The following is a 57,671-nucleotide window of genomic DNA, read 5'->3' as shown; positions in this document are numbered from 1 at the left end:
GGTTCTTCAGACGGCGGTTCAGTCACCCGGGCCTGGGTTATCCCTTTTGATCAACTGGGTTTGCCAGCGGTCCCCCAGAGCCAGGGCGACAACATTGGCCTGCTATTGCACGCCCTGCTGTTGCACGATGGACTGGACGCCTCTCATCTGCAGTTGGTAACAGGGGTCGCGGAACATGAGGCAGGGTTTGTGCTGGCACGTCTGGCCCGCGCGGATCTGATTGAGCAGCAGTCATCTGGTGGTCGCTGGCAAGTCACCGCTCAGGGATACCCCTCGATTCGTCGGCATTTGCAGAGCTGGGGATTTCCGGTCGACACTTTCTAGGAGATGAGTGATGGGTGATCTTGGCATTCGGGAGGCGTTTTCAGCGATCACGTCGGAAGCGTTGCTGGAATCGTTGATGGTTGTGCTGCTGGCGACGGGCCTGATCATCGTAATACAGAAGCTGTTTCCGAGAATCGCAGTGAAACTCGGGGGCAAGCCCCGGTTTTATATCCTGGCGTCGGTGCCCTTGCTGCGATTGATCATTATCGTGGTGACCATCATCGTTGTGGTTCCGATCCTGGTGGAACCTTCGTTCGAGAACATGGTTGCCATTTTCGGAGCCCTGGGACTGGCTCTCGGGTTTGCCTTCAAGGATTACGCGAACAGCCTGATTGCCGGAATCGTAACCCTCTACGAAATGCCGTATCGGCCCGGCGACTGGATCGAGGTGGACGGGCAGTACGGAGAGGTCCGTTCGATTGGCACCAGAGCCGCGGAACTTGTTACGCCGGATGATACCGTGGTGGTGATACCCCACGGCAAACTCTGGGCGTCCCTCATTGCCAACGCCAACAACGGAACGGATAACCTGATGTGCGTGGCGGAGTTCAACCTTGAACCCCACCATGACGTCAGCCGGGTTATGGCGCTCTTGCGGGATGTGGCCTACACCTGTCCTCTTACCCGCACGTTCCGGCCTGTCGTGGTGGTGGTCTCCAACAAACCCTGGGGCATGTGTTATCGGCTGAAGGCATACCCGATCGAGTTGAAGGATCAGTTCCGGTTTATTTCCGAGCTCACTGCAAAGGGCGCAAGTGCGTTGGCTTCAGAGGGCGTCAGGTTTGTCTCAGTCCCCGTCACCGGAAACCTCTGAGCTTTGCTTGCGGGTTTCCGTTTGCTCAATCAATTGATTCAACCTGCCGAGAATACGCTGCCCGCTTTCACCGGTGCGCTCGAGGTAAATGTCACGCACCGGCATGCTGGCTTCCCGAAACGCCTCGCGTTCTGAATCGGTCAGGCGGACCACTTTCATGTGGCCCCCTTCCAGCATCTGCTCGAGCCGGGTCTGATTTAGCTCCTCCTGAGTCTCCCAGGCGATCTGCGCGACGTCCTTGAGTCCGTTGTCGAGCCATTGTTGCTGGTTTTCGGGCAAGGCGTCGTACCACTCAAGATTCGAGACCACTGAAGCGACGAACTGGGCCGGTCGCGCCAGGGTCATGGTGGTCTGCACTTCGTAGAAATCCATTTCCTCGATGGCGAAAACCGGATTGCTCTGGCCATCGATCTTGCGCAGCTGCAGGTCACTGTATACCTGGGAATAGGGGATCTGGCTGGGCTCGGCACCATAGGCCCGGAAGGTTTCTTCCGCCATGTCGGAGGTCATGGTTCGGATTCGCTGTCCGGTGAAGTCTTCCGGCGACCGCAGCGCCTTGTTAGCTGTCCAGGCCATCCAGCCTTCAGGCACGAAACCCAGCAGTTTCATGTTCTGGTTGGCATAGGGCGATTCAAACAATTCGAGCAATTCTGCGCTGGCCAGAATCTCTCGTGTAACGTCGGCGTCGTCCGGAAGAACATAGTGCAGCGTGAAGAGACCGACTTCAGGGATGGTGTTGGCAAGATGCCCGGGGGAGGCGAACGCCAGGCTTATGGAACCATTGCGAACCAGTTCAGTAAGCTGTGCCGAGGTTCCCAGAGAACCGTAGGGAAAAATATCGATTTCAATCCTGCCGTCGGAACGCTCCTCAATCCGTTCCTTCAACGCTTCGGCATAAGCATGCTGAACGCTACCCTCGATCTCCTCAAGGGCAAAACGCCAGGTAACCGGGTAATCGGGGGTTTCCGGGACATCGGCGGTCTCGTCCTCACCGCTGGTCTGGCTGTCTGAACAACCGGTCAGTGCAATGGCCAATGCCAGGCTCAATGGCCAGAACCTGAAACGGACGGTGGGCATAACGGGAACTCCAGTTTTCTCGATCCTTGGTTGATATTGCCATACAAGGTAACACAAGAATGCGCACTGCCGTGGGTTACGGGGTTGGATTGAATTACACTGTCGACCCAGACGATCAAGTGCATATAGGAGACAGTTCATGGAGTTTCAGTGTTGGGCAGGAGGCCGGGAATGACAAACCAGAAGCAGGCGATGCTCTATGGCCTTGGCACGGTGCTGTTGTGGTCTACCGTGGCAACCGCGTTCAAGCTCTCGCTCAGAGAGCTCGCGCCCGTTCAGATGCTGCTGATTGCGTGCAGTGCGTCGGTGGTTGTGATGGCCGTCATCCTGATGCTTCAGGGGCGCTGGCACCTGGTGTTCTCGCTCAGTCGCAAACAGTATGCCCAGTCTTTTGGCATGGGGCTGATCAATCCCTGTCTGTACTATTTCCTGTTGTTCGGTGCCTTTGACCGACTGCCCGCCCAGGAAGCGCAACCGCTGAACTACACCTGGGCTCTGGTGCTGGCCTATATGTCGGTACCCTTTCTGGGGCACCGGCTACGCAAACTGGATATTGTCGCGGGCCTGATCTGTTATGCCGGGGTCGTGGTGATTGCCACCCGCGGGGCTGTCACTTCGCTGAGCTTCGAGGATCCACTTGGCGTTTCTCTCGCCCTCGGAAGCACAGTGGTCTGGGCGTCCTACTGGATTATCGCCACACGGGATACCCGGGATCCGGTGGTTGGCCTGTTCCTGAATTTCCTATGTGGATTGCCGGTGATTCTGCTCATTTGCTGGTGGACAGAGGGGCTCAGTTTTGCCCCGGGCACGTCGCTGGTTGCAGCGCTCTATGTAGGCGTGTTCGAGATGGGTATCGCTTTCGTGCTCTGGTCCTATGCCATGAAAAAAGCGGAGAATACTTCGAAAGTCAGCAACCTGATTTTTATCTCTCCGTTCCTTTCGCTGGTGTTCATCTACTTTATTCTGGGCGAGCATATCCTGCCCTCCACATACATTGGCCTGGTTCTGATCATGATGGGGCTATGGATTCAGCAGAAAAAAGTGAAGGATCGGGAAGAGGCCCTGAACCTTGGCTGACTGGTTTGTCTACATGGTTCGAACCGCCAGAGGTTCGCTCTATACCGGCATAACCACTGACGTTGAGCGGCGGTTCAATGAACATCAGGGAGGCGCTCCCCGGGGCGCGCGTAGTCTGAGGGGGAAGGGGCCACTGGAACTGGTGTTCAGCGCGCCAGCCGGAGACAGAAGCCGGGCTTCACGGTTGGAGTGGCGCATCAAACAATGGCCCCGGCCCAGGAAAGAGGCCCTGGCCCGGGGCGAGCTCAGTCTGCCAGATGACGTTTGATGTGTTCGCCTGCGGTTTCCAGCGCGGCAGTGGCTCGATCCAGCTGACCACTGTGTACCTGGAAAACGTGCCAAAGACTGTTATAGACCTCAAGGCGGGTTTCCACATCGTTCCGGCTTGCGGCCTCGGCGAGCCGTTCGGCGTCGTTCAGCAGGATTTCCTGGCTGCCTACCTGGATCAACAGGGGTGGCAGGCCGCTTAAATCCCCGAAGATCGGCGAGATCAACGGGTTGGTAAGGGGTTCCTTTCCGGCGTAAAGCCTGGCGGCCTTGCTGGTCCAGCTGGCCTGAAGTACCGGCTCAATTTCCGGCGCATAAAGCTGCTCCTGGGTGAGGTCTATCCAGGGTGAAAACGCCGTCAGCGATGCCGGAAGCTGCAGGCCCTTATCGCGCAGTCGCATCGCCAGGGCAACAGAGAGCCCCCCGCCAGCGGAATCGCCGGCGACGGCAATCTGGTCCGGTTTCAGGCCAGCCTCCAGAAGCCCGTTCCAGCAGGCTTCGGCATCATCCAGCGCAGCGGGAAACGGAAACTCGGGCGCCAGCCGGTAATCCGGCGTAACGATGGCGCAGCCGGTTGTTTTCGCCAGATGCCCGGTTATGCCACGGTGGGTACTCGAGGACCCGATGATGTAGCCTCCGCCGTGGAGATAGAGAACGGCGCCCCGGGGATCATTGCCGAAGGTTGTCCGGGTTGCTGGCACTCCCCCAATGGTTATGTTCTCGAATTTCGCGCCTCTCGGTGGTGTCGAACTCCGATAAGCCTGGCGAACAATGCGTCGCTGAAGTGGCACCGGTACCGCCGGGTTGAGAACCGGTCTGACCAGCCGGTTCATGGTCTGGCGCAACGCACTCTCTAAAACGTGTTGCAACATCTGTGTCTTTCCCCTGCTATGGGTTAGGCCCGCTATAGGTTAGGATTGAAACCCCGAAATAGATAACTCATTCATGACAGGCGTTTAACTCTACGTGTACTGGAAAACGGATACCATAGAAATACCGGATTGGGACAGGCACTCGCTCCTGGACAGACTCGAACCCTTCGACCCGACCCGCTCGCGTGATCTTAGTGATGAAATGGTGGCCTATTGTCGTTTTTATGGGCTGGATCTCTGGGTGGAACATCCGGACGTTGCTTATCATCAGGGTTACGTCAAAGCCTGCGGTCATGAAGTCATGGTGCATTATTTCCGATTGCCGGACCAGTCAACAGAGCGTGGCACGGTGTTCATTCTGCACGGCTATTTCGACCACGTCGGGTTGTACAGTCAGTTGATCGATCGGTGCCTGGGAGCCGGGTTTGATGTGCTGGCCTACGATCAGCCCGGCCATGGCCTTTCCAGCGGCACGCCCGCAGCCATTGGCAGTTTTCTTGAGTATCAGGGCGTTCTGTCAGACGTGATGGCTCAGGTCAGGGACAAGTTGCGTCAGCCCTGGTTCGCGGTTGGGCAGAGCACCGGTGGAGCGATCCTGATTGATTATCTGTTGTCCAACCATCACAGCCAGCAAACCTCCGACTTCCGGAAAGTGGTGCTTCTGGCGCCCCTGGTGAGGCCGGCCGGCTGGTTGGGCGCAAAAATACTGCATAGCATGGTGAAGCCGTTTATTTCCCGCTGGCGCAGGGTATTTGCAGAGAACAGTGGCAACGGTCGTTTCCTCAGGTTCTTGCGGGAGTACGACCCGCTTCAGGCGAGGGCAGTGCATGTCGACTGGGTGAGTGCACTCCGAAAATGGGTCCCCCATATTGAATCTGCGCGGCCGGTCGACTTTCCGGTGACCGTCGTGCAAGGTGAGAAGGATCTGACAGTCGACTGGCAACACAATTTGCGTATTATCCGGAATAAATTTTCCTCGGTTGAGGAACGGAAAATCCCTGACGGACGTCATCATCTTGTGAACGAAGCTCAGGATTTGCAGGCAACCGTATTCAATACCATTATTGATACATTCACGAACTCGGCGGAAAAGACCCGTTAAACCGGGTTGGCTGAAGAAACCAGGCACAGGAGAAAGCTGTGAAGAAGATGATTCTTGTATTTATGGTGGCAACTTTCGGTCTCGGCGGTTGTATGACCTATGACCCCTACACCGGTGAAGAGAAAACTTCGAATGCGACCAAGGGAAGCATCATCGGCGCTATTGGCGGTGCGGCTATCGGTGCGGCAACCTCCAGCAAGAGTGACCGCGGAAAAGGTGCCCTGATTGGTGCGGCCAGCGGCGCGGCCATTGGCGGTGGCGTTGGTTACTACATGGACAAACAGGAAGCCGAGCTGCGTCGCAAGCTGGAGGGCACTGGTGTTCGCGTGGTGCGCAACGGCGATGAGATTGAACTGGTGATGCCAGGCAATATCACCTTTGATCTGAATGAATCGAGCATCAAGCCGTCATTCAGCGGAACACTGGAATCCGTGGCTCTGGTACTGAAGGAGTATGACAAGACCATCATCCAGATTGAGGGGCATACCGACAGCTCCGGCTCTGACAGCTACAACCAGCTGCTCAGTGAGCGTCGCGCCTCATCCGTGCGTGACTTCCTCCTGAACCAGGGTATTGAGCCGAAGCGTACCCGTGCTGTTGGCTACGGCGAACGCTACCCGGTTGCCTCAAATGATACCGCGGCCGGCCGTGAGCAGAACCGTCGTGTTGAGCTGACGCTGGTGCCCATGCAGTAAGCAGGGCGTTCGCAGCCATAAAAAAACCGGAGCACAGGCTCCGGTTTTTTTATATCTGGCCGTTAATCAGAACAGTACGCGGCAGCGAATGGTCCCTTTCACTTTGAGCAGCTTTTCCTGCGCCAGTTCGCCGTACTCTTTGTTCACGTCGACGACAACATAGCCGATGTCTTCCTTGGTCTGCAGATACTGGCCGCAAACGTTGATGCCATTCTCTGAAAACACCTGGTTGATCTCTGACATCACGCCGGGAACGTTCTCGTGGATATGCAGCAGACGGTGCTGATTGGGGTGTGACGGCAGAGCGACTTCCGGGAAGTTCACGGAAGAAACCGACGTGCCGTTGTCGCTGTACATGGCCAGTTTTTCTGCCACTTCCCGACCGATGTTTGCCTGGGCTTCGATGGTGGAGCCGCCAACATGCGGGGTCAGGATGACGTTGTCGAACTCCCGCAGCGGAGAGACAAATTCCTCGTCGTTGGATTTGGGCTCAACCGGGAATACGTCAATGGCAGCACCCAGCAGTTTACCGCTGCCCAGAGCATCGGCCAGGGCGTCGATGTCCACCACGGTGCCGCGGGAGGCATTCATGAGAATGCTGCCGGGTTTCATCTGGGCGAACTGCTCGGCCTTGAACATGTACTTGGTGGCCGGGGTTTCCGGTACGTGCAGGCTGACCACATCGGCAATGTTGAGCAGCTCCTGGAGCGTACCTACCTGGGTGGCGTTGCCGATCGACAGTTTTGAGACGACATCGTAGAAGTACACATCCATGCCCAGGCCCTCGGCCAGGACGCTGAACTGGGTGCCGATGTTGCCGTAGCCGATAATGCCCAGTTTTTTGCCACGGATTTCATAGCTGTCCTTGGCGGATTTCAGCCACTCGCCGCGATGGGCCTTGGCGTTTTTCTCCGGGACACCGCGCAGGAGCAGAATGGCCTGGGCGAGAACGAGTTCCGCGACGCTCCGGGTGTTGGAGAAAGGCGCATTGAAAACGGCAATACCGCGCCGGGTGGCCGCCTGCAGATCCACCTGGTTGGTGCCAATACAGAAGCAACCCACAGCCACCAGCTTCTTGGCGGCCTCAAATACTTTCTCGGTCAGCTGGGTGCGGGAACGGATGCCGACGAAGTGCGCATCGGCAATCTTCTCGATCAGCTCTTCCTCGGCCAGCGAGTGAGACAGGTACTCAATGTTGGTATAGCCCGCAGCATTCAGCGTATCAATGGCAGATTGATGCACGCCTTCCAGCAGCAGGATACGGATTTTGCTCTTCTCAAGAGACGTATTTGACATGGGCTTGCTTCCGAACCTTTCGTCACGTGAAATGACCCGTGGCCAGTGATCGTCAGGGCTGGCTCACAGAACAGGGGCGGTATGATACCATAAACAAAGATTTTCACAGCGCGCCGGTTTGCCTGAATCAACTGTCTGTGATTCCTGTTGCAGGATGCTCCGGCCCAAACCTGACGAGACCGAAAAATTCATGAATTCTGAACAGATCATTGCTTCTCTCAAAGACCTCATGGCCACCGGCGACGCGCCCGGCAAGGTGCTGACCGACCCGGCAGATCTGGATACCTACGGCAAGGACTGGACCAAGATCTACCCGTCCAAGCCCCTGGCGATCGCGTTGCCCAAGACCACCGAGCAGGTGCAGGCGCTGGTGAAGTTCGCCAACGAGAATCAGGTGGCACTGGTGCCCTCTGGCGGCCGGACAGGTCTGAGTGGCGGTGCTGTGGCCGCCAATGGTGAGGTGGTTGTGGCGTTCGACAACATGAACCAGATTCTGGACTTCAATGCCAGCGACAGGACGGTTCGGTGTCAGGCCGGTGTTGTGACCGAGCAGTTGCAGAATTGTGCTGAAGACAACGGTCTTTACTATCCGGTTGATTTTGCCTCCGCCGGTTCCAGCCAGCTCGGTGGCAACCTCTCCACCAACGCCGGCGGTATCAAGGTAATTCGCTATGGTATGAGCCGGGACTGGGTTGCCGGCCTCAAGGTCGTGACCGGCAAGGGCGATATTCTGGATCTGAACAAGGATCTGGAGAAGAACAACACGGGTTACGATCTGCGTCATCTGTTTATCGGCGCTGAGGGCACACTGGGCTTTATTACCGAAGCCACCATGAAATTGTCCCGGAAGCCGGATAACCTGACGGTGCTGGTGCTGGGTCTGAATGACCTGACCAACACCATGGATGTGCTGCAGACTTTTCAGAAAAAGATTGATCTCACCGCCTACGAGTTTTTCTCCCATCAAGCCATGGGACACGTGCTGGCCCACGGTCAGGTTCAGGCGCCGTTTGAAACCGAGGCGCCGTATTATGCGCTGCTGGAGTTCGAATCTGTCTCCGATCAGGTGATGGACGATGCTATGGCTCTGTTTGAACAATGCGTGGAGAACGGGTGGGTGCTGGATGGCGTGATCAGCCAGAGCGAAACCCAGGCCCAGAACCTCTGGCAGCTGCGCGAGCGCATTTCCGAGTCCATCGCGCCCCGCACGCCCTACAAGAATGATATTTCCGTGGTCGTATCCAAGGTGCCGGGCTTCCTGCAGGAAATTGATGCCGTGGTCACCGAGCACTATCCGGATTTCGAGATTATCTGGTTCGGGCACATCGGCGATGGCAACCTGCACCTGAATATTCTCAAGCCAGAGGACATGGCCAACGAGGATTTCTTCGAGAAGTGCCAACAGGTCAACAAATGGGTGTTCGAGATTGTCGAGCGCTATCAGGGCAGCGTGTCAGCCGAGCACGGCGTGGGTATGACCAAGAAGCCTTATCTGCAGTACACCCGTAGCGAGGCAGAAATCGCTTACCTGAGGGGAATCAAGCAGGTATTCGATCCCAACGGAATCATGAACCCGGGCAAGATTTTCGACTGATGCAGGATCATATCGTAGTGCTGACAGGCGCGGGCATAAGCGCCGAAAGCGGTCTCTCCACCTTCCGGGACAACGGTGGGTTGTGGGAGCAGCACAGCGTCTACGATGTGGCTACGCCCGAGGCGTTTGCGCGCAATCAGGAGCTGGTGCTGCGGTTCTACAATGACCGACGCCGCCAGCTCGCCTCTGCCCAGCCGAACCGGGCCCATCAGCTGCTGGCGGAGCTTGAGCAGCGCTACCGGGTCACCGTGGTCACCCAGAACGTGGACGATCTTCACGAACGGGGTGGCGCGAGCAACGTCATTCACCTTCACGGTGAGCTTACCAAGGCGCGCAGTTCAAAATATCCGGAGCTGGTTTATGACATCGGTTATCGTGATATTAACCCTGGCGACACCTGCGACCGTGGCGCCCAGCTTCGTCCTCATATTGTCTGGTTTGGCGAGGAAGTGCCCATGCTGGACAAGGCTGCAGAAGTTGTCCGCACGGCCGATCACCTGCTGATCGTGGGAACGTCTCTGCAGGTATACCCGGCTGCAGGACTGGTTTACGAAGTGGACAGAGATGTCCCCATCACCGTGATTGACCCGGGCGAGCCGGCGTCAGTGTCACGGGCCCGGTTTATTCGCAAGGGTGCCGTCGAGGGTGTTGCCGAATGGGTTGCCCATTACCTGTAGGGTTCAGGCTTTCAGGTACCTTTCCAGTTCTTCCCTGAACGCAGCCTGAACACCCAGCCGCTTCAGCATCCAGTAATGACCGGCAATCATCCGGTCGATAAAGATGCTTTCCACCGGCGGCTTGAAGTAGTCGAGGTATTTGAACACGGTGCTGGTTTTCTCGGCCACGCGCTTGTGGATGTCGGCTTCTGCGAAGTTATAGGGCACCTCCCGATCCTCGAAGGGCACCACCAGAATGTCCCGCCACATAGCGTAGTAGGCTTCATCCACGGCTGGCTGGCTTCCGACACGCGCGCCCAGGTCAATCAGATGACGGTCAAGCGCTTCGTAGTCTTCCTCGAGGGCAGAAACCAGGGCGTTGCGGTAGGCGGCGATGATTTCCGGTTTCAGCTTCTTTACGCAGCCGAAGTCGTACATGACGATGGAGCCATCAGGCCGGTAGGCGAAGTTGCCGGCGTGGGGATCGCCATGGATGCACTGGAAACGGAAAAGCTGGTCCGCCATGAGCATGAAGATCCGGTGACCTATCAGGTTGATGGTGTCCTGGTCGTACCGGTCTCTCGTAACCTTGCTGACGTGATCTCCCTCAACCAGTTCCATCGTCAGGACACGTCGGGTTGAGTGGCTCTTCGCCACGGAAGGGATGAGCACCCAGGGCTGATCCTTGTGAAACTCCCGAAAGAGTTCGATATTTCGTGCTTCGTTCTCGTAATCCAGTTCTTCTTTCAGTCGCTCCCGGATTTCGGCGAACAGCCGGTCGACCGACTCCTTGGGCATTTTCAGCAGGCCGCCCAATCTCAGTGCCATGCGCAGTTGCTTGAGATCTGAATCGCAGGATTCGTCCACGCCGGGGTACTGGATTTTCACAATAACATCGGTGCCATCGTGGAGTCTGGCGCGATGCACCTGGCCGATGGAAGCCGCAGCGTAGGGTGTCTCCTGCAGGTACTCGAAAAGCTCGGAGACCGGTTTGCCCAGTTCCGATTCGATCTGCCCCACGATGACCTCAAAAGGCATGGGCGGGGCTTCTTTCTGAAGCTTCTCGAGCGCGTCCGAGAATTCCTTGGGCAGAAAGTCCTGGGTCTGGGAAGCGATTTGCCCGACTTTCATGACCGCCCCTTTCAGCTCGCCCAGGGTATCGGCGATCTGGTCGGCCATGCGTGTGTAGCTTTCGCTCTGCGCGCCCTCGTCATTTTCTGAGCGGAACAGGCGGCGCGCACGCTGGCCGGCATATTGCCCTGCCACAGAGGCAGTCATGCCAGCGAGTTTGAAGAAGCGACCACGTCGGGAGGTTACCGGTTTCTTTGCCATAAACAGATGTACGCCTTTGACCGGATTTGGGTTTAGCCGGCCCTGCACGTTAAACCACTTTGGTCTCCACGAACAGCAGGTCTTCCAGTTCAAGCGACAGGGTCTGGCCAGAAACCAGCGGGCCCACGCCTTTTGGTGTTCCTGTCAGCACCACATCGCCGGGCAGCAGAGTGAACTGGCTGCTGATGTGAGCGATCAGGGGAATGATGGGGTTGAGCATATCGCCGGTATCGCCGGTTTGCTGGCGGTTGCCATCAATGTCCATTGTGAAGTGAATGGGGGCATCGGGAAACTTATCGGCCGCGACAAACGGCGAAAGCGGACAGGCACCATCGAACCCCTTCGCTCTTTCCCATGGCTGGCCTTTTTCTTTGAGTTTGCCCTGTAGATCCCGCAGAGTCAGGTCCAGTGCCAGACCGTAGCCCAGTATCGCGGATTTGGCTTCGCTGGCTGAAGCTCGGGTCAAGGGGCGACCGATCAGAACCGCCAGTTCGGTCTCGAAGTGAACCGCCCCCTGGTCTCTTGGAAAATCCAGGGGACGGGTGATATGCACCGCCGAGGTTGCGGGTTTGATGAACAGCAGCGGTTCATCCGGCACCGGGTTATTGAGCTCCCGGGCATGCTCGGCGTAGTTGCGACCAATGCAGACGATCTTTCCCAGTGGCAGATGGACGGGTGTGCCATCCTTCCAGTGGTGTTGGTAATCCGGCATGGTCGCCTCCTGATTGCTGTTGATTATTCCCCTTCAAACGAGCAAACAGTATAAACCTGAAGGCCTTCGTCCTGCAGCTTGCGGGAGCCGCCGAGATCGGGCAGATCAATCATGGCTGCCACTTCCACAATTTCCGCGCCAATCCTGCGGATCAGACGGGTCGCGGCGAGCATCGTGCCGCCAGTGGCAATCAGATCATCCACCAGAACCACGTTGTCGCCCGGCTTGAACGCGTCCTTGTGTAGCTCCACGGAGGCGGTACCGTATTCAAGCTCGTAGTCCTCCACCAGCGTATCGAACGGCAGCTTGCCTTTTTTGCGGACAAGTACCAGGGACGCGTTGAGCTCATAGGCCAGTGCCGAGCCAATGATAAAGCCGCGCGCATCCACCGCTGCCACGGCATCAATCTTGTGGCCGTGGTAGCGGTGTACGAAGGCATCAATCAGTTTACGGAAGGCAGTCTTGTCCTGCAGTACCGTGGTTATATCGCGAAAGGCCACGCCCGGCTTTGGCCAGTCCGGGACCGTGCGAATGGCCTTTTTGATGCTTTCAGAAAAATAATCCATAAACGTTCCGGTTAATGCCCTGGAAGCGGATCAGGCCGCATCCAGGAAAATGAATTTCAGAACAAACACAACCGCAATGATAACAACACTGGCGTTCAGATCTGCCCAGCGGCCACTGAGTGCCTTCAGAATGGCGTAGGTGATGAATCCCAGGGCGATGCCGTTGGCAATGGAGAAGGTCAAAGGCATCATCAGGGCGGTGACAACAGCCGGGGCCGCATCAGTGACATCCTCCCAATCAATCAGTTTGAGGCCGCTGGCCATCAGAACCGCCACGTAAAGCAGTGCCGGTGCGGTGGCGTAGGCAGGGATGATGCTGGCGATCGGTGACAGCAGCAAACAAGCAAGAAACAGCGCGGCAACCACGACAGCGGTCAGGCCGGTTCGGCCGCCGGCGGAGATGCCCGCGGTGGATTCGATGTAGCTGGTGGTGGTTGAGGTGCCGAGGGCGGCACCGGACATGGTCGCAACCGAGTCCGACATCAGGGCCCGGCCGAGGCGCGGCAGTTTGCCGTCCTTGTCGAGGAGACCACCGCGCTGTGCGGCGCCGATCAGGGTGCCGGATGTATCAAACAGATCGACGAACAGAAACGCAAAGATCACGCTGATCATGCCGATATTCAGGGCGCCCGCCAGGTCCAGCTGCATGAACGTCGGCGCTATGCTCGGGGGTGCTGAAACCAGACCGTTGTACTCCACCATTCCCAGTGCCATGGCTACGCCGGTAACCGCAATAATACCAATCATGACGGCGCCGGTTACCTGGCGGAAGGACAGTGCGCAAATCAGCACGAAGCCGCCGAAAAACAGCAGGCTCTCTGCCACTTTCACTTCACCCAGCCCCACAAGCGTGGCGGGGTGATCCACAACAATGCCGGCATTCTTCAGGGCGATCAGGGCCAGGAAGAAGCCAATGCCCGCGGAGATGCCGAAGCGCAGGGACATGGGAATGCTGTTGATGATCCATTCCCGCACCTTGAAGATGCTCAGCAGGAAGAACAGGAAGCCGGAAATGAACACCGCTCCGAGCGCTATCTGCCAGCTGTAGCCCATGCTGCCGACGACCGTGAAGGAGAAAAAGGCGTTGAGCCCCATGCCTGGTGCCATGGCGATCGGGTAATTGGCCCATAGCCCCATGATCAGGGTGCCGATCACGGCTGCAAGACAGGTAGCAACAAAGACAGCCCCGAAATCCATGCCGGTCGATGACAGGATGCTCGGGTTGACCACGATGATGTACGCCATGGTCAGGAAGGTGGTAATGCCCGCAACCACTTCTTTACGAACAGTGGTGCCGTGGGCCTGGAGTTGGAACAGTCGTTCAAGCATGACGGGTGTCTGCCTCACAGGATGCTGAAAGTTTGTGTTTGGGGGTCTGGTCTGGACGGAATTCTTGAATTGCGTGAAAAAACGGCAATATTACCGGCTCAGCCTCCTAAGGCCAAGGGATGATTGACAGTTCGTCAAAGCGAATGTGGCGTTAGTTGCCATGAGAGTCACGCTGAAGCCGGATATCGAAGCGGACCGCCAGCATCCGCACGATGACGATAAAAAGCAGGCCAATGGTCAACGGCAGGACCTCGTTGTCGAGGAACCACTGGCAGACAAAGTACAGCCAGCATCCGGCGAATGAGATCGAGGCGTAGATCTGGTCTTTGCGAAAGATATAGGGGACCTCGTTACAGAGGGTGTCCCGCAGGGCGCCGCCAAAGGTGCCTGTCATCACTCCCAGCAGGGAAGCGACAAACCAGGAATGTCCCAGATCCAGGGCCAGTTGGGCGCCAAGGATGGAAAAAACGCCGAGTCCGATGGCGTCGGGGAACACAATTCTTGACTCCCGCAGCCGCTCTGCTTTTTTCCAATAGCTGAAGACAACCGCCATGGCCAGAATCAGCATCGGTTGCTCTTCGTGCTTGATCCAGTAAAGAGGGTGGTTGTCCATGATCAGGTCGCGCAGGGTGCCACCCCCGAGTGCCGTGATGAAGCCGATGGTAAATACGCCCACAGGATCCATATTTTTGGAGCGCGCCACGATCATGCCGGAAATCGCAAACGCGACGATTCCAACCATTTCAAGCACGTAGATGATGTCGATCATGGCGAGCCCCGAGATAGGCCAGGAGTGGCCGGATGCCTAAAGTCGAAGCGCGCAGGATAGCGAAAAAGCGGATGGCTTTCACCTGAGGCCAGATAGGTGTCAGGAGGCGCAGGCCTCCGGACTGTGATCCATAGCGACAGTTCTGAACGTATCTTGCATTCAACTTACCTGTATCCTGTTGTACGGAGTTGCTATGTCCTTGATGCGTCTGGCCTATGCCAGTGAAGCCACGTTTGAAGCCAAACCGGTGGAAAAGGGTGTTGAACCCCACGTTGCACGAATTCTGATGACCTCCCGTAAGAACAATGCCAAAGACCAGTTGGTCGGTGGCCTCTACTACGGAAACGACCGGTTTTTCCAGTATCTGGAAGGTGAAGAGGACGCCGTCCGTCGCACGTATGACAGGATCCTGAAGGATGACCGCCACCGCAACATCGTCACCTTGATAGAAGAGCCCCTGAAGAGCCGAACGTTCAGTAACTGGTCCATGAAATACGTGCCGCTTTCGAGGGACGTTCGGGCATTTCTGGATGATCAGGGACTTGAATCCTTTGATCCGGCCGCGTTCACCTCTGAACAGTGCGAGAAAATGATCGAGCTCGTTCGCAACTCCAGCCAGGAACAGAATCTGTCTACCCGTGATGATCCTAAATCTGTCGGCGACGCGCCTCAGGTGCTGTCCTCAGGAATGAAAACTGGCCTGATTGTGGCCGGGGTGGTTTTGGTTGGCGCTCTCGTGATCGGCGGGACCATGCTCTGAATGGACTCGCTCTGAGAAATAAGCGCCGCTTATGCGCTTAGATAAAAGAACTTTATTTGCTTCATGTTAAGACTCTGTTTAGCTTGACGGATAACAATCACAGGCGCCTGTCGCCTGGAATCCGATCGAACAAAAACGGAGCACTCATGAAAGCCATCCTCTGCAAGGAATATGGTCCGGCCGAGAAGCTGGTCATCGAAGAAGTTCCCAGCCCCGAAGTGAAAGGCCGCGGTGTCAAAGTGCGCGTTAAAGCCGCCGGCCTGAATTTTCCGGACACCCTCATCATCGAGAACAAATATCAGTTGAAGCCAAGCCTGCCTTTTTCCCCGGGTGGCGAAATGGCGGGTGAGGTTATCGAGGTTGGCGACAAGGTAACCCGCTTCAAGGTAGGCGACCGTGTTGCTGGGCTGACAGGTTATGGCGCCTTTGCCGAAGAAGTCATCGTGCCGGAGCAGAATCTTCTCCCCGTCCCCGATGGCATGTCCGACGAGAAGGCTGCGGCCTTCACCATGGTTTATGGGACTTCCTATTATGCCCTCAAGCAGCGCGGCAACCTTCAGCCTGGCGAATCGCTTCTGGTTCTGGGCGCCAGCGGTGGCGTGGGCCTGGCAACGGTTGAGCTCGGCAAGGCCATGGGCGCAAAGGTTATTGCAGCCGCCAGTTCGGCGGAAAAGCTAGCGGTTGCCAAGGAAGCTGGCGCCGATGAGCTTATCAATTATGCCGAAGAGCCTCTTAAAGACGCGGTGAAGAAGCTTACTCACAGCAAAGGCGTGGATGTCATCTACGACCCCGTAGGCGGTGACTTCACCGAACAGGCTCTCCGCGCCATGGCCTGGAATGGCCGCCACCTGATCATCGGCTTCGCGGCCGGCGAGATTCCGAAAATCCCGGCAAATTTGACTCTTCTGAAAGGTTGTTCCGTTGTTGGCGTATTCTGGGGCAGTTTCACTCAACGCGAGCCGGAAGCCAGCGCCCAGAACATGATGGAGCTGATGAAGCTCTATGCCGAGGGCAAGATTGATCCGAAGATCAGTGCCGTCTATGACTTCGAGGATTACGCCTCTGCCCTTGGAGCCCTTACTGAACGCAAAGCGACTGGCAAGGTTGTGCTTAAAGTCGGCTCCTGAGTTTTATCGAAGCCTGAAAGCTTTGGGAGGTTGCCGGTTGGAAGCACCTCCCAAAAACCGCTACGAGCACATCCATGTGCGCTTGGCGTCGGCCATCCATGGCCGCCGACATTTTTGGGAAGTGCTTCCAACCGGCAACTTCTGGAATCAGTGGTATCTCTGAGTATCAAGACTATAACGCAATAGCCCGGTGGTGAGGGTGGGCACCTCCTCCCAAAAATGTAGAGGGCCATGGACGGCCCGAAACAAGCGCACACGGACGTGCTTGTAGCGGTTTTTGGGAGGAGGTGCCCACCCTCACCAATCCGCTAATCCATAAGGCTAGGGCCCAGACAAAAGGCCAATCATCAAAACCGGACCGAACCCGAGTCAATCTCCGAAACCAGCTCCGGCGTCAGCAGGGTATACCCATCAGTCCCGGGCAACCAGGCATAGACTTCCTCGCCGTCCCTAAGCGAATAGCCCAGCTTCTGGATATCCACCTTGCGGTATTTGAAGGTTCCGGTTTTCTCGATGGCGTGGGTGATGCGCACAAACACCGGTACTGCATAGGCCGGCAGATTGTCCCGCAGATAGGCGAATAATCTGTTCACATCGAACTCTTGGCCATTACTGTGGGGAACCAGGGTCACCATGCCGGCCTTACCGTTGGAGCCGGGGATCTCGACGCCGTAGACGATGGCTTCCTCGACCATCCCCGAGCCGTCGATGATGTTTTCCACTTCCGTCGTTGAGACGTTTTCGCCCTTCCAGCGGTAGGTATCGCCCATACGGTCGACGAACTGCAGGTGGCCGCACCCGATTTCCTTCAGGACATCGCCAGTGTTGAACCAGGCGTCCCCCTTCTTGAAAGCGTTGCGGAGGATCGATTTTTCCGTGGCCTCTTTCTGGGTGTAACCCTCGAACGACCATTTCTTGGTGATCTCGCCGATCAACAGGCCGGGCTCGCCTTTTGCGACTTCCTGCATGAAGCCTTTTTCGTTACGAACTGGATCCCGTGTGCCGTCGTGGAATTTCACCAGCTTGTAGGGGGCGGTGGAAAAGCCCACGGTGTTGTCCATATTGAAAAAGTTGCTGAAGCCGATGTTGCCTTCGCTGGAGGCGTAGAGCTCTGCGACTGTCTCTATCCCGAAGCGCTGCTTGAATTCCTTCCAGATGGAGGGGCGGAGGCCGTTGCCGATCATTTTGGTGAGGCTGTGGTTCCGGTCCTGTTCGCTGGGTGGCTGGTTCAGCAGGTAGCGGCAGAGTTCGCCGACGTAGCCGAAGGTGGTGGCGTGGTAATAGCGAACGTCGTCCCAAAAGGCGCTGGCGGAGAACTTGCGGCGCAGGGCAATGGCGGAGCCGCCGGCCAGGACGGACCCCCAGCAGACCAGCAGAGCGGTGCCGTGATAAAGGGGGAGCGTGCAGTAAAGAACGTCCTCCGGCTTCATGGCCAGAGACATCAGGCCAAACCCGCCGTAGGCCATTATAAATTTGCGGTGTGAGCCCGGGGCGGCCTTGGGCAGGCCGGTGGTGCCGGAGGTGAACAGGTAGATGGCGGTATCGCCCATTTTCGGCGCATCGCTCAGAACCGGGGCGTCGCTGTTGAAGGTGCTGACCTGCTCGGCCATGTTGGCATAACCGGTTGGTGCGTCCCCAAAGGCGTTCAGCGTGTTGGTGTCTGCCAGAAACTGGAATGGCTGGGGATGGGCGGTCTTGAGATCTGTCTTTATGCCGTCGAACGCCTCGACCAGTTCCTCGCCAACCACCACCATTTTGGGCTCGATCAGGTTGATGCTGTGTTCGAGTACCTTGCCTCTCTGGGAGGTATTGAGCATGGCGCAGGCGACGCCGAGTTTGGCTGCGCCGGCTACTACGGCCAGTAATTCGGGGCGGTTTTCAAGGAAGATCGCAATGGCGTCCCCTTTGGCAAGCCCTTGGTCCTGCAGGTAGCGGGCAATGCGGTTGGCCCAGCCATTTAGTTCGCTCCATGTGATCGAGCGGTCTTCAAACAGAATGGCGGGCCGGCTGCCCAGGTTCCGGGCGTTGCTCTCGATAAGAGTGCCGAGCGTAAGCTCACGGTTCTCGTTTTTCAGGGCATAGTAATACAGCCCCCGGGTTATGGCCGGCAAGCGCCGGAAGATTCCGGGCAGGCTGCGGGCAATGTCCAGTGCGGATACGTTGTCTTGGCTCATGGTGTTTCCATTTGTCCCTTTTATTGTGTGGACGTTGAACCCGGAACAACGCATGCCTCGGGTTCAGTCCAAAAACAGGTCCGGCATCAGGGGCTTATCGCCCGGCTCATACCGGTAATGCTCGAAGTCGGTGATACCGTCCTGCCGTAGCAGGTCCTCGTCGATCAGGGTCTGACCAGTCATAGTCTCAGACGACCGGTTGAGGATGCTGACAGCAGCATCGGCCATGATGTCCGGTTTCCTGCCCTGGGCCATCATCTGGGGCCCGCCAACCTCAAATTCGATGGCTGCCGTGGCAATCAGCGTTTTTGGCCACAGCGTGTTAACCGCAATGCCGTACCGCCTGAACTCCTCCGCCATGCCCAGGCTCAGCATGGTCATGGCGTATTTTGTGGTGGTATAGGGGCCATATTGGGCGAACCACCGGGTATTCAGATTCAGAGGCGGCGACAGGCTCAGGATGTGAGCCCGGTCCGACTGTTTCAGCCAGGGCAGTGCGGCCTGGCTGCAGGCCATGACGGCCCGGGCATTGACCTGATGCATCAGGTCGTACCGGCTGACCTTGAGGTTTTCCACACCGGTTAGCCGAATGGCGCCTGCGTTGTTTACCAGTGCGTCGATGCCGCCAAAATGCTCGCCGGCCTCATCAATGCGCTGGCGGATCTGCTTTTCATCCCGGACATCCAGAACCAGCGGTAGCGCTTTGCCTCCAGCATCCCGAACTTCCTCCGCCACCGTATGGATCGTGCCTGGCAGCTTCGGATGAGGCGTGTCTGATTTGGCGGCAATCACTACGTTCGCGCCCTGACGGGCGGCGGCGAGGGCGATGGCCCGGCCGATGCCACGGCTGGCGCCGGTGATAAAAACGGTACGATCACGCATGGTACTCATGCCTCGTTCTCCTGTTCGGCCGTCTCGTTGGCGGTTATCTGGACCAGTAACTGACTGCGTTTCACCTGGTCGCCCTTGCTCGCAAGAATCTCGGCGACTCTGCCGTCCCGGTCTGCTTTTACCGGATGCTCCATCTTCATGGCTTCCAGTATCACCAGCGTATCGCCCTGGTGAACGCTCTGACCAGCCTCAACCAACACATCAATGATGGCGCCATCCATGGTCGCCTGGATGCGACCGCTGCCCGCGCCGCCAGCAGTCCTGGCTGGTTGGTGGGTAACATCGCGCACCGACCAGGATTGCCCGAACGCCTGCAAATATAGGGAATCGCCCTGGCGGTGATATTGGCAGGCCTGACGAACGCCGTTGTCGATAATGCACAAATGGCCATCCCTCTGGCTTTCAAGTACCAGGGAATGCCGGGTTTCGCCCATACTCACAGACAGCCGGCTGCCGTTGCGGGTCACCAGTAGCTCGACAGTGGTGTCGCCGGTTTCCAGCTTGATGGGCGTCATGGTGGCCGGCGCATTGCTCCAGGCGCTCTGGCCCGAAATGCCATGGTCGAGCACGCAGGCGGCCAGGGCCAACTGGCGAATGGTCAGGTTTTGCGGCTGAAGGGATGGATCGTCCTTGAAGGCCTGCTGAAGGAAGGCCGTGGTCGCCCCGCCGGCCCCGAAAGTTTCGTCTGCGATAATCCGGCTCAGGAAATGGCGGTTAGTGGTCACGCCGAACACGGTCGTGTCCTCAAGCGAGCGGATCAGCCGCCGGCGGGCTTCATCTCGGTTCTGGCCCCAGGCAATTACTTTTGCCAGCATGGGGTCGTAGTGGGGAGTGATAGCATCTCCAGATCGTACCCCGGTATCAAACCGTAAACCTTCGCCTTCGGCTGGTTCAAAGGCGTATAGCGGTCCGGTCTGGGGTGTGAATCCGTGGGCAGGGTCCTCTGCATAGAGTCGAACCTCAATGGCATGGCCATTCAGGTGAATATCGTCCTGGCCGAGCGGCAGCGGGCGTCCCTCAGCCACGTTGAGCTGCCAGGCGACCAGATCCTGGCCGGTAATGAGTTCGGTGACCGGATGCTCTACCTGCAGGCGGGTGTTCATTTCCAGAAAGTAGAAGTTTCGGTGCTTGTCGACCAGGAACTCGACGGTGCCGGCGCCTTCGTAGTTGCAGGCCAGAGCCGCTTTGACTGCAGCCTCACCCATGGCCTGTCGTAGTTCCGGCGTGACAAAGGGGGAGGGTGCTTCTTCCACTACTTTCTGGTGTCGGCGCTGTACTGAGCAGTCCCGTTCGCCGAGGTAGACCGCATTGCCGTGGCGATCCGCAAACACCTGGATTTCCACGTGGCGGGGCTCAATCACGGCTTTCTCCAGGATCAGTTCGTCGTCGCCGAAGGCCTGGTTTGATTCGGAACGGGCCCGTTTGATGTTGTCGGCCAGTTCGGATTCACTCTCAACCAGGCGCATGCCGCGGCCACCACCGCCGGCAGAGGCTTTGATCATGAGGGGGTAGCCGATGTCTTTGGCGGAGGCGATCAGTTCGTCGTCGTTGGCGTTGTCGCCTTCATAGCCAGGCACCACTGGCACGCCGGCCTCCTGCATGGCGATTTTGGATCGGCGCTTGCTGCCCATGAGTTCGATGGCCGAGGCGGGAGGGCCAACAAACACCAGGCCGGCGTCTTTGCAGGCGTTGGCGAAGGCGGCATTCTCGGAGAGGAAGCCGTAACCCGGGTGGATGCAGTCGGCGCCGGTTTTGCGGGCGGCTTCAAGAATTGCATCGCTGTTCAGGTAGGAGGCGGATACCTGTGCCGGGCCAATGCAGACGGCCTCGTCGGCCAGTTCCACGTGCATGGCCCTGGCGTCGGCCTCGGAGTAGACAGCTACGGTGCGGTAACCAAGGGCTTTCGCGGTGCGGATGACGCGGACTGCGATTTCGCCGCGGTTGGCTACTAGTAGTTTCTTTAACATGTTCTTGTTCTCTCCTTTGGAGTAAGCCGCGAGGCTGAGTGCCGTCTGGCTTCCAGAAAACCGCTACGAGCACATCCATGTGCGCTTGGCGTCGGCCATCCATGGCCGCCGACATTTTCTGGAAGCCAGACGGCACTCACCCTCGCTCCGCATCAGTCCGATTCGCTTGCCCAGGCTGGTGGACGTTTTTGCATGAAGGCCATGGTGCCCTCCGTTCCTTCGCTTCCCCGGATGGCTTCCGCAAATTTTTCAGCCGCGCTGTCCAGCAAACCGCTCATGGGTTCATGGCCAACCCTGTGTAGCAACGCTTTGGTTTCTGCCGTGGCAACCGGTGCGCAGTGGCGGACACGATCCAGAGCGCTTGTCAGCATCTCTTCCAGTTCATCCTCTGAAGAAGCCGCCTGGTGAACGATGCCAAGACTGCATGCTTCGTTCGCATCGATTCTCAAACCGAGCAGGGCCAGCCGCCGGGCCTGAGTGAGGCCGATTCGTTCAACCACAAACGGCGCAATCTGGGCTGGAATCACGCCGAGGGAGGTTTCCGGCATGCCGAACTTGGCGCTCGGCCCGGCGATGGCGACGTCGGAAACGCAGGCCAAACCGAATCCACCGCCCATGACGGCGCCTTCGGTGATCGCGATGACCACTTTCGAGGATTCGTTGACCTGTTGAATCATCTGACCGAAAGCGCGGTTCAGACGATAGAACGGGTCCGCCTCACCCTCGACCGCTTTCTGGCCGCGGGCTCCGGCCATGTCTTTGATATCACCACCGGCGCAGAAGTGCCCACCGACGCCCCGGATGACGACGGCGCGAATGTGCAGGTCGTTTTCAATCTGGGTGAACACCGCGGACAGTTCCGCCACCATCTCGAGGCTCATGGCGTTGCGCACGTCCGGTCGGTTGATGGTGATAAACAGGGTTGGGCCCTGTTTTTCCAGAAGCAGTGTTTCGCAATGCGGTACCTGGTCCATAAGTGACTCCACCGTCCGTTTGTTAGTCGCGCTTCTTGCCCGGAAGGGTGCCCATCATCTTGCAGATAATTCCCAGCATGATTTCGTCGGCACCACCGCCGATGGAGACCAGTCGAACATCCCGGTGTGCCCGGGAAATCGGGTTGTCCCACATGTAACCGTTACCGCCCCAGTACTGCAGGCAGCTATCTGTAACCTCACGCCCAAGACGTCCGGCCTTGAGTTTGGCCATGGAGGCCAGGCGGGTGACATCCTTGCCTTCAACGTGCAGCTCGCAGGCCTGGTAGGTGAGGGCGCGCAGGGCCTCGACTTCGGTTTGCAGTTCGGCCAGGCGGAAGTGGATTACCTGGTTGTCGATCAGCGGCTGGCCGAAGGTCTTCCGCTCGCGACAGTACTCGATGGTCTTGGTGATGCAGTTTTCCAGCGCCTTGATCACGTTCGCCGCACCCCAGATTCGCTCCTCCTGGAACTGCAGCATCTGCATCATGAAACCGGTGCCCTCGGCGCCGATCCTGTAGCGCTGGGGCACACGGACGTCGTCAAAAAAGATCTGGGCGGTTTCGGAAGAGCGCATGCCGAGCTTGTTCAGGTGCGGGCTGAAGGAGATGCCCGGCGTTTTCGTGGGCACGATGATCAAAGACTTGTTCTTGTGGGGCTTGTCGTCCGAGGTGTTGGCCAGCAAGCAGATGAAGTCGGATTTGGGGCTGTTGGTAATCCACATCTTGGAGCCGTTGATGATGTAGTCGTCACCGTCTTTCTTGGCAGTGGTTTTCATTCCCGCTACATCAGAACCTGCGCCAACTTCACTGACGCCAATACATCCCACCATGTCGCCGGCAATGGCCGGCGCGAGGAAACTGCGTTTCAGTTCATCAGATCCAAACCGGGAAATGGCCGGGGTACACATATCGGTCTGGACCCCGATGGCCAGCGGCACACCACCACAATGGGCCATGCCAAGCTCTTCCGCAGCCACCAGGTTGTAGCTGTAATCCAGCCCCATACCGCCGTATTCTTCGGGCTTCTGGATACCCAGGATGCCGAGGTTTCCGAGCTTTTTGAACAGTTCATGAATCGGGAATTCCCCGGCGGCTTCCCATTCGTCGCAGTGGGGATTGATTTCCTTCTCGACGAAATCGCGGACGGTTTTTCGAAGGGCTTCGTGTTCGGCTGTGAATTTCACGTTCCTGTTCTCCTGCTGGTAGAGAGTCCGTGCCTTCTCGGTGTTGGTGCACGTTCTTTAGCTTGGGACGCGGCTGTGTGGGATCGGTTTCAGAAAACCGCTACGAGCACATCCATGTGCGCTTGGCGTCGGCCATCCATGGCCGCCGACATTTTCTGAAACCGATCCCACACAGCCGCTTATGTTTGCAAACTGTTTGCTGCCTGCTGGCAGTTTTGTTGTTTTTGTAGGTCGGGTTAGCCAAAGGCGTAACCCGACAGATTGGCGGGGTGGCCTGGCTTTTTTTGTCGGATTACGCCTTTGGCTAATCCGACCTACGTTTGTTTCTCGCATACTTCTGAAAAGCGCTCTCACTGAAGGCGTTAACTCCGAATCCTGAAGAATCGGTTGGGCCCCTCTGTCCAAAAATGTCGACGGCCAAGGATGGCCGGCGCCAAGCGCACATGGATGTGCTCGTAGCGTTTTTTGGACAGAGGGGCCCAATCGGTTCCTGCAGCTCATTCCGAAGACCAATAGGCGGGCCCCACCAAACCCAGAAAGCCTAAAGGCGGGCCACACCAAAGGTATTGGGCCGCAACTGCCGAGCCTCGGCTTCCCGGCAAACGTCCAGAACTAGGGCCAGAACGCGCCGCGTATCCCGCGGGTCAATCAACCCGTCATCCCACAATCTGGCCGTTCCGAACAGCGCCGTTGAGCCTTCCTCCAGTTTCTTCGCCGTGGCCTGCTCCAGAAAATCCAGTGTCTTCGGATCCGGCTCCATGCCGCCGCGGCGCTGCTTGTCTTCAGCCACGATACGCATCACCTTTCCTGCCTGCGCCGGCCCCATAACTGCGGTTCGGCTGTTGGGCCAGGCAAAGATGAACCTCGGATCCAGGCCACGGCCGCACATGGCATAGTTACCTGCACCATAGGAACCGCCGATGACAATTGCGACCTTTGGCACCCGACAGTTGGCCACAGCCTGGATCATTTTCGAGCCGTGTTTGATGATGCCGTTCTGCTCTGAGTGAGTACCCACCATGAAACCGGTGGTGTTATGCAGGAACAAAAGGGGCGTTCCGGCCTGGTCGCAGAGCTGGATGAACTGGGCGGCCTTGGCGGATCCAGCCGGGGTGATCGGGCCGTTGTTGCCGATGATGCCGACTGAATGACCTTCAATTCGGATGGTGCCGCAGACGGTCTGGTCGTCGAACTCGTTTTTGAAGTCCATGAACTTTGAACCGTCGGCAATGCGGGCGAGGATTTCGCGCACATCGTAGGGCTTTTTGGAATCCGCCGGGATGACACCCAACAGCTCCTCGGCCGGGTAGAGCGGTTCCTCCCATTGAAGTTCGCGCCGGGGTGGCAGCTGCTCGTTCCAGGGCAGGGCTTCGAGGATGTTTCTGGCCTGGCGGATGCCGTCGGCGTCGTCTTCGGCCAGGTACTCTGCCGTTCCTGCCACGGTCGCATGCATCTCCGCGCCGCCAAGTTCCTCATCGGTGGCAACTTCGCCGGTTGCTGCCTTCAGCAGTGGTGGGCCGGCCAGGAACATCTTGGCTTGCTCGCGCACCACGATCACGTAGTCGGACAGACCCGGCTGATAGGCGCCTCCGGCGGTGGCGTTGCCGTGGACAACGGTGACCTGAGGAATGCCGGCCGCGGACATCCGCGCCTGATTGGCAAAGCCCCGGGCGCCGAGCACGAAAATATCGGTGGCGTAGTTCAGGTTGGCGCCGCCGCTCTCGGAAAGGGATACGACCGGAAGCTTGTTTTCCATGGCGATCTGCTGCAGGCGCAGCGTTTTGTCCAGGCCGGCAGGGGTAATGGTGCCGCCTTTGATGGCGCTATTGCTGGCCACCACCAGACAGCGGATGCCGCTCACATAACCTATGCCGGCGATGATCCCGCCGCCGGCGAGGCTGCCGTCCTTGTCGTCGTGCATCTTGTAGCCTGCCAGGGAGCAGAGTTCCAGAAAGGGCGTGCCGCGGTCCAGCAACCGGTTAATACGGTCCCTCGGGAGCAGCTTGCCCCGTTTGATGAACTTCTCCCGGGCGGCTTCCGCCAAATCCAGAACCTTTTGCTCAACGTCCCGGAACGTGGTGATGTGGGCGTCCATGGCTTCGGCGTTGGTGCGGAAGTCCTCGGACGTGGAGCTTACCGTGGATTCAAGTACCTGCATGGTCGGCTCCTTAGTCGTCGCTCAGAACTTTCGGGGTGATGGCCCGGTGAAAGCCGTTGTAGGGTTCGTTGTTCTTGGCTTTCGGTAGCGGCCAGACCCGACCTCCCTGTGACGCACCGCCGTCGATCCGCAGACAATCCCCGCTGATAAACGCTGCGCCAGGGCTGAGTAAAAAACAGATGGCCGAGCTGACTTCGGATTCGGTGCCCATGCGTTTGATCGGGACGTTATCACCAAGGCTGCGAATCCACTGCTTCATGTGTTCGGGGTAGTTATCCATGCCACTGGAGGCAATCCAGCCCGGAGCGACTGCGTTTACACGAACCCCGGACGCGCCCCACTCAACGGCGGCTGTCTGGGTAAAGTTCACCATGCCGGCCCTGGCGGCGCCGGAGTGTCCCATGCCGGGCATACCACCCCACATATCGGCCACGATATTTACAATAGCGCCCCCGGTTTTTGACAGCGCCTGGGTGTAGGATTCCCGTGCCATCAGGAAGCCGCCGGTCAGATTGGTTCGAACCACCGTCTCCCAGCCCTTCTGGTTGATCCCGGTCAGCGGCGCCTGGAACTGCCCGCCGGCATTGTTCACCAAACCATTCAGGCCTCCGTGTTCGGCAATGATCGCCTTCACCGTGGCCTTGACCGAGTCCTCTTCACGGATATCACAGACATGGGCGGACGCAATGCCGCCGTCCTCGGTGATCTCTGCTTTCACAGATTCCACTTTCTCGGCCTTGCGGCCGACCAGGGCAACCCGTGCGCCCAGGGCAGCGAGTTCATGGGCCGTACACCGGCCAATACCAGAACCGCCGCCGGTAACAATATACACCTGGCCCTTAAACAAGTCGGGATGAAACACAGACTGATAGCTCATAGTAACGAAGACCCTTTCAAAGTTCGGGCGCTCTGGTTGGTAGCGCGTTTCGGGACTGTGAGCAGCAAGGATGCTGCGATCAAGCCTACATGGATGTATTCACGGCGTGTCCCGGAACGCGCTATCAACCAGAGTGCATGCACCAATAAATCAATCTTTAACCAGACCAGAAGGAACAGGCACCGGAAACTCCAATAGCTGCTGCGCAAACGCCTTCCCTTGTGGATCAATCCGCAGGCTGGCCACGCCACCGCCGCCAAGGCTGTGCTCCAGCAGGAAATTGATGGCCTTCAGCCCGGGCATGGCCCAGCGGGTCACCCGGCCGGTTTCCGGATTCAGGGTATGGGCCATCCAGTCCGCAACCGCCGCTTCCGTCAGCGCGGTTTCAATGAACGGCAGAAATTCCGGTTTGCGGGCGATCACGCCAATGTTGGTGTGGTCGCCCTTGTCACCGCTGCGGGCCCAGGCAAGCTTCACCAGCGGCACAGTGGTGTCCGTTTCGTCTGTCTCGTGTGTGAACGACTGGGGCTGGAGGTCGCTGTTATCGAAACCGCCGCTGGTTTCGACTCCAACGGTTTGCCGCTCGCCGCCCAGATCCACGGACACATCAACTTCCGTTTTCGGCACCAGGCATGAATACAACCGGATCTTCGGCCACACGGTCGGCCGGCCACCCACAATCCCGGTGATTCCCGGTGCCATCCCCGTGGCTGCCTGGGCAATCTCGCGGGAAAACAGTACAAGGGCCTCTTTCTTGGGATGGGCGGTGCTGATCTTGACCACTACTTCGCGGCAATCCTCGCCACGGCCATGAGCACCGTAGGTCGTTTCCGTACCCAGAAGCTCAATACTGGTTTCGCTGTAATCAGGCAGGCCACGTTCGCTGAACATGCGTGAGGTCTTGGCCAGAATGGCCTGTGCGACAGTCTGGGCCTTGGCCCTGGCATTCATGCCTGCCAGCAGGAAGGTAACCGTGCACTTGAAACCATCCGGCCAGGTGCCCGATACCTTGTAACTGTCGGTGGGTGGTAGCCCCCGTGCGCCCCGCACCTGTACACGGTCTTTACCGGTTTCCTCCAGCTCTACACCTGTGAAATCGCAGGTAACGTCAGGCAGCAGGTAGGCCCTTGGGTCACCGATTTCGTAGACCAGCTGTTCCGCAACTGTGCCACGACTAACCAGCCCGCCGGTGTCTTCGGGCTTGGTGATAAAAAAGTCGCCGTTGGCACTCACTTCGGCTATCGGGAATCCCATGTTGGCGTAGCCGCCAGCTACCGCTTCCCAGTCGGTGAAGTTGCCGCCGGTGGCCTGGGCACCGCACTCGAGCAGATGCCCGGCCAGGCTGCCCTGCGCCAGTTTGTCGTAGTCTTGCCAGCTCCAGCCGAACTCGTGCACCAGCGGTGCCAATACCAGGGCACTGTCTGCCACCCGGCCGGTAATAACGATGTCCGCGCCCTGTTCCAGAGCCGCAACCAGACCTGGCGCTCCCAGATAGGCATTCAGGCTGACCATCATTGCGGGCATCGGTTGGCCGGAACCCATCTCCTTGACGCCCATATCTGCGAGATTTTTCTTTTTCATCAGAAGGTCGTCGCCCAGAACCAGGGCGATCTTCATGTCCACGCCGGCTTTTTCACAGAGAGCCTGAAGGGCGTCACGACAGGCCACCGGGTTGACGCCGCCGGCGTTGGCCAGCACCCGAATGCCCTTTTCCTTGATGTCACCGAGCAAGGGGCCCATGACCGTCTGTACGAAATCCCGCGCATACCCCTGGGATGGGTCCTTCATTTTCTGGCCCGCCATGATCGACATGGTGATTTCGGCCAGATAATCGGCTACCAGATAGTCGATATTGCCCTTGTGGACCAGCTGCGCGGCAGCCGTTTCCGTGTCGCCCCAGAAGGCGGCGGAGCATCCGATGCGAACAGTGTTGGGGGATTCAGCCATCTTCCTGTGCCCTGTAAATGATTGCTGATTGAAAATGGGAGCGGTGGCGGTTTTGCCACACGATGGAGATGACAATACCAAGCAAGCGCTTGGTTTGTAAACAGGCATGTTTCAGGTAGAATTAAAGGCCTCTTATGCCAACCGAGTAGCCGTAGTGAGCCAGAACCAGATCCTCCAGTCCCTGATCGCAGAAAACCTTGTGTCAGACCCCGAAGGCGCTCGCGGCCGTCTGCTCACTGAGGCGGCTCGGCTGTTCCGGGAAAAAGGCTACGAGCGCACTACAGTTCGTGACCTTGCCGCTGCCGTGGGTATTCAGTCCGGCAGCCTGTTCCACCACTTTCGAACCAAGGAAGAGATCCTCAAGGCAGTGATGGTAGAAACCATCCGGCTGAACACCGCGCTCATGCAGGCGGCTCTGGAGGCCGCCGATACCAGCAGGCAGAAGCTTCGTGGACTGATCCGCGCGGAACTTGAATCTATCAATGGCCAGACCGGCGAAGCGATGGCGGTCCTGGTATTTGAATGGCGGAGTCTGTCGGCCCCGTCCCAGGGCGAAGTGCTGGAACTTCGGGACATCTACGAGAAACTGTGGCTGGATGTGCTGGAATCATTGAAGCGCGAGGGCGCGCTGGAGGCGGATCCCTTCGTTGTTCGAAGGATGTTGACCGGCGCTCTCAGCTGGACCGTAACCTGGTACAAACCGGAGCGGGGAGGGCTGACACTGGATGGCCTGACCGATCAGGTAATGGCAATGATGGCTCTGTAAGCGGATTGGCGTTTTCAAAAGTCATTGTTTTATATCAATAATATTCTGGCAAATTCCTTTCCTTCCGGGCCATTGGCCCGATCGGCATAACAAAATCGGCATTCGAGCCATTTTTGTAGGACAGTTTTCACCGCATTCTTGCACCCGTTGACAAAAACCGAGTTCAGATCGGGCAAACAAAAACAACGTGATGCAGGGTGAAATATGATCTCCTCTCTGGCAAAGCTCGGACCGCATGTCTTTGCGGCTCGCCTCAAGGCTCTCTCGCTGGCAGCCGTTGCCATACTCACAGGTTGCTCGGCCAACCCCATCTACACCACCACCGGCGTTGTGCTCTCCAATTATTCGGAGGGCGAAGCCACGCCCTACGTGTTGCAGATGTCCGACACCCAGATGGCGTGTGCGCTGGGCGAGGGCGTGGATCCGCTGCTCTATTCCTTCTCGCGGGTCACCGATGCACCTGACACCACCGGCTCCCTGTTGATGCTTCTGGCAGGCAATTGTGCGGAGTACAAGGCCTGGGAGGCTGAGCTCGCCTATCTCAGAGCGGATTATGAGGGAGATGTGGAAGCGGCAAAGGACGCTAGGGAAGTGGCAAAGCGATTGAATGCGCTGACCGCGAAACGTCGGTATGCCTCCTTTAAGCGAGCAATGGCCGCCTACGAGTTCGATCCCGCTGCTGAACCCCTCGAGTGCCCCTTTCTGTTCACCGAACAGGACGAAATCACCTTCCTGCTGGGCTTGCTGACCGGTATGCAGGCAATCGTAAACGATGCCAATTCCGGCGCCATGGCCGGAGTCCCCAGGAATATCGCTCCCCAGGCCGAGCGTGCCGCTACCTGTCTGGACAATGAAAAGTGGGGTGGTATGCCAAACGCCATCCGGGCCCTGGTCTGGCTGCTGCTGCCGGATACCCGTCCGGCGCTGGCGCCGGATCCGTGGCAGGTGCTGGAACACAGCAGGGAGCTGGGCGTTGAGAAAGGCATGCGGGTTCCGCACGCGCTCCAGGCTGTCGCCGCCGAAACCTTTGGCCGGCCGGAGAAGCTTGAGGAAGCCATCGCCAGTTTCGCCGAGGCCGATGCAACTATGGAGGTCTGGGACGAGTACCGTCTGGTGGATGAAGTCGCGGCGGGCGTGGTTCGCTTTTCTTCTGACAAACACTGGACCGCCAACTACGGCTATCGGACGCCGCAATCCTTCTTCGGCAGGATGAGCCCGGAGCGGCAAACCGACAACGTCGAAACCATGAATCTGGACGACCTGCTGTAAGCCAGGTTGCCGACATCCTCTGAAAACTGACAAACACAAGAATGACCCGGAGGTCGTTATGATCCGCAAATCCCTGACAGCCATGGCCCTTGTCGCCGCCGCTCCTCTGGCATCGGCGCAGTCTGTCTCCATGTGTGTGTTCGATGTCATCGGCGCCAATGGAGACTTTTACAATTTCGTCAAAGACTATGCCCTGGAGATGAAAGGTCATGGCGTGGATTTCCAGCTGAAACCCTACACCGATGAAGGTGTGGCGATTGGTGATTTTAATGCCGGGCAATGCGATGCGGTTGCCGCCACGGACATCCGGATTCGTCCATTCAACAAGTTCACGGGCAGCATCAGCGCCGTGGGAGCCCTTCCCACCTACGACAACCTGAAAACCCTGTTGGCCACTCTGGCGCAGCCCAAAGCAGCGCCATTGATGAAGGATAACGGGTACGAAGTGCTCGGGATCATTCCTGTCGGTGCCGGCTATCTGTTTGTAAACGATCGCAGTATTGATACCGCCGGCGAGCTGGCCGGCAAGCGTATGGCAACCCTGGACTACCAGAAAGACGCCATTCATATGGTGAACTTCGTCAAAGCCACGGTCGTGCCCTCCGACATCACCAACTTCGCCGGCAAGTTCAACAACGGTTCGGTGGATACCGCCTATGCGCCGGCTTTTGCTTACGAAGCTCTGGAACTCTACAAGGGCATTGGCGAGAACGGCGGGGTGGTGGACTATCCGCTGGCACAGCTGACGCTTCAGATGGTTGCCCGTGATGACGTGCTAGGCGACGAAACCGCCCAGAAAGCCCGGGAAGTTGCCTGGAACATGTTCCCGCAGGCTATGGGCCTGATCGAAGGCCAGGAAGCGGCCATTCCTGAGGAAAAATGGGTACGCATCCCTGAGAAAGACATCCGCGGCTATCAGGAAATGTTCCGGGAGAACCGGATCGAAATGCGCGATGGTCTGAACGGCGCCCCGGATGTGTATCACCCGAAAATGATGGGTCTGCTCAGCAAGATCCGGTGTGCAAGTAACCCGGCTGCTGCCGAGTGTACTGCGGCCAACCGCGAATAACAGGGCGGAACCATCATGAACTGGCGAGCAATTACCGCTCCGGCTGCAAGGACCCTCTATCCCGTACATCGGATATACGGGGCCGTCCTGCTGCTCTTGCTGTTGTTTACGTTGCTGTTGGGGATGGGCAATTCCCTGCATTCCCGACTGCTCTGGGTCGGCGAACAGGCCTGGCCAAACTACTATTTGCTGAATCCGGATGCCGCGGAGCCCACGTGCCAACTGGAGATGGATATCGACGCCGAGGTTGCCCGCCGGGTGGCGAACTATAAGCCGGACCCGGATGACCTTTTCAGTTCACCGCCTAATCCGGAAGCCATTCGCAAATCCCTCCAGAGCAATCTGGAACTCTGCCAGCAGCAATACGATGTCTATGAGCAGAACCTGGTGCACGCCACGCCAGCTCTCGGGGCCTTCAAGACCGTAGAGCAGGGGCTGGCGGACTTCCTGCTTGAGAACATTGAGCTTACCAAGTACCTGTTTATCGCAATGTTCGCGATGGCTGCGGCAATCGCTGCACTGGATACCGACCACATTGCGCTTCGCCTGCCTCGCAACCGTGCCGAATGGCGGTTGAGCCAGGGTGTGCAGTTTGTGGTTAATGGCCTGATGGTGCTGTCGCTGAACGCTTATCTTGGGAAACTGGCCGCGTCGCCGGGTTCGGAAGACACCATGAACCTGCAGTATGCCTGGGGCGGGGTCTTCGGCCTGTTCATGGTGATTAACGCCGTCCGGTTCCTGAACGTTCCGGAACGGATCCGTTCCGGCGGGCTTTCCGCCTCGTCCGGTCTGGTGATTCCGCTCTACTGTGCCATGGGCCTGATCGCCATGAGCTATTTCTTCCTGGTAGACGGTTACGCCTCGGGCCTGGCCATCTATTTCGGGATGATGTCCAACCTGTCGTCCATGTTCATCAACATCGGCCTTTACGTGCTGGTGGGCATGATGCTGAAGCAGACCAGGATTCCCGAGCTTCTGCTGAATCTTATCAAGCCCTTCAATCTGCCAGCACCGCTGCTGGCCTCGGTGATCATCTTCGCAACTGCGTTTCCGACCGCGTTCACCGGCGCATCGGGCATTTTCATCCTGGCCGTGGGTGGCGTTGTTTATGACGAACTCCGCCGTGCCGGTGCAGGGCGGCAGCTGTCCCTGGCAACGACCGCCATGTCGGGCAGCCTGGGCGTTGTGCTGAATCCTTGCCTGCTGATTGTTGTCGTGGCTGCGCTTAATAAAGAAGTCACCACCACAGAGATGTACAGCTGGGGCTTCTGGGTCTTTATCATGTCGGCAACGCTGTTTTCGCTGATTGTCTGCAAGACCCAGGGGAACTGGAAGCCTCGTCCGGCGCCGGGCGCGTTCCGTGCTGCTCTCTCGGAAAGTCGTGCCTTGCTGCCTTATGTGGTTGTGGCTGCTCTGGTCATCCTGTCGATCTGGGTTGTTCTGGGATTGAAGTTCAACGAGTACAGCGCCCCGCTGATCCTGCCGTTGGTCATGCTGGCTCTGGTCCTTCTGGATTCCGGCCGGAGCAGAGAGGCGCAGGGCCACACCCGCTCTCAGGCGTTCTGGAACCGAAGCTCCGCCGCGGCCAGCGATTCAGCGGTTCATATTGGAGCACTGCTTGCGCTGATCGGGTTTTCCATTTGTCTGGGGGGTATCCTCGAGCGCTCGGATATTGTTCATTCGCTCTTTCCGGAGGATTTAACCAGTCCCTGGGTCGCCATGCTGGTGATTGTGGTGATGCTCACGGTGATTGGTATGGTCATGGACCCATTCGGTGCGGTGATCCTGGTCTCAGCCACCATTGCCCAGCCGGCGATCCAGCTGGGTATTGATCCGCTTCACTTCTGGATTGTGTGTCTGGTGGCATTTGAGCTCGGTTACCTGAGCCCGCCAGTGGCGCTGAACCACCTGCTCACCCGCCAAGTGGTGGGCGAGACTGAAGTACTGGCGGCAGAGCGCACAGGTTCCTTCTGGCATCGCTATGAGCGGTTGCTGCTGCCCCTGGCTGTGATGGGCCCCACACTGTTGTTCGTGGCCTTTGTGCCGATGCTATTCTACGCGTTGTAATGTTGAAGTGAGATAAAGAGGGCCGCCTGAGGGAAACTCCAGGCGGCTTTTTGCGTCTGGAATACAAGAGTAAACGTAGTTTCAACAGACACTGACACAGCCGGCAAGTGACTATAAGCTATTCTCACTTATCGTGAATTTTGGGTGGTTCCTATTCATATGATTATTCAAAATCGCTGCAGACACCTTCTGTTGGCCGCCGGCATAGCCTTTTTGACCGGCTGCGGAGGTGGGGGCGGTGAAGCCAGTTCTGAACCCTTGCCGGTAGCACCGGGCAGCCCGCTCGCGGGCCAAATAAATATTGAGGCCGGTAGCCGAATAGATCAGGACACCATGGATGAGCTGGGTTTGTCTGGCGCGCAACCGGCAACCAGTCCACAGTCTCTGCCACTGAACTTTGTTCTTGCTGGCTATGTCAGTGGTGATTCGGGCAGTTACGAGGCCATTAGCGGGCAAATCTTTAGTTTCAGTGCAGACGCTTCTGATCAGTTTTTAGTGCCTCTTGCGCCCGGTGAAGTCGTCCGATTGGTCAGTCTTGGTAGCCGCGCGGGCAATCCCCAACTCACGCTCACATTGTTTGATGGATCCGGGATGCCGCCCTCGGCGACAACGGACCGAGAGTCAGATCCCGCCGAAGTCACGCTTGGCGATGGCTTTTCCGAAGACGATTATCTGCTGGAGGTCGAGGCCACCGGCAGTCTTCCAGCACGTTATGTTCTGGTGAAAGCGTCAACTGGACAGCTTGGCTCGTTCAGCCTCGATTGGCCGGCCCATGAGTTCATGCCTGGAGAAGCTATTGTCAGAATGAACAGTGCAGGCTCTCCGGGGCTATCCGGTCAGTCGGCCACTCCAGGGCGGCATCTGGGTAACGAGGACTGGCTGATCAAAATGCCTTTGAAAGCTGCGGCTGCCAGTACCGAGGCTACGAAAACCGAAACCCTCGATTGGATCAGACGGTTACGCAAGCGAACCGATGTCGCATCTGTATCGCCCAATTACCTGTTTTCAAGCGCCAACACACCAGTTGGCGAGGAATTGTATGGTCTTCAATGGCACTACGATCTCATAAACGGTCCTGAAGCCTGGCAATTGGCACCGGACGGAGGTGCCGGGGTTTCGGTGGCGGTCCTGGATAGCGGGCTCTTTAGCCCTGATCCGGCGAGCCGAAGCTGGCATCCGGACCTGGAAGACAATGTGCTCCCGGGCCGTGATTTCGTGGACGGTGATGATTTTCCCCAGGATCCGGGCAGTAGCGTTGCTGCCAGTGTCTTTCATGGCACCCACGTGGCTGGCACCATTGGTGCTGTGCTCAATGGCCAGGGCATCGGCGGTGTCGCTTTCGGAGGACGTATTCTGCCGGTCAGGGTGCTTGGCGAGGGCGGAACCGGGTCTTCGGACGATCTGATTGATGCTATTCGGTGGGTCACCGGGGAGACTGACGGTGTTGCCGCGAGAGCTCAGGTGGTAAATCTTAGCCTCGGTGGTTTGCCTGAAATTCCCCAATTGGAGGCAGCCATCGAATTCGGCGTCAATGAACGAGATATGCTTTTTGTCGGTGCCGCGGGCAACTCGGCCACTTCTTCACCCTCATACCCGGCCGCGTCGCCCAATGTGCTTGCGGTCAGCTCGGTGGATGCGGGGGGGCAATTGGCATCGTATTCGAATTTTGGCAGCTGGATCGATCTTGCCGGACCGGGCGGCGATGCCAGCCGTGATGGCAACAACGACGGGCGGGCAGATGTAGTCTGGAGTACCAGTGCGGTTGCAGGTGCCAATGGTTTTGAGGCCAGCTATACCGGGCTCCAGGGCACCTCCATGGCGGCACCTCATGTCTCGGGAGTTCTTGCTTTGCTGAAGACGCAGGATAGCTCGTTGAACTATGAGGGGTTAAGAGCGCTGCTTGAGTCCGGCGGGCTAACCGACTTCTCTGGTAGCCGGTCGGACCAGCTTGGCTTTGGCATTCTTGATGCCTCCGGGGCGCTGCAGGCGAATCTGAGTGGTGATATCACTATTCTTTCACCCTCCCCATCCCAGGTTATTCTGGGGTCTGAAACGGGGAGCGAACAGATTGTCCGTCTGAATCAGATCGGTAACGGAGCCATCAGCAACGTCAGCATTTCGGATACGCCTCCCTGGTTTACGGTAATCCGCAGCGACATCGACAGTACAATCGCTCTGAATGTTGCGCTGGTTGACTCGGCAATTGAAGAAAACGTGGCTTATCGCGATGTGATACGTGTTGACTACCAGGCTGGCAGTGAGCTTCGGTCTCTGGATATTCCCGTAGTAGCCCAAGTACTTTCAGATGAATTTGCGAGGACTGCCGGGGTCCATTTCGTGCTCCTCGTGAACACTACCCCGGTAGACGGATTTTATGAGGCGGAGGCACAACTGGCGGTTGAGCCGGAAAATGGGCATTACACGTTCCGGTTCGAGTCGGATGATGGCGTGGCACCGAAACGGTTGAGCGAGGTTTCACCAGGCTCCTATTACCTCGTTGCGGGCACCGATATCGATGGAGACGGGATCATTTGCCAGCCAGGCGAGGCCTGTGCGGAATACCCGATAGCCGGGCTTCGAGAGATCATCACCATTGAAGAAGGGCAGTCGCTGGAGGAAGTAATCATGACCACCAGCTTTTCGCGACCGACGATCTCAGCGTCAACTCCAGATATCCTGCCTCGACCAGACTTTTCCGGTTATCGCCTGCTGGAAGCCGGTGAGCGCAGAGAGTCTCTCGAATACACGAGGAAAACGACGCGATGAGCTTATCGAATTCGGGGTTGATAACGGCTTTTCTGGTTCTGATTCTGACGGCTTGCACATCTCCCGCAAGGAATGCCTCCCCGGCACCATTGGCTCGCCAAATTACCCAGTCGCCTTATTGTGGTTTGAGCGGGCCGGGTGTGGCTTATGTGAAATCGTCCGATGAACTCGACAGATTCCTGGGCGTGTCCGGACAGAACCTGACCACAGCGGCGATCAGAAGCGTCAGCTTCGATCGGGAACAGTTGGTGTTTGTGACTCTCGGCCAACAGCCAACGGCCGGTTTCAGTGTTGGGCTGCGGGACGCCAATGCAACTGGTGATACGCTTCTTCTGGACATGGCGGTTATCACGCCTGAGCCCGATGCGATGGTTGCACAGGTTATTACCACACCCTGTGCAGTGCTGGCGGTTTCCAAAGACAAATGGCAAAGACTTGAAGTAACGGGGCTTTCCGATCGACCTCTGATAAAAATCGTCGGGAAGTGAAAGTGGTCGCTGGACAGACAAAACAACCGTTGATCTTTCCTCACGAATCCCTAAGCTATGGCTCAGCTTTTCATATCAATCGCGGAGTCAGTTCCTGCCCATGAGCCAGCAACAATATAACGCCGATGCTATTGAAGTACTGAGCGGCCTGGATCCGGTGCGCAAGCGGCCGGGGATGTATACAGACACCAGTCGGCCCAATCACCTGGCGCAGGAAGTTATCGACAACAGTGTGGATGAGGCGCTGGCAGGGCACGCCAAACGCATCGACGTGGTGTTGTACAGCGATGGCTCGCTGAGCGTTGAAGATGACGGCCGCGGCATGCCCGTGGATTTGCACAAAGAGGAAGGCCTGCCTGGCGTTGAACTGATCCTTACCCGCCTGCACGCCGGCGGCAAATTCTCTCAGGGCAACTACAACTTTTCCGGTGGTCTCCACGGTGTCGGTGTATCCGTAGTCAACGCACTGTCCACCCATCTGGAAGTAACCATCAAGCGCGATGGCCAATTGCACCGGATGACGTTCGCCAATGGCGACAAAGCGTCCGAGCTTGAAGTGATCGATACCGTGGGCAAGCGCAACACCGGTACCCGCCTGAAGTTCAAGCCCGACGTAACCTATTTCGACAGCCCCAATTTTTCCGTTAGCCGGCTCCGCCATAACCTGAGGGCAAAGGCGGTTCTGTGTCCGGGCCTGACGGTTACCTTCCTCCAGGAAAAAACCGGCGAAAAAGACGAATGGTTTTACGAGGACGGGTTGCGGGACTACCTGCGCACGGCCCTGGCCGATATCGAGGTTGTGCCGCTTGAGCCGTTTACCGGCAGCTTTTCCGGAAACAAGGAAGCGGTGGACTGGGCCATCCAGTGGCTGCCCGAGGGCGGCGAAGCGATCATGGAAAGCTACGTAAACCTGATTCCCACGGCCCAGGGCGGCACCCATGTGAACGGGCTGCGTACCGGCCTGCTTGAAGCCATGCGCGAGTTCTGCGAGTTCCGCAACCTGCTACCCCGTGGCGTGAAGCTCTCTCCGGAAGATATCTGGGAACGGGCAGCCTATGTCCTGTCCTTCAAGATGCAGGAGCCCCAGTTCTCAGGGCAGACCAAAGAGCGTCTGTCTTCCCGTGAGGCCGCGGCCTTCATCTCCGGCGTGGTCAAGGATGCCTTCAGCCTTTGGCTCAACCAGCACACCGATGTGGCAGAAGCACTAGCTGAGCTCTTCATCAGCAATGCCCAGCGTCGGCTGCGAGCCAGCAAAAAGGTGGCCCGCAAGAAAGTCACCTCGGGCCCCGCACTCCCGGGTAAGCTGGCGGACTGTTCCGGTGGGGATACCGCCCGGTCCGAGCTGTTCCTGGTAGAAGGTGATTCTGCAGGCGGTTCCGCCAAGCAGGCCCGGGACCGGGAGTTCCAGGCGGTGATGCCGCTTCGGGGGAAAATCCTCAATACCTGGGAGGTTGATTCGGGCGAGATCCTGGCGTCCCAGGAAGTTCACGATATTGCCGTTGCGATTGGTGTAGATCCCGGTTCTGACCAGCTGGATGGCCTTCGGTACAACAAGATCTGCATCCTTGCTGATGCGGACTCGGATGGCCTTCACATTGCCACGCTGCTGTGCGCGTTGTTCGTCAAACACTTCCGCCCTGTGGTTGCCGCCGGCCATGTGTTCGTTGCCATGCCGCCGCTGTATCGGGTAGATCTGGGCAAGGAAACCTTCTACGCCCTGGATGAACATGAAAAGCAGGGCATTATCGACCGTATTGCCGCGGAGAAGCGCAAGGGCAAGATTTCGGTGACCCGCTTCAAGGGTCTGGGTGAGATGAACCCGCTTCAGCTGCGTGAGACCACCATGGCCCCGGACACCCGTCGCCTGGTCATGCTGACCATCGAAGACGGGGATGATACCGATAGCCGGATGGACATGTTGCTGGGCAAGAAGCGCGCATCCGATCGAAGGGCGTGGCTCGAGACCTACGGCAACATGGCGGACATCGAAGTTTAATATTCTATAAGATGCTATAAAAAGCATCCTTTATTCTTTCTCTGTCTTCTGCAAAGTCGTTATCCTGCCAGTTTTCTGATCGGGAAGAACCGTTGATGGACTGGCAGGGCTGGTTTGCGCTGGGCCTCGCAGGCACCGCGTTGATACTGATGAGTGCAGGGCGATTTGCGCCCCATCTGGTGATGATGGGTGTGCTCGTGGTGCTCAGTGCCAGCGGGATTGTGTCCGCGGACCAGGCGCTCGCCGGGTTCAGCAACAGTGGTCTGATCACCGTGGTTGCCATGTTTGTGGTGGCTGCGGGCATTCATCATTCCGGCGGTGTCGATCTGCTGGTGCACCACCTGCTTCGCAATCCCAAGACCGTTCGTTCTGCCCAGGCACGGATTGCCCTCCCGGTATCCCTTCTCAGTGGTTTTCTCAACAACACCCCGGTTGTCGCCACCATGATCCCGGCGGTGCATGCGTGGTCCCGCAAGATCGGTATCTCACCGTCCAAATTGATGATTCCCCTGAGCTACTCCGCCATTCTCGGGGGTACCCTGACACTGATCGGCACCAGCACGAATCTGGTCGTCAACGGCCAGTACCAGCAGCTAACCGGCGAAGAGGGCTTCTCCATTTTCTCGATCACGGCGGTCGGGCTGCCGGTGGCGGTGATCGGCGTGGCCGCTTTGCTGCTTGTTATGCCCCGTGTGCTTCCGGATCGTAAGGATCAGCAGAAATTTGGCTCCATGAGGGAGTTTACCCTGGAGGTCGCGGTGTCGTTTGACGGGCCGCTGGTCGGCAAGACTGTTGGTGAAGCCGGGCTCCGGGAGCTTGAGCGATTGTATCTGGTTGAGATCGAACGCGATGGCAGCGTGGTTACGGCGGTGCCCTCGGAGGAGCGACTCAGGGGTGGCGATCGTCTGGTGTTTGCCGGTGATACCCAGGCCATTTCCGACCTCCTGCGGATAAACGGTATCGTCCCGTCAGTCCATGAAGACGAGCCGAGCTTGAGCAAGGATCGGGCGGAACGGCGTCTGGTTGAAGCGGCATTGTCGCCCCAGTCCGATGTGTTGGGGCTGACCATTCGCGACGCCCGGTTCCGGGACCGTTACGGTGCGGTTGTGCTGGCCGTTGCCAGGGGTGGGGAGCGTGTTTCCGGCAACCTTGGGAATATCCGCCTCAAACCTGGCGATGTGCTGCTTCTCGAGGCCCGCCCCGCGTTTGTCAGCCGACAGCGCTATAACAAGGACTTTCTGCTTATTAATGACCTGGAAACCGAGACACCCCGGCATGACCGGGCGTGGCTGTCCTGGGGAATCCTGTTGGTGCTGGTGGGTCTCGCTGCCTGTGGCACCCTGAGCATGCTTAACGCGGCCCTGCTGGGCGCCGCAGGAATGATTCTGACTGGCTGCTGCTCGGTGGGCCAGGCCCAGAAGTCCGTGGATGTGCCGGTGATCCTTACCATTGCGGCCTCCTTTGCCATGGGCGCGGCTCTGGAACAGACCGGCGCGGCAGGCTTTGTGGCTGCAGGCATCCTTGAATTCAGTCAGGGCGACGTACTGTTAACGATCCTGCTGGTTTATCTCGTGGTGTCGGTCCTGACCGAGGTTATTACCAACAATGCGGCGGCGGTCCTGGTCATTCCCATCGTTCTGTCGATGACGAACAGTATGGGCGTGGCCGCCGAGCCGTTTGTGATTGCGGTGATGATGGCCGCGTCCGCCAGTTTTGCCACGCCGCTGGGGTACCAGACCAACATGATGGTATTCGGGCCTGGTGGTTACCGGTTCAGTGATTTCGTGCGGGTCGGTTTACCCATGAACGTGTTTGTTGGTGCCGTTACCGTTGTGGTTATTGCCGTGGTCTACGACATCACTCCCGGTCTATGAGCGCTGTTCGGTCGGGTTGGCGAGAATGTCGCAGCACAGCACCTGAAGCTTGCCGTCCTGGTAGTACCCCAGTGACAGGGTCACGCACATATAGGCTCCGGTGACGCAAAGGTAGGGGGCGGTTACGTGCAGGCTTTCCGGTTGAGCCAGCGCCTGGCGAAGGAACTGCTGGCGAAACCAGTCGGCGCTGCTGGTGCTCTCCAGGGGTTTGAAACGCGGGTCCATACTGCGTGTGCCCGCATCGGAAACCAGGGTGTCGTCCATCTGAACGCCCTTGTCGTCGACCAGGTAGCAGCGGGAAACGGCTGGGTGGTTCAACAATTCCAGACAGGATTGCTGCATGCTCATCCCGCTGCGAAGCTTCGTGATTGCGTGGTCGAAGAAGCCACTGAAAAAGTCCACCAGTTGCCGGGTCGGATCCAGGGTAACCTGGTTGCGGGTTTTGTATTCCTGCAACAGATGATCGAAATCGGCGGGTGAGTGGGTCAGTTGGTCGAGGTCTGTGCTCGGTCTGCGGAAATAGAAGCCCTGAACGAAATCCACGCCCGCATCGATCGCAATCATTGCCTGATCACGGGTTTCCACGCCTTCCAGAAGAACCAGGCAGCCGGACTGGTGCAGCAGTGACACGATGCCGTTCAGAATCTGGCGAGCCTTGTGATCATCTGTCGCACGGGTAAGCAGTTGTCGATCCAGTTTCACGATGTCGGGTGACAGGTTCCAGATCCGCTCGAAATTGGAGTGGCCGGCACCGAAATCATCAATGGCCGTCAGACAGCCCAGTTTCTTGTAATAGGCAACCGTTTCCCGAAGCCTTTCGGCGTCGTCTGTGGGTTGCTCAACAATTTCCATAACAATCCGGTGTGGAGGTAGGCCGGTTTTGGCCAGAAGCTGTCCGAAGAACGAATCGGCCTGGCTGCCGCTGGTTACCACCTGGGGCGAAACGTTGAGGAACAGCCAGTTCAGCTGATCGCGGATGCCGCTGTAATTGCGTATGTGCAGATAGCGGCACAGGCGGTCAAGGAGAAGGTTCTCCGCCTCGGAAGCCGGTAGCTGGAACAGGTGCAGCGGCAGTACCGCGGAGTTATCCGTATCAAAGGCCCGGATCAGGGCCTCATAGCCGACGATACGTTTGTGTGAAATGCTGTAGATCGGCTGGAGCGCTGTTTTCAACGTCAGTCCGCGAAAATCTGCGGTCCATGTGTCACCGTCCCTGTTCAGCATAGGAGACAACAGGTCCACTTCCGGAGCTGTCAGCTTTTCAGGGAGGCGTCTCGACATAGATGATTCTGGTTGATTTAACGAACGCATCAGTCGCCCCAGTCTGGCGTCTGAACTGTCTTTTATCAGTACAGGTTTCGCCTGAAAAATCGGGAAGTTACTGATAGTTGGAAGGAAGATTGCCAAAAAACCGCGTTTATTACCACTGTTTCATTTAGAAACTGGAAACGGTTTGTATCTTTGAGGGTCTGCAAGGGGAAAGAAGAGAGGGGAGCCCAGCGGTCCGGACGGACCGCCAGAAAATCAGTTATTGCTGGGTACAACCACGCTTTCGTCGAATTCGAGTTCCATGTCCTGTCCTCTCGGTCAATGAGGCCCCAGACGGGGCAATCAAGTATGGGCCAATCTTATCGTTACTATAATTTTGAACAATCCGTAAAACCCCTATGCGACCAAAGGCAAACGCCCGGGCGAATGGTCAGAATTTCTGATGTAGCGCTGCAAAAGATTTTGATTTTTTTCACACAACCAAGTTTCTAGACTTGGCTTCAACGATGTAACCAGGGAACAGGGTGAATTTTCATCATGCAAATCAGGAATACCTCAGCCGACTACGGTCTTGTAACCATCGTGAATCACTGGGTCGTTGCTCTGGCTGTTTTCGGCCTGTTCGGGCTCGGCTTCTGGATGGTGGATTTGTCCTATTACGACGACTGGTATCGCCGCGGTCCGGATATTCATCGCAGCGTTGGCATACTGCTGTTTTTATTGATGCTTTTCAGGGTGGTCTGGAGAGCGGTGAATGTTTCGCCGGATCCGCTGGATGGGCACAAGAGCTGGGAGATTCGAAGCGCCCATGCAGCCCACCTTCTCCTATACGTGCTGATTTTCGTCGCCATGGTCAGCGGCTACCTGATATCGACCGCCGACGGGTCTTCGATCAGCGTGTTCGGCTGGTTTGAAGTGCCATCGGTCACTGGCCAGATAAAGGGAATGGAGGACATCGCCGGAACAGTTCACTATTGGTCCACCTGGGCCATTGTCGGTCTTGCTGCCATTCACGCGGCTGGCGCCTTCAAACATCATCTGCTTGATCGCGACCGCACGTTACGGCGTATGCTAGGGAAGTGACTGGCCGGCCGTTTTTTATCGTTTAACGCCCGGAAGTCGGGCACCAATGCAACAAGGGAGATAACCATGAAAAAAGTTCTGCTTGCCTCGGCCGTGTCGATGGCGCTTGTAGGTGCAGTCAATGCTAACGAACACAGCGGCACCTATGCGTTTGATAAAAAGGGAGCCCATCAGTTCATAACCTTCAAGATTTCTCATCTTGGCTACAGCTGGCTTTACGGCCGATTCAACGACTTCGACGGCGAATTCGTGTACGACGCCGAGAACCCGGAAAACAGCACCGTTAACGTCACCATTGATACCGCGAGCGTGGATTCCAATCACGCCGAGCGGGACAAGCATCTACGAAGTGAAGACTTCCTGTACGTCGACGAGTTTCCTGAGGCTTCCTTCAAGAGCAAGCGCGTTGTTCTGGATGAAGAAGGCGAGGCCGACATCATCGGCGACCTGACCCTCCGTGGTGTGACCAAAGAAGTGACCCTTGACGCGGAAATGCTGGGCCACGGGGAAGACCCGTGGGGTGGCTATCGCATGGGTTTTGAAGCTGAAACCGAGCTTCGCCTCAAGGACTTCGGCATCCCGATGGATCTCGGAAAGACCTCCGAGACCGTCGAGATCATCATTTCTGTCGAGGGTATCCGGCAGTAAAACTGGCTGACCCTGTCAGAGGGGGTTCCGGGCGCAGGCCCGGAACCTCACTTCAGGATTCCCCTCTACGATGCATCATGATTGTCCGTGAATACAAATGCCGCATTCTGGCTGGTTCAGAGCGTGGATTCGCTCTGTGGATGATCTGACGATGACCTGTCTGTTTCACAAGATTTGCACAGGTGCCTTTGGCGCCAGAATTGTCCCGCGAAGATGACCAGCCAGATCAGCAAACCCGCCCAAAGGTAGGGCTCGGGAATCTGGAAGCTGCCGCTGATTGCAAACTCCACGAGGAGCATCAGTGCCACCGCCAGAACCGCATTTACCATGGCTGTCACCATGGCTTGCCCGCAGGCTTTGATGTTGGGTTTCATAGTGTTCCGCTTGTCAGAGAAGTAAAACGGTCTTCTATTCACTTCGACGGAGCATACGGCTCACCTTACGGACTCTCCATGCGGGAATTCCGCTATTGGAATCAGACGTCTGTGCGACACCCCGGCAGTTTTGGCCAATAAATCCGCAGGTTGTTGGTGTATCGGCGCCTTGCTCCATATAATGTGCGCTCCTGCTAACCGGTGATTATTCCGGGGCCAGGGCGTAGCATCACCGACGGTATTCAAATCAGGCAACACAGGCAATCAAAGAGGCATCCATGCCAGAGTTTCAGACAACGGATGAAGGCTTCGAGCGGGTTTCGCTCCGGGATTACACGGAAAAGGCCTATCTCGATTATTCCATGTACGTCATTCTCGACCGGGCACTTCCGAATGTCGGCGATGGCCTGAAACCGGTTCAGCGGCGAATCGTCTATGCCATGTCCGAGTTGGGGCTCAAATCTACCTCGAAGTACAAGAAGTCTGCTCGTACCGTGGGTGATGTGCTGGGTAAATTCCATCCCCATGGCGACAGCGCCTGTTATGAGGCCATGGTGCTCATGGCTCAGCCTTTTTCCTACCGCTACCCTCTTGTAGACGGGCAGGGTAACTGGGGCTCTCCGGACGATCCCAAGTCCTTTGCTGCCATGCGCTATACCGAATCTCGCCTGGCGCCGTTTGCGGAAGTTCTACTGGGAGAGCTGGGGCAGGGAACGGTGGACTGGGTGCCCAACTTTGATGGCACCATGGATGAGCCGTCAGTGCTTCCGGCCCGGTTGCCCCATGTTCTGCTTAATGGCACCACCGGTATCGCCGTTGGTATGGCCACGGATATCCCGCCGCATAACGTTCGGGAAGTCACCGCAGCCTGCATACGCTTGCTGGATCAGCCGGAGTCGACGGTTGATGAACTCTGCGAGCACATCAAGGGCCCGGATTTTCCGACTGAGGCAGAAATCATCACCCCCCGGAAAGACATCCGGCAGATGTACGAAACCGGCCGCGGGTCGCTGCGGATGCGGGCCCGCTGGATCCGCGAGAGTGGTGAGATCGTGGTTACGGATCTGCCGCACCAGGTCTCTGGCAACCGGGTTCTGGAGCAGATTGCCCATCAGATGCAGACCAAGAAGCTACCGATGGTGGCGGACCTTCGTGACGAATCCGATCATGAAAACCCGACCCGCCTGGTGATCGTGCCCCGATCCAACCGGGTTGATCTGGATGGTTTGATGGCGCACCTGTTTGCCAGCACCGATCTGGAGAAAACCTATCGGGTCAACATCAATGTGATCGGCAACGATGGCAGACCGGGCGTGAAGGGATTGCACCAGATCCTTACCGAGTGGCTGACCTTCCGGCGCACCACTGTCATCCGCCGTCTCCAGCACCGCCTGGACAAGGTGCTTGCACGCCTGCACATTCTGGAAGGCCTGTTGATCGCCTATCTCAACATCGATGAGGTGATCGAGATCATTCGCACTGAAGACAAGCCCAAGGCCGAATTGATGGCCAGGTTCGGTCTGTCCCCGGACCAGGCGGAAGCCATCCTCGAACTCAAGTTGCGCCACCTGGCCAAGCTTGAGGAAATGAAAATCCGGGGCGAGCAGGATGAGCTTGCGGCTGAACGGGATGAGCTCCAATCCATTCTGGGTTCCGAGGATCGCCTGCGCGAACTGATCAAGAGCGAGATGGAAGCGGATGCCCAGACCTTTGGCGATGATCGCCGCTCACCGATAGTCGAGCGTGAGGAGGCCAAGGCATTCAGTGAAGTGGACCTGATCTCGAACGACCCCGTTACGGTTGTGCTGTCTGAAAAAGGCTGGGTTCGCGCCGCCAAGGGGCATGACATTGAGCCGGAAGGTCTGAGTTATAAAGCCGGTGACCGTTTCTCCCTCGCGGCCCGGGGACGGAACAACCAACAGGCGATATTCCTGGATTCTACCGGGCGCGCCTATTCCTTGATGGCTCACAGTTTTCCATCTGCCAGAGGCCAGGGTGAGCCGCTGACGGGGCGCATCAACCCGCCCTCCGGTGCCAGCTTCTCAGGCCTGTTGATGGGAGATCCGTCCCGTAAGGCGTTGCTGGTTACCGACGGTGGCTACGGGTTTGTTACATCGCTGAACGACATGATCAGCAAGAACCGCAATGGCAAGGCAGTAGTCAGTGTTCCCAAGGGCGCGAGGATCATGCCTCCACTGACCATACCGACGACCGAGAAAACGCTGTATCTGGGGGCGGTGTCCAACGAGGGACGGATGCTGGTGTTCCCGCTTAGCGAATTGCCGGAACTGGCCAAGGGTAAAGGCAACAAGATCATCAGCATTCCCTCGGCCAGGGTTCAGAGCCGTGAAGAATATGTGGTGGCAGTAGCAGTATTTGCCGAGGATGACCAGCTGGAAATACGGGCCGGCAAGCGCAAGATGGGGTTGCAGTTCGCGGACCTCGAGCACTACCTCGGAGAGCGGGGGCGCCGCGGCCACAAGCTGCCAAGGGGTCTGCAACGGGTTGATGGCATTGACGTGATTCCTTCCGCCGCACGAGCGCAGGAAGAGGCGGGCTCTGACAGCGAGGGTACCGACAGTGAGTGAACTGGTACTGATTAATGTCTCCGGGCGTGACAAGCCCGGCCTGACGTCGGAAATCACCGGCATCATGGGGCGCTATGATGTGCGCATTCTGGATATCGGACAGGCGGTCATCCACGACCACCTGACGTGGGGCATTCTGATCGAGATTCCGGATGAATCCAAATCCTCGCCCGTCATTCGTGACTTGCTGTTCCGGCTACACGCTCTGGATCTGCAGGTCAGGTTTGCGCCGATCACCGTCGAGGAGTACCAATCCTGGGCCGCGGCCCGGAACCGGGCCTGCTACATCGTGACGCTGCTTGCCCGGGATATCAAAGCCGAGCAGATTGCCCGGGTTTCCGCCATCACGGCGCGTCATGGTCTGAACATCGATAACATCTCACGCCTGTCTGCCAGGCCCTCGCTGAATGCCGCAGACAATCGTATCGCCTGTGTCGAGTTCTCGGTAAGAGGCACACCATCAGATCTTGAGAAACTTCGGGCGGATTTCCTGCATATCGCTGGCGAAATGAATGTGGATATCGCCTTCCAGGAAGATTCCATCTTCCGCCGCAATCGTCGGCTGGTGGTCTTTGACATGGATTCCACGTTGATCGAAGCCGAAGTGATCGACGAGCTGGCTGCGGAGGCCGGAGTCGGGGAGCAGGTGGCAGAGATTACCGAAAGGGCCATGCAGGGCGAGCTGGATTTCAGCCAGAGTTTTGCCGAGCGCCTGGCACTTCTGAAAGGCCTGGATGAATCGGTCCTCGAGGGAATCGCCTCACGGTTGCGGATGACCGAGGGTGCAGAACATCTGATCCTCAGTCTCAAGGCGCTGGGATATCGCACCGCAATCCTGTCGGGCGGCTTCACCTACTTTGCGCGCCACCTTCAGCGCAAACTCGGTATCGATTACATCTACGCCAATGAACTCGAAATTGAGGGTGGCAAGGTCACAGGCAAGGTTTCCGGGCAGATTGTCGACGGCAAGCGAAAGGCAGAACTGCTTTTGGAAATCGCCGAGAAAGAGCATATTTCGCGGGAACAGGTTATTGCCGTCGGTGATGGCGCCAATGACCTTCCAATGCTTAGCCAGGCCGGCCTGGGGGTGGCTTTCCGCGCCAAGCCCCTGGTCAAGGAATCAGCGCGCCACGCGATTTCGACGCTGGGGCTGGATGCCATCCTGTACCTGATTGGTTTCCGTGAGAGCGAAACCAATCAGAGTCTGGAAAACGCCGACTTCTGAGCCGTTCAGGCTCAGTTGTCGCCGAAGTCGTAGTTCATTTCAGGTACTGGTGCCTGCAGGTAGTAGCCCTGAATATAGTTCACGCCGGCCTGCCACAGGGTGGCGAGAACGCCGGCATTCTCCACCAGCGGGATGATGGTGAGCTTGCCGCTGGACTGCAGGCTCTTGACCATTTCCTTGACCTGTTCTTTGGCCTCGTCGCTCTTCTGGATTTCTTCCGTGAAGGAGCCATCGATCTTCACATAGTCCGTATCGATGTGTTTCAGGGTGTTGAACGGATTGAGGGCGCAGCCGAACTGGGAGATGGATACCTTGCAGTGAAGCTCGTGAACCGCCTTGGTGAAGTCTTTCGCCTGCTTCATGTAATTGTTGGCATCGCCTTCCCGGATCTGGAAGATCAGGGAATCGCCCGGCAGCCGTGCGGCTTTCAGGGCAACGCTCAGCCAGGGAGTGAAGGTTTTATCCTGCAGCGTTTCGGCCGTCACATTGAGGAACAGGCGGGTATCGTGGCCCCGTGAGCGATGGCTGGACAGCTGTTTGATGGTCTGCAGAATAACCCAGCGGTCGATCTTGATCGCGGTGTCGCTCGGACCTGTTGGCGGCAGGAAGTCATAGGGTGAGACTTCCTCATCGTCCTTGTCGAGCATGCGCACGAAGGCCTCGTAATGTTCCTCGCCTTCGCCACGCAAGTTGATGATTGGCTGGAATAGCAGCCGGAAGCGGTTTTCCTCCAGAGCCTTCTGAATCGCCTCCACTGAATTGCTTTGATCCAGAGTTTCGAAGTCGGCAGGGTTGTAGACCACCACACCGTTGCCCTCGGCATGACCCTCAAGCTTGCGCACTTCCGCCGATGCCGTGTGCGCCCTGGCCATGAGTTCCTCGGCCTTCGGCGAATTCTCCGTAATCGCGGCAACACCGATGCTCACGGTCAGCTGGACCGTGCGGCCATTGATATCAAACAGATGGTCCTCAACCGCCTTGCGGATGCGCTCGGCGTGTCCTGCCATAGTAGATTCATCGCAGGGCTGGCTCAGCAGACTGAAGGCATCATCGCTCAATCGGGCCAGAGTAAGGTCGTCACCGGCTTGCTCCTTGAGCAGGTTTGCCAGGTCGCCAAGCAGCAGGTCGGCGCCGGAAATGCCCACCTGGCCCTTCATGCTCATGAAGTTATCGAGGGCGATGTAGGCGAGTGCACCGGTTTCATTCTTCTTGCCGGCGTTGGCAATTGCTTCAGCGAGTGCATCCATCAGGTACTGACGATTGTACAGCCCGGTCAGAAGGTCCTGGCTGCTGATCTGGCGCAGCTTTTGTTCCAGCTCTGCATCGCTGTGCTCTGGCTGCAGAACGATCTGCGTGCATTCCTCACCGTCGTAGGTGGCGGCCGAGACCGACATGGTCACGTTCAGTTCGTGGTCGTCGCTGCGTCGAGCCGTGCAATTCATGGTCATGCCGTCTTCGCCCTTTTCGGCAAACGACTTCATGAATTCCTTGTACTTCTCCTGGCTTTCCGGGGTGAGGGTGTCCAGCACCGGAACGCAGATGAGATCGTCGATGTCATCGTACCCGAGAAACTCCATGTACGACTGGTTGGCGTAGATGTGCATGCCATCATTGATGTAGGCAATCGCATCCTTGGAGCTTTCCAGCAGCAACTGGCACCGCTGTTCCGCTTCCCGCAGATGGGACTCCAGAACACGGCGCCGGCGACGTTCGTCTAGAGCTGCCAGCTCACGATTGACCTTCAGCACAATAAGATCGGTGTGCTCGAACGACACCGTATCCTGGGCGCCTGCCTTCATCATACCTACTGTGCGCTCCCGGCTTTCTTCTTCAGTCAGGAGAATGAACGGAATGTCCTTGTCCATCCGGCGGATCATGGCGAGGGCGTCGTCGGCCGAAAATTCCTGCTCCAGGTCGCGGGCCAGAAGCAGATCCCAGTTTCCGGCCTTGAGCGTTTCTTCCAGATCTTCTTCCGAGGTGATTCTGTGGGCTCGGGTAGCCTTGCCGGAATTGCGGAGCAGGCTGACCAGCGATTCGGCATCGTTTTGCGATGGATCCAGAATCAGCAGGTGTACGGTCGCGTTCTTTTTCTGCATTCGAAGGGCATCTCGTGATACACGGTTCATTCACTAACGCTGAATGATGCAGGGGTTGCCGATCAATAACAACCCTCTGCGGGCTTCCGGTGTCTCAGTTTGGAGACCTTATAGAGATGGCCAGAGCGAGTCGAATTCGTCCTCGCTGGCTCCGGATGATGCAGGCGGCGCGCCAGCATTCAGCGTTGCCGCGTTCTGCAGCTTGAGTTCGAACTGGCTGATGCTGCCAGTGGAGGACACCTTGCGAGACAACTGCCCCTGATCTTCCCGGCCATCATGGAGCAGGGAGATGCGGCTCCCCGACTGGAATGGCAAGCGAGGCGTGATCAGTGTGGCTGACTGGTTGACCACGCTGATTTCCGGTAATAGGAGGCCGCGCAGGTACTCACTGCTGTTGCCCACTTTCTGGATCAGGCGCACACCGCAGGGTGAAGCGCTCGGTGCGAGCAGCTCAATGCCCACCTGGGTGCCCTGGTTCTTGATCTGTCGAATCCAGCGCACCACTGCCACGCTCCAGGGATGTGAGCTTTGCTCACGAACGCCCAGAACCTCGCCGGCTTGCAATGACGGAGGCACATTGCTTTCCCAGGCAACGCAGTAGCCACCGGGGCTGGTGTTGATCAGGAAAGAGTGGTGTGACTTTGGCCGGTTCCGGTCGGTCGACGGGGCCTGGGAGTTGCCGTAGGAACCCTTGAAGTTGATCGGCGTGTCGCCGGCGTGAAGCCGTTCGTCGCTGGGACTGGCGTCGTGGGCGCCTGACCAGGCGTCCTGCTTCTGGCGCGACGATCTTACGAACAGGTTTTCTTCTTCATGATGGCCGTTGTCGTTGCCATTCACGAATTCCGTAAAGGTTTTCTCACCGGCAATGAAGTAGTGCGCGGCTGTGAGGCCCACGCAGACTTCAAGGGACCCCTGGCTCGCGATACGGTTGAAGTTCCGCTTCGCGAGAATGCCGAGGGCCTGGCTGAGGTGGGTGAGCAGGGTGTCGCTTACCTTTGCCGGCACCTGAAGTTCGTGATCGGTATCTTTGTGCTCGCGACGGGCATGGAGCGTCTCCGACAGCATCGCCGAGAGATCCCGGGTATCAAAGCCGAAGCTGTCGTCACCCGGTTTCTGTTCGAGAAGGCTGCGGTAAACCGGCGGGTTGTCCCGTTCCATGTTGATTACAAACAGGCTGTCGTCCTCAACATCCGGTCCGCACCGGGTATGGTCCGTCCAGGATTCGAAGAGTTCATAGACGTGCAGAAGCTCAGCCTGTCGCAGCTGATTCGGGCGCGCACAGCCGAGCAGGAGGATACGCTTGTAGCTGTCGGCGACCGAGCTGGTGCGGCGATGCTGAAGTGTGTCGTCCTCCACCTGTACTACTGAGAGCTTGTTGCGGTGTGCAAACCGGAATAGACGGTGGCACTCCAGCCAGCTCTGGGCGGGGCTCGGGCAGTAGAGCTGGTGCGATCTCAGAATAGTTGCCGACAGCTCGGAAATGGCCCGGTGTGCGGCTGTGGCAATCTGGCGCCGATTCTTGTCCAGTCCCCCGTTGTCGATAAACTCCAGAACGCACAGCTTGTAGCCGCCGGCCAGATGTAATTGGAGCGCCTGGGACAGATTGGCGATCTTCCTTTGTTTTTCGGGCAGCGCCACGGCAAGACCGAGGTAGTGGCGGGAGAGCTCATTACAGACAAAATGAATCTTTTCCCGAATCAATTCCAGGAACTGCATGCGCTGCTGGGGCGCCAGGAAAAGGTGATTCAGTTCGATAATGGCGTGGTAAAGCTGTCGTGACACCTCGCCGATATTGGCCATCGGCAATTGGTCTATCCAGACCCGGAACGCCTTGGGCGTCGTGTCACAGAACGACAGGCTGGCCGTTTTCTGTTCGGGAACGCGGAGATCAGGTTTCAGGGTCTTACCTTCCATGAATGCATGCCAATGTCTGGACCACAGGTGGTACTCCGGGGTTGGCCCTGCCTGGCTGGCGGTTACCGGTTGTCCGCCGGCCTGTCAGGAAAACGCCGTAAATACATGTTTTTATCGTTAACGGTACTGGACTTTAAAGTAGCAAACCAGTCGTAAAAAGCGAGAAGATCATGAGTTGACAATCTTTGACAAGTGAATTTGGGCCGTTTTTTGCGAAACCGGTCACGGGAACAGGTTGATCGGGGTCTTGCTTTCCTTGCCAGGCTCTTCTCTCACCAGCTTCGGCACCAGAAAACCGGGCAGGCGCGCCAGCAGCTCACGCACCAGATTTCGGGCCTCATCATCGGATACGTCGAAATGGTGAGCGCCTGTCACCGGATCAAATGCGTGCAGGTAATAGGGCAGGACGCCCGCATCAAACAGGGTCTCGCTCAACTCTTCAAGCACCGCCGTTCGATCATTTACACCCCTGAGGATCACGCTCTGGTTCAGGAGCGTTGCGCCTGCGGCCCGGAGGCATCCGAGCGCACGGCGAGTGGGGCCGTCGATCTCTGCCGGGTGGTTGATGTGCAGGACAATCACTACCTGGAGCGGAGTCGTTGACAGCCACTTCAGTAACTCGTCGCAAACCCTCTGGGGAATCACAACTGGCAAGCGGGTATGCAGGCGCAGCCGGCGAATGTGGGGTATGCCGCTGATAGTGCTTGCCCACTGACTGAGCAGGCGATCATTGACGGCCAGGGGATCGCCGCCGCTGAAGATGACTTCGTTGATTTCCGGGCTGGCGCCAAGGACATCAATTACCCGCTGCCGGTCGTGAGGGCTCAGGCGTTGCTCGTCGTAGGGAAAGTGCCTGCGGAAGCAGTACCGGCAGTTGATCGCGCACTGTCCGGTTACCATGAGCAGGGCCCGGCTGCGGTACTTACGGATAAGCCCGGTGGTGGCAATGGCGCCAGATTCTTCGAGAGGATCGCTGACAAAACCGGGCGCGTGGCCGGCTTCGTCCGCCAGCGGAAGCACCTGTCTGAGCAAGGGGTCGGCCGGATTGCCCTTCTCCATCCGGTTGAGGAAGGGTTCGGGTACCCGGATCTGAAAAAGCCGGTGGCCTTGTTCTGCCCCTGAAAGCCATGGTTCCTCGGGCAGCTCGAGGCGGCGGAGCAGCTCCTTCGGCGACGTAACAGCGCCCGACAGCAGTTGCTGCCAGCTGCGTTGTTCGTGGTCGGAAAGGTGGGCTTCTATACGGGCGGGGGTTCGCTGTATCATAACGCCCTTCGAATTCTAAACAGCATTTTGTCAGGTGGACATTTCATGGCTTCATATTCTACCAACGAATTTCGCGGCGGTCTTAAGGTTTTGCTGGATGGCGACCCCTGCATCATTCTCGAGAATGAGTTCGTCAAACCCGGGAAGGGTCAGGCCTTCAACCGGGTAAGGCTGCGTAACCTCATGACCAACCGGGTCTGGGAGCGCACGTTCAAGTCCGGCGAAAGTCTTGAAGCTGCGGATGTCATTGATCAGGATATGGAGTATCTCTATACCGACGGTGAATTCTGGCACTTCATGCTGACTGACGGTTCCTTCGAGCAGTACCCGGCTGATGCCAAAGCGGTTGGCGATGCGCTGAAGTGGCTGAAAGAGCAGGACGTCTACACGGTAACGCTCTACAACGGCTCGCCGCTGTCCGTAACGCCCCCCAACTTCGTTGAACTTGAGGTGGTTGATACCGATCCGGGCATGAAAGGTGACACCGCCCAGGGTGGTTCGAAGCCGGCAACACTTTCTACCGGTGCGGTTGTCAACGTACCCCTGTTCATCACCATCGGCGAAATCCTGAAGGTTGATACCCGCTCTGGCGAGTACGTGAGCCGGGTAAAGAGCAGTTGATCCGGTCATGACCCGCGAACCTGTCTGGCAGCCCTCTGCCTCGCAGGCTGCCCTGAAAAGCCGCGCACAACAACTGTCGTTTGTGCGCGGCTTTTTTGCGAAGCGAGGAGTGCTGGAAGTCGAAACCCCAGTGCTTGGGCGATGTGGCGTTACTGATGTCAATCTTGACGGCATCCCCGCGCAGGTTTCTGCCGGCACACGCGAAGGCGGATGGCTCCAGACGTCTCCCGAGTACCACATGAAGCGCTTGCTTGCGGCCGGCTGTGGATCCATTTTTCAGATCTCCAGGGTGTTCCGCAATGGCGAACAGGGGCGTCGTCACAACCCCGAATTCTCCATGCTCGAATGGTATCGGACAGGCTTTGATGATGTGACGCTCATGGCTGAGGTGTCGGACCTTGTCTGCGGCTGGCTGGGATGCGAGCGGCCGGAAAAAATTCAGTATCGCGATGCACTCAGGCGATGGGCGCACATTGACCCGTTCGCAGCGACGGACCGTGAACTGATGCGCCGCTGTGAGGAGTGGCTGGAACCAGAGCAATTGGCTGACCTTGGTCGGGATGGCTGCCTCGATCTGCTGATGAGTTTTGCCGTGGAGCCGAATCTGGGACGGGGCAGGCCCGTATTTATAACGGGATATCCGGCCTCGCAGGCTTCACTGGCCAGAGTTTCGAAGTCTAGCGGCTATGAGACCGCGCATCGTTTTGAACTCTATGTTGATGGTCTGGAGCTCTGTAACGGTTACTGGGAATTGACCGATCCAGGAGAACAGAGGCTGCGCTTTGAGGCTGATAACGAGCTGCGCAGGCGATCCGGAAAGCCTGAAATGGGGCTGGATGAGGTTTTTCTCGCTGCGCTTGATCAGGGCTTGCCCGAGTGCTCCGGTGTCGCACTCGGGCTGGACAGGTTGCTGATGCTCAAGCTGGGAGTCCAGGACATCCGTGAGGTCTTGGCGTTTCCGTTCGAGCTGGCTTGAGCCTGCCGAACGTGATCACGCCAGGGCGCCGAATGCCTCGCCCATGCGAACGGTTTTGCCGGCCACCTGATCGCTGTTCCAACTGACGGAGCCTTTTGGCATAACCATAATCACAGTGGAGCCCAGGCGGAACCGGCCCATTTCTTCACCCTTATCGAAGCTGATGGCCTGCTCGCCTTCGTACAGTGTTGATGTGACCTGCCGACTGCCGGGCACAACAACGCCTGCCCAGCGGGTTTCCACGCTGCCGACAATCATGGCGCCAACCAGTACCAGGGCCATGGGGCCGGAAGCGGTGTCGAAGATGCAGACAACCCGCTCATTGCGGGCGAACAGATTCGGGACATTTTCGGCGGTTACCGGGTTGACCGAAAAAAGCTTGCCGGGAACATGGATCATCTGTCGAAGCGTGCCGGCCATCGGCATGTGGATCCGGTGATAGTCCTTGGGCGAGAGGTAGATTGTAGAAAATTCGCCATCGGCGAACGGGGCTGTGGTCGCCTCTTCGCCACCGAGCAGCTCGCTCAGGCTGAACGACTGGCCCTTTGCCTGGAAAATCCGGTCTCCGGTGACCTGGCCGAGCTGGCTGATGGCGCCGTCAACGGGGCTGACCAGGGTTTTTTCGCCGTCCGCCAGGGGGCGGATGCCAGGCTTCAGCTCCCGGGTGAAGAAATCGTTGAACGTGGCGTAAGCTTCAGGGTTAGGCTCGGCGGCTTCGCTCATGTCAACGCCATAGCGGCCGATAAACCATTTTATAACCCGGTTCTTGAGCGCAGGGGAGCGGTCATTGTCCGCCAGGCGGCCGGCGAGGTTGGATACCCCCAGTTGCGGCGTTATGTACTGGCTAAGAACAAAAAGCTTGTCGAACATTAGATGTGATCCTTTGCGCTCAAAGGCGCGAAGTTTACCAAAGACTGCTACCTGTATAGAAATTGTTTCACGGCTTCGCGGTTATGACGCGGCCTTGCTATTATCGTGTCACCTTTTGCGTGACAGCTTCCGGCTCCGGCCGATAACCAATAAAATAAGGCGTGCGTAGATTCTATGTTACTGATCGTCGGTTCGATTATTGTTCTGGCCAGCGTACTGACTGGCTATGTTCTCCACGGCGGCAATCTGATGGTGCTCTGGCAGCCAACCGAAGTGTTAATCATTTTCGGGGCAGCTCTGGGCTCGTTCATCATTGCTAACCCCGTCCATACGCTCAAAGAGGTCTTTGGTAAGGGAGTCCAGTTACTGACAGGCTCACCCTACAAAAAGGCTTTCTACATGGATCTGCTGAGTCTGCTTTACGAGATCTTCGATAAATCCCGTAAACAAGGCGTCATGGCGATCGAGGAGGACATCGATAATCCCGAGGCAAGCCAGATTTTCAGTCGATATCCAGCCGTCATGAAGTCCAAGGAACTGCTCGCGTTCATCACGGACTATCTTCGCATCATCAGCTCCGGAAATATGGCGACCCACGAGCTGGAAGGCATGATGGAGAATGAGATCGACAGTCGTCAGCACGAGCTTGAGGAGCCTGCTCACGCGGTCAACAAAATCGCCGATGCGCTGCCGGGGCTTGGTATTGTAGCTGCGGTGCTGGGTATCGTAATTACCATGAACTTTCTCACTGAAGGCCCGGAAAAGATTGGTCTCAGTGTGGCTGCAGCACTGGTGGGTACCTTTCTGGGTATTTTCATGGGGTATGGTTTTGTGGGTCCTGCGTCTATCGCCATGGAGCACGCTGCGAAGTACGAATTGAAGGCTTACGAGTGCGTCAAATCAGCGATTGTGGCGACGGTTTCCGGGCAAGCACCCCAGATGGCCATTGAGTTTGGCCGCAAGGCGTTGCCCACGGATAAGCGCCCTGGGTTCCAGGAGCTTAATGATCACGTTCGTTCCAAGTAACACCGCCCTCATCTGAACCCGGAGCCGATTCGTGGAAGAACAGCCGATCATCATCAAACGGAAAAAGGTTGTTGCAGGTGGCCATCACGGTGGCTCCTGGAAGGTCGCGTTTGCCGATTTCGCCACCGCCATGATGGCTTTCTTTCTGGTTCTGTGGTTAACCGCTACGGCATCGCCGGAGCAAAAAAAAGCGGTTGAGGGTTACTTCCGGGATCCCGTTGGCTTTACCGAGGGTGGTTCTCCAAACCCTGTGGACCTTGAGGGCAGTGCCTCGGTCGTCAACGAGGCGAGTCCGGATATCGAATCGAGCCAGATCCAGATTGAAGACGAAGTGGTGGATGAGCTCTCTGAAACTCTTGAACAGCGACGTATGCAGGAGTTGTTTCAGGAGCTGAAGGAGCAAATCAAGCAGGATGAGACTTTGCAGGAGTTCAAGGATCAGTTGCTGATCGATATAACCGACGAGGGCCTGCGGATCCAGATCGTCGATCGCTCCGGTCGCCCCATGTTCGACAGCGGCCGGGCCGAGCTGAAGTACTACTCTCAGGATATTCTGTTTGAGCTTGCGAAAACTCTGGGTTCAGTGAACAACAAGCTCAGTATTACCGGGCACACCGACTCCACGCCATTTAGCGGCCGGCCGGGTTACACGAACTGGGAATTATCGGCAGACCGGGCAAATACCGCCCGAAGAGCGCTGGTTGCAGGGGGTGTGCGTCAGCAGCAGATTGCTCGCGTGGTTGGCCTGAGTGATTCCGTACTGTTCGACAACGAAGACCCGAACGCGCCGGTGAATCGCCGCATCTCCATTATCGTTCTGAACAAGAAGACCGTCGATAATATTCAGAGCACTGCCGGCCAGTCAGATGAGCCCCTGATTGAT

48 protein-coding genes (2 of these 48 running past the window's edge) are annotated in these 57,671 nt (G+C 57.6%); 26 read left to right on the top strand and 22 right to left on the bottom strand.

The features are described 5' to 3' along the window. Positions 1 to 324, top strand: partial view of a hypothetical protein gene (locus ACGK9W_RS10660; RefSeq protein WP_241956150.1) — the final stretch only. The gene continues 945 nt to the left of window position 1, outside the view; the window shows 324 of its 1,269 coding nt (coding positions 946–1,269); its start codon lies beyond the left edge, outside the window; the stop codon is at positions 322 to 324. A gap of 10 nt (positions 325 to 334) precedes the next feature. Then, positions 335 to 1,138, top strand: a complete 804-nt coding sequence (locus ACGK9W_RS10655; protein ID WP_053112743.1) for a mechanosensitive ion channel family protein — start codon at positions 335 to 337, stop codon at positions 1,136 to 1,138. Here ACGK9W_RS10655 and dctP read toward each other — a convergent pair. Then, a complete protein-coding gene (gene dctP, locus ACGK9W_RS10650) occupies positions 1,112 to 2,215 on the bottom strand; it encodes a TRAP transporter substrate-binding protein DctP (RefSeq protein ID WP_288365152.1) in 1,104 nt (367 codons plus the stop codon). The genes ACGK9W_RS10655 and dctP overlap by 27 nt on opposite strands. Positions 2,216 to 2,386: 171 nt before the next feature. Between dctP and ACGK9W_RS10645 the strand changes: the two genes are divergently transcribed. Beyond that, positions 2,387 to 3,292, top strand: coding sequence for a DMT family transporter (locus ACGK9W_RS10645; protein ID WP_053112741.1), 906 nt, complete (start codon positions 2,387 to 2,389; stop codon positions 3,290 to 3,292). Between the two features lie 13 nt (positions 3,293 to 3,305). After that, the gene (locus ACGK9W_RS10640) at positions 3,306 to 3,560 is read left to right on the top strand and encodes a GIY-YIG nuclease family protein (RefSeq protein WP_014577843.1); all 255 of its coding nucleotides are present in this window, start codon (positions 3,306 to 3,308) and stop codon (positions 3,558 to 3,560) included. Here the strand turns inward: ACGK9W_RS10640 and ACGK9W_RS10635 are convergent. Beyond that, on the bottom strand, positions 3,538 to 4,431 hold the full coding sequence (locus ACGK9W_RS10635; RefSeq protein WP_092031043.1) for an alpha/beta hydrolase: 894 nt from the start codon (positions 4,429 to 4,431) through the stop codon (positions 3,538 to 3,540). The two genes, ACGK9W_RS10640 and ACGK9W_RS10635, sit on opposite strands and share 23 nt — an antisense overlap. A gap of 94 nt (positions 4,432 to 4,525) precedes the next feature. Between ACGK9W_RS10635 and ACGK9W_RS10630 the strand changes: the two genes are divergently transcribed. Together ACGK9W_RS10630 and ACGK9W_RS10625 are read left to right on the top strand one after the other, a co-directional pair. Beyond that, the gene (locus tag ACGK9W_RS10630; RefSeq protein ID WP_008174039.1) at positions 4,526 to 5,533 is read left to right on the top strand and encodes an alpha/beta hydrolase; all 1,008 of its coding nucleotides are present in this window, start codon (positions 4,526 to 4,528) and stop codon (positions 5,531 to 5,533) included. A gap of 47 nt (positions 5,534 to 5,580) precedes the next feature. Beyond that, positions 5,581 to 6,228 carry an OmpA family protein gene (locus tag ACGK9W_RS10625; RefSeq protein ID WP_227497835.1) on the top strand — a complete coding sequence of 216 codons (648 nt, stop codon included), beginning with the start codon at positions 5,581 to 5,583 and terminating at the stop codon, positions 6,226 to 6,228. A gap of 66 nt (positions 6,229 to 6,294) precedes the next feature. Here the strand turns inward: ACGK9W_RS10625 and serA are convergent, their stop codons facing one another. Beyond that, positions 6,295 to 7,524 carry a phosphoglycerate dehydrogenase gene (gene serA / locus ACGK9W_RS10620; RefSeq protein ID WP_008174043.1) on the bottom strand — a complete coding sequence of 410 codons (1,230 nt, stop codon included), beginning with the start codon at positions 7,522 to 7,524 and terminating at the stop codon, positions 6,295 to 6,297. Positions 7,525 to 7,714: 190 nt separating this feature from the next. Between serA and ACGK9W_RS10615 the strand changes: the two genes are divergently transcribed. Together ACGK9W_RS10615 and ACGK9W_RS10610 are read left to right on the top strand one after the other, a co-directional pair. After that, a complete protein-coding gene (locus ACGK9W_RS10615; protein WP_288365154.1) occupies positions 7,715 to 9,118 on the top strand; it encodes an FAD-binding oxidoreductase in 1,404 nt (467 codons plus the stop codon). Continuing rightward, positions 9,118 to 9,795 carry a Sir2 family NAD-dependent protein deacetylase gene (locus tag ACGK9W_RS10610; protein WP_008174047.1) on the top strand — a complete coding sequence of 226 codons (678 nt, stop codon included), beginning with the start codon at positions 9,118 to 9,120 and terminating at the stop codon, positions 9,793 to 9,795. The genes ACGK9W_RS10615 and ACGK9W_RS10610 overlap by 1 nt, the downstream gene beginning before the upstream one ends. A 3-nt stretch (positions 9,796 to 9,798) precedes the next feature. Here the strand turns inward: ACGK9W_RS10610 and ACGK9W_RS10605 are convergent, their stop codons facing one another. The 5 genes from ACGK9W_RS10605 to ACGK9W_RS10585 form a co-directional block, all read right to left on the bottom strand. Next, a complete protein-coding gene (locus tag ACGK9W_RS10605) occupies positions 9,799 to 11,106 on the bottom strand; it encodes an AarF/ABC1/UbiB kinase family protein (protein WP_008174049.1) in 1,308 nt (435 codons plus the stop codon). Positions 11,107 to 11,155: 49 nt separating this feature from the next. Then, positions 11,156 to 11,818, bottom strand: coding sequence for a fumarylacetoacetate hydrolase family protein (locus tag ACGK9W_RS10600; protein ID WP_008174051.1), 663 nt, complete (start codon positions 11,816 to 11,818; stop codon positions 11,156 to 11,158). A 23-nt stretch (positions 11,819 to 11,841) separates the two neighbouring features. Further along, positions 11,842 to 12,384, bottom strand: a complete 543-nt coding sequence (locus tag ACGK9W_RS10595; RefSeq protein ID WP_008174054.1) for an adenine phosphoribosyltransferase — start codon at positions 12,382 to 12,384, stop codon at positions 11,842 to 11,844. Between the two features lie 30 nt (positions 12,385 to 12,414). Then, a complete protein-coding gene (locus ACGK9W_RS10590; RefSeq protein ID WP_008174056.1) occupies positions 12,415 to 13,713 on the bottom strand; it encodes an NCS2 family permease in 1,299 nt (432 codons plus the stop codon). A 151-nt stretch (positions 13,714 to 13,864) separates the two neighbouring features. Continuing rightward, positions 13,865 to 14,482, bottom strand: a complete 618-nt coding sequence (locus ACGK9W_RS10585; protein ID WP_062781766.1) for a trimeric intracellular cation channel family protein — start codon at positions 14,480 to 14,482, stop codon at positions 13,865 to 13,867. A gap of 193 nt (positions 14,483 to 14,675) precedes the next feature. Here ACGK9W_RS10585 and ACGK9W_RS10580 point away from each other — a divergent pair, with 193 nt between their 5' ends. After that, positions 14,676 to 15,242, top strand: coding sequence for a BLUF domain-containing protein (locus ACGK9W_RS10580; RefSeq protein ID WP_008174059.1), 567 nt, complete (start codon positions 14,676 to 14,678; stop codon positions 15,240 to 15,242). A gap of 146 nt (positions 15,243 to 15,388) precedes the next feature. Continuing rightward, positions 15,389 to 16,369, top strand: a complete 981-nt coding sequence (locus tag ACGK9W_RS10575) for an NADPH:quinone oxidoreductase family protein (RefSeq protein ID WP_008174060.1) — start codon at positions 15,389 to 15,391, stop codon at positions 16,367 to 16,369. Positions 16,370 to 16,716: 347 nt separating this feature from the next. Here ACGK9W_RS10575 and ACGK9W_RS10570 read toward each other — a convergent pair whose 3' ends face one another. From ACGK9W_RS10570 to ACGK9W_RS10535, 8 genes are all read right to left on the bottom strand, one after another. Continuing rightward, positions 16,717 to 18,543, bottom strand: a complete 1,827-nt coding sequence (locus ACGK9W_RS10570) for a long-chain-acyl-CoA synthetase (protein WP_288365158.1) — start codon at positions 18,541 to 18,543, stop codon at positions 16,717 to 16,719. Between the two features lie 63 nt (positions 18,544 to 18,606). After that, positions 18,607 to 19,434: an NAD(P)-dependent oxidoreductase gene (locus tag ACGK9W_RS10565; RefSeq protein WP_008174063.1), complete on the bottom strand. Its 828-nt coding sequence runs from the start codon at positions 19,432 to 19,434 to the stop codon at positions 18,607 to 18,609. Further along, positions 19,431 to 21,401, bottom strand: coding sequence for an acetyl/propionyl/methylcrotonyl-CoA carboxylase subunit alpha (locus tag ACGK9W_RS10560; RefSeq protein WP_288365160.1), 1,971 nt, complete (start codon positions 21,399 to 21,401; stop codon positions 19,431 to 19,433). Before ACGK9W_RS10560 ends, ACGK9W_RS10565 begins: the two co-directional genes overlap by 4 nt. A gap of 152 nt (positions 21,402 to 21,553) precedes the next feature. Then, positions 21,554 to 22,375, bottom strand: coding sequence for an enoyl-CoA hydratase/isomerase family protein (locus tag ACGK9W_RS10555; protein WP_288365161.1), 822 nt, complete (start codon positions 22,373 to 22,375; stop codon positions 21,554 to 21,556). A gap of 22 nt (positions 22,376 to 22,397) precedes the next feature. Continuing rightward, a complete protein-coding gene (locus ACGK9W_RS10550; protein ID WP_062781787.1) occupies positions 22,398 to 23,558 on the bottom strand; it encodes an acyl-CoA dehydrogenase family protein in 1,161 nt (386 codons plus the stop codon). A 541-nt stretch (positions 23,559 to 24,099) separates the two neighbouring features. Next, positions 24,100 to 25,716, bottom strand: coding sequence for an acyl-CoA carboxylase subunit beta (locus ACGK9W_RS10545; protein ID WP_104269891.1), 1,617 nt, complete (start codon positions 25,714 to 25,716; stop codon positions 24,100 to 24,102). Positions 25,717 to 25,726: 10 nt separating this feature from the next. Next, positions 25,727 to 26,593, bottom strand: coding sequence for an SDR family oxidoreductase (locus tag ACGK9W_RS10540; RefSeq protein ID WP_008174073.1), 867 nt, complete (start codon positions 26,591 to 26,593; stop codon positions 25,727 to 25,729). A gap of 150 nt (positions 26,594 to 26,743) precedes the next feature. Continuing rightward, positions 26,744 to 28,540, bottom strand: a complete 1,797-nt coding sequence (locus tag ACGK9W_RS10535; protein ID WP_008174075.1) for an acyclic terpene utilization AtuA family protein — start codon at positions 28,538 to 28,540, stop codon at positions 26,744 to 26,746. A 106-nt stretch (positions 28,541 to 28,646) separates the two neighbouring features. Here ACGK9W_RS10535 and ACGK9W_RS10530 point away from each other — a divergent pair, with 106 nt between their 5' ends. The 8 genes from ACGK9W_RS10530 (at position 28,647) to ACGK9W_RS10495 (ending at position 40,835) form a co-directional block, all read left to right on the top strand. After that, positions 28,647 to 29,306: a TetR/AcrR family transcriptional regulator gene (locus ACGK9W_RS10530; RefSeq protein ID WP_008174077.1), complete on the top strand. Its 660-nt coding sequence runs from the start codon at positions 28,647 to 28,649 to the stop codon at positions 29,304 to 29,306. Between the two features lie 204 nt (positions 29,307 to 29,510). Then, positions 29,511 to 30,575, top strand: coding sequence for a hypothetical protein (locus ACGK9W_RS10525; protein ID WP_405420908.1), 1,065 nt, complete (start codon positions 29,511 to 29,513; stop codon positions 30,573 to 30,575). 58 nt (positions 30,576 to 30,633) lie between these two features. Next, entirely contained in the window at positions 30,634 to 31,644 is a 1,011-nt protein-coding gene (locus ACGK9W_RS10520) for a putative solute-binding protein (RefSeq protein WP_405420906.1), read from the top strand. Between the two features lie 15 nt (positions 31,645 to 31,659). Next, a complete protein-coding gene (locus ACGK9W_RS10515) occupies positions 31,660 to 33,711 on the top strand; it encodes a TRAP transporter large permease subunit (RefSeq protein ID WP_405420903.1) in 2,052 nt (683 codons plus the stop codon). A 159-nt stretch (positions 33,712 to 33,870) separates the two neighbouring features. Next, the gene (locus ACGK9W_RS10510; RefSeq protein WP_405420900.1) at positions 33,871 to 36,477 is read left to right on the top strand and encodes a S8 family serine peptidase; all 2,607 of its coding nucleotides are present in this window, start codon (positions 33,871 to 33,873) and stop codon (positions 36,475 to 36,477) included. A gap of 149 nt (positions 36,478 to 36,626) precedes the next feature. Next, on the top strand, positions 36,627 to 36,965 hold the full coding sequence (locus ACGK9W_RS10505) for a protease complex subunit PrcB family protein (protein ID WP_008174084.1): 339 nt from the start codon (positions 36,627 to 36,629) through the stop codon (positions 36,963 to 36,965). A 100-nt stretch (positions 36,966 to 37,065) separates the two neighbouring features. Then, positions 37,066 to 38,961, top strand: a complete 1,896-nt coding sequence (gene parE, locus ACGK9W_RS10500) for a DNA topoisomerase IV subunit B (protein ID WP_008174087.1) — start codon at positions 37,066 to 37,068, stop codon at positions 38,959 to 38,961. 95 nt (positions 38,962 to 39,056) lie between these two features. Further along, positions 39,057 to 40,835, top strand: a complete 1,779-nt coding sequence (locus ACGK9W_RS10495; RefSeq protein WP_008174090.1) for an SLC13 family permease — start codon at positions 39,057 to 39,059, stop codon at positions 40,833 to 40,835. On the opposite strand, the gene ACGK9W_RS10490 is transcribed toward ACGK9W_RS10495, so the two are convergent. Continuing rightward, a complete protein-coding gene (locus tag ACGK9W_RS10490; RefSeq protein WP_039882022.1) occupies positions 40,830 to 42,116 on the bottom strand; it encodes an EAL domain-containing protein in 1,287 nt (428 codons plus the stop codon). The genes ACGK9W_RS10495 and ACGK9W_RS10490 overlap by 6 nt on opposite strands. Before the next feature lie 525 nt (positions 42,117 to 42,641). Here ACGK9W_RS10490 and ACGK9W_RS10485 point away from each other — a divergent pair. Continuing rightward, positions 42,642 to 43,187 carry a cytochrome b gene (locus ACGK9W_RS10485; protein ID WP_104269898.1) on the top strand — a complete coding sequence of 182 codons (546 nt, stop codon included), beginning with the start codon at positions 42,642 to 42,644 and terminating at the stop codon, positions 43,185 to 43,187. 66 nt (positions 43,188 to 43,253) lie between these two features. Continuing rightward, complete coding sequence (locus tag ACGK9W_RS10480) at positions 43,254 to 43,835, top strand: YceI family protein (protein ID WP_104269899.1); 582 nt, start codon at positions 43,254 to 43,256, stop codon at positions 43,833 to 43,835. A 116-nt stretch (positions 43,836 to 43,951) separates the two neighbouring features. Here the strand turns inward: ACGK9W_RS10480 and ACGK9W_RS10475 are convergent, their stop codons facing one another. Continuing rightward, the gene (locus ACGK9W_RS10475; protein ID WP_053112721.1) at positions 43,952 to 44,209 is read right to left on the bottom strand and encodes a hypothetical protein; all 258 of its coding nucleotides are present in this window, start codon (positions 44,207 to 44,209) and stop codon (positions 43,952 to 43,954) included. Between the two features lie 278 nt (positions 44,210 to 44,487). On the opposite strand from ACGK9W_RS10475, the gene parC reads away from it, so the two are divergent. Next, the gene (gene parC, locus ACGK9W_RS10470; protein ID WP_405420893.1) at positions 44,488 to 46,797 is read left to right on the top strand and encodes a DNA topoisomerase IV subunit A; all 2,310 of its coding nucleotides are present in this window, start codon (positions 44,488 to 44,490) and stop codon (positions 46,795 to 46,797) included. After that, positions 46,790 to 48,022: a phosphoserine phosphatase SerB gene (serB, locus tag ACGK9W_RS10465; RefSeq protein ID WP_014577810.1), complete on the top strand. Its 1,233-nt coding sequence runs from the start codon at positions 46,790 to 46,792 to the stop codon at positions 48,020 to 48,022. Before parC ends, serB begins: the two co-directional genes overlap by 8 nt. 11 nt (positions 48,023 to 48,033) lie before the next feature. Here serB and ACGK9W_RS10460 read toward each other — a convergent pair whose 3' ends face one another. The 3 genes from ACGK9W_RS10460 to epmB all read right to left on the bottom strand — a co-directional run bounded on the left by ACGK9W_RS10460 (position 48,034) and on the right by epmB (position 53,295). After that, positions 48,034 to 50,118: an EAL domain-containing protein gene (locus ACGK9W_RS10460; RefSeq protein WP_273084241.1), complete on the bottom strand. Its 2,085-nt coding sequence runs from the start codon at positions 50,116 to 50,118 to the stop codon at positions 48,034 to 48,036. 108 nt (positions 50,119 to 50,226) lie between these two features. Beyond that, on the bottom strand, positions 50,227 to 52,032 hold the full coding sequence (locus ACGK9W_RS10455) for a hypothetical protein (protein WP_014577808.1): 1,806 nt from the start codon (positions 52,030 to 52,032) through the stop codon (positions 50,227 to 50,229). A gap of 222 nt (positions 52,033 to 52,254) precedes the next feature. Beyond that, positions 52,255 to 53,295 (bottom strand): EF-P beta-lysylation protein EpmB, encoded by a 1,041-nt coding sequence (gene epmB / locus ACGK9W_RS10450; protein ID WP_405420888.1) that lies wholly within the window; start codon positions 53,293 to 53,295, stop codon positions 52,255 to 52,257. Positions 53,296 to 53,340: 45 nt separating this feature from the next. Here epmB and efp point away from each other — a divergent pair, with 45 nt between their 5' ends. Both efp and epmA read left to right on the top strand, forming a co-directional pair. Next, positions 53,341 to 53,916, top strand: a complete 576-nt coding sequence (efp, locus tag ACGK9W_RS10445; protein WP_092031022.1) for an elongation factor P — start codon at positions 53,341 to 53,343, stop codon at positions 53,914 to 53,916. A gap of 7 nt (positions 53,917 to 53,923) precedes the next feature. Next, positions 53,924 to 54,892 carry an EF-P lysine aminoacylase EpmA gene (epmA, locus tag ACGK9W_RS10440; protein ID WP_405420885.1) on the top strand — a complete coding sequence of 323 codons (969 nt, stop codon included), beginning with the start codon at positions 53,924 to 53,926 and terminating at the stop codon, positions 54,890 to 54,892. A gap of 15 nt (positions 54,893 to 54,907) precedes the next feature. Here epmA and asd read toward each other — a convergent pair whose 3' ends face one another. Further along, positions 54,908 to 55,762: an archaetidylserine decarboxylase gene (gene asd, locus ACGK9W_RS10435; RefSeq protein ID WP_405420882.1), complete on the bottom strand. Its 855-nt coding sequence runs from the start codon at positions 55,760 to 55,762 to the stop codon at positions 54,908 to 54,910. A gap of 174 nt (positions 55,763 to 55,936) precedes the next feature. Here asd and motA point away from each other — a divergent pair, with 174 nt between their 5' ends. Both motA and motB read left to right on the top strand, forming a co-directional pair. Continuing rightward, positions 55,937 to 56,788, top strand: coding sequence for a flagellar motor stator protein MotA (gene motA, locus ACGK9W_RS10430; RefSeq protein ID WP_008174118.1), 852 nt, complete (start codon positions 55,937 to 55,939; stop codon positions 56,786 to 56,788). 31 nt (positions 56,789 to 56,819) lie between these two features. Further along, a protein-coding gene (motB, locus tag ACGK9W_RS10425; protein ID WP_273044735.1) for a flagellar motor protein MotB crosses the window boundary here: on the top strand, positions 56,820 to 57,671 show its 5' portion. It continues 108 nt past the right edge of the window; only the first 852 of its 960 coding nucleotides appear in the window; the start codon lies at positions 56,820 to 56,822; its stop codon lies off the right edge, out of view.

This window comes from Marinobacter flavimaris, assembly GCF_045057155.1.
Lineage (GTDB): Bacteria > Pseudomonadota > Gammaproteobacteria > Pseudomonadales > Oleiphilaceae > Marinobacter > Marinobacter manganoxydans.
The sequence above is the reverse complement of the archived record's forward strand: the minus strand, read 5'-3'. Positions and strand labels throughout refer to the sequence as shown.

What these genes read in the sequence shown, in the direction of transcription:
- ACGK9W_RS10655 (WP_053112743.1), top strand. Translation starts at nt 335, where the DNA reads ATGGGTGATCTTGGCATTCGGGAGGCGTTTTCAGCGATCACGTCGGAA.
- dctP (WP_288365152.1), bottom strand. Translation starts at nt 2,215, where the DNA reads ATGCCCACCGTCCGTTTCAGGTTCTGGCCATTGAGCCTGGCATTGGCC.
- ACGK9W_RS10645 (WP_053112741.1), top strand. Translation starts at nt 2,387, where the DNA reads ATGACAAACCAGAAGCAGGCGATGCTCTATGGCCTTGGCACGGTGCTG.
- ACGK9W_RS10640 (WP_014577843.1), top strand. Translation starts at nt 3,306, where the DNA reads ATGGTTCGAACCGCCAGAGGTTCGCTCTATACCGGCATAACCACTGAC.
- ACGK9W_RS10635 (WP_092031043.1), bottom strand. Translation starts at nt 4,431, where the DNA reads ATGTTGCAACACGTTTTAGAGAGTGCGTTGCGCCAGACCATGAACCGG.
- ACGK9W_RS10625 (WP_227497835.1), top strand. Translation starts at nt 5,581, where the DNA reads ATGATTCTTGTATTTATGGTGGCAACTTTCGGTCTCGGCGGTTGTATG.
- serA (WP_008174043.1), bottom strand. Translation starts at nt 7,524, where the DNA reads ATGTCAAATACGTCTCTTGAGAAGAGCAAAATCCGTATCCTGCTGCTG.
- ACGK9W_RS10615 (WP_288365154.1), top strand. Translation starts at nt 7,715, where the DNA reads ATGAATTCTGAACAGATCATTGCTTCTCTCAAAGACCTCATGGCCACC.
- ACGK9W_RS10610 (WP_008174047.1), top strand. Translation starts at nt 9,118, where the DNA reads ATGCAGGATCATATCGTAGTGCTGACAGGCGCGGGCATAAGCGCCGAA.
- ACGK9W_RS10605 (WP_008174049.1), bottom strand. Translation starts at nt 11,106, where the DNA reads ATGGCAAAGAAACCGGTAACCTCCCGACGTGGTCGCTTCTTCAAACTC.
- ACGK9W_RS10600 (WP_008174051.1), bottom strand. Translation starts at nt 11,818, where the DNA reads ATGCCGGATTACCAACACCACTGGAAGGATGGCACACCCGTCCATCTG.
- ACGK9W_RS10595 (WP_008174054.1), bottom strand. Translation starts at nt 12,384, where the DNA reads ATGGATTATTTTTCTGAAAGCATCAAAAAGGCCATTCGCACGGTCCCG.
- ACGK9W_RS10590 (WP_008174056.1), bottom strand. Translation starts at nt 13,713, where the DNA reads ATGCTTGAACGACTGTTCCAACTCCAGGCCCACGGCACCACTGTTCGT.
- ACGK9W_RS10585 (WP_062781766.1), bottom strand. Translation starts at nt 14,482, where the DNA reads ATGATCGACATCATCTACGTGCTTGAAATGGTTGGAATCGTCGCGTTT.
- ACGK9W_RS10580 (WP_008174059.1), top strand. Translation starts at nt 14,676, where the DNA reads ATGTCCTTGATGCGTCTGGCCTATGCCAGTGAAGCCACGTTTGAAGCC.
- ACGK9W_RS10575 (WP_008174060.1), top strand. Translation starts at nt 15,389, where the DNA reads ATGAAAGCCATCCTCTGCAAGGAATATGGTCCGGCCGAGAAGCTGGTC.
- ACGK9W_RS10570 (WP_288365158.1), bottom strand. Translation starts at nt 18,543, where the DNA reads ATGAGCCAAGACAACGTATCCGCACTGGACATTGCCCGCAGCCTGCCC.
- ACGK9W_RS10565 (WP_008174063.1), bottom strand. Translation starts at nt 19,434, where the DNA reads ATGAGTACCATGCGTGATCGTACCGTTTTTATCACCGGCGCCAGCCGT.
- ACGK9W_RS10560 (WP_288365160.1), bottom strand. Translation starts at nt 21,401, where the DNA reads ATGTTAAAGAAACTACTAGTAGCCAACCGCGGCGAAATCGCAGTCCGC.
- ACGK9W_RS10555 (WP_288365161.1), bottom strand. Translation starts at nt 22,375, where the DNA reads ATGGACCAGGTACCGCATTGCGAAACACTGCTTCTGGAAAAACAGGGC.
- ACGK9W_RS10545 (WP_104269891.1), bottom strand. Translation starts at nt 25,716, where the DNA reads ATGCAGGTACTTGAATCCACGGTAAGCTCCACGTCCGAGGACTTCCGC.
- ACGK9W_RS10540 (WP_008174073.1), bottom strand. Translation starts at nt 26,593, where the DNA reads ATGAGCTATCAGTCTGTGTTTCATCCCGACTTGTTTAAGGGCCAGGTG.
- ACGK9W_RS10535 (WP_008174075.1), bottom strand. Translation starts at nt 28,540, where the DNA reads ATGGCTGAATCCCCCAACACTGTTCGCATCGGATGCTCCGCCGCCTTC.
- ACGK9W_RS10530 (WP_008174077.1), top strand. Translation starts at nt 28,647, where the DNA reads ATGTTTCAGGTAGAATTAAAGGCCTCTTATGCCAACCGAGTAGCCGTA.
- ACGK9W_RS10525 (WP_405420908.1), top strand. Translation starts at nt 29,511, where the DNA reads ATGATCTCCTCTCTGGCAAAGCTCGGACCGCATGTCTTTGCGGCTCGC.
- ACGK9W_RS10520 (WP_405420906.1), top strand. Translation starts at nt 30,634, where the DNA reads ATGATCCGCAAATCCCTGACAGCCATGGCCCTTGTCGCCGCCGCTCCT.
- ACGK9W_RS10515 (WP_405420903.1), top strand. Translation starts at nt 31,660, where the DNA reads ATGAACTGGCGAGCAATTACCGCTCCGGCTGCAAGGACCCTCTATCCC.
- ACGK9W_RS10510 (WP_405420900.1), top strand. Translation starts at nt 33,871, where the DNA reads ATGATTATTCAAAATCGCTGCAGACACCTTCTGTTGGCCGCCGGCATA.
- parE (WP_008174087.1), top strand. Translation starts at nt 37,066, where the DNA reads ATGAGCCAGCAACAATATAACGCCGATGCTATTGAAGTACTGAGCGGC.
- ACGK9W_RS10495 (WP_008174090.1), top strand. Translation starts at nt 39,057, where the DNA reads ATGGACTGGCAGGGCTGGTTTGCGCTGGGCCTCGCAGGCACCGCGTTG.
- ACGK9W_RS10490 (WP_039882022.1), bottom strand. Translation starts at nt 42,116, where the DNA reads ATGTCGAGACGCCTCCCTGAAAAGCTGACAGCTCCGGAAGTGGACCTG.
- ACGK9W_RS10485 (WP_104269898.1), top strand. Translation starts at nt 42,642, where the DNA reads ATGCAAATCAGGAATACCTCAGCCGACTACGGTCTTGTAACCATCGTG.
- ACGK9W_RS10480 (WP_104269899.1), top strand. Translation starts at nt 43,254, where the DNA reads ATGAAAAAAGTTCTGCTTGCCTCGGCCGTGTCGATGGCGCTTGTAGGT.
- ACGK9W_RS10475 (WP_053112721.1), bottom strand. Translation starts at nt 44,209, where the DNA reads ATGAAACCCAACATCAAAGCCTGCGGGCAAGCCATGGTGACAGCCATG.
- parC (WP_405420893.1), top strand. Translation starts at nt 44,488, where the DNA reads ATGCCAGAGTTTCAGACAACGGATGAAGGCTTCGAGCGGGTTTCGCTC.
- ACGK9W_RS10460 (WP_273084241.1), bottom strand. Translation starts at nt 50,118, where the DNA reads ATGCAGAAAAAGAACGCGACCGTACACCTGCTGATTCTGGATCCATCG.
- ACGK9W_RS10455 (WP_014577808.1), bottom strand. Translation starts at nt 52,032, where the DNA reads ATGGAAGGTAAGACCCTGAAACCTGATCTCCGCGTTCCCGAACAGAAA.
- epmB (WP_405420888.1), bottom strand. Translation starts at nt 53,295, where the DNA reads ATGATACAGCGAACCCCCGCCCGTATAGAAGCCCACCTTTCCGACCAC.
- efp (WP_092031022.1), top strand. Translation starts at nt 53,341, where the DNA reads ATGGCTTCATATTCTACCAACGAATTTCGCGGCGGTCTTAAGGTTTTG.
- epmA (WP_405420885.1), top strand. Translation starts at nt 53,924, where the DNA reads ATGACCCGCGAACCTGTCTGGCAGCCCTCTGCCTCGCAGGCTGCCCTG.
- asd (WP_405420882.1), bottom strand. Translation starts at nt 55,762, where the DNA reads ATGTTCGACAAGCTTTTTGTTCTTAGCCAGTACATAACGCCGCAACTG.
- motA (WP_008174118.1), top strand. Translation starts at nt 55,937, where the DNA reads ATGTTACTGATCGTCGGTTCGATTATTGTTCTGGCCAGCGTACTGACT.